Here is a 57671-nt window from a genome sequence, read left to right on the forward strand (position 1 = left end):
GCCTCCGCCCTCACTCCTCATGGAGCCGGCGGAGCCGGGCGTATCCACGGCGCGGCCTTCCATCCTCACGATCCTGAAGTCATGCTCATTGCCCCGGATACCTACGGGATCTGTCGGAGCGATGATGCGGGCGAGAGCTGGTACATCTGGAACAGGGGTCTTGCCAACATCGACAATGCCTGAACGAATTATGTCGATGACATCGTCGGCGTTTCCAGCGCTGAGTGGACCGGCTTCTACGCCGCCACAAGAGGCGGAATCTATCGCGCCCCCGATGATGGCGAATGGGAACTCATCACTCCGAATTCGGAGTACGCATTCCGGGATCTCTCCTACTACCGGCCCCAGCGTCTTTCCTTCCTGACCATGGATCTGAATCTCGAAGAGGATCTTCTGGTCATGGGAAGCGGTCGCTGTCGATGGGGAAGAACGGAGGAGTGGGAATACTACCCCGGCATCGAGGACTCCCTCTTTCAGCAGTTTGAAAACGGGCCGACGGATCAATGGAGTGTCTGGACTCTGGATCCCCGTGACCTCGATGCAAAGCCCCAGCCTCTCGGGGACTGTCGATTCGGCACGGCCAGAGCGGTGGCCTGTCGAAAGCTCGATGGAATCAATTACTGTGCAGTGGGAACCCCCGAAGGAATCTTCCTCCACGATGGATCCACCTGGCAGAGCATTGCCGACGAGGCCTATTCCGTATACGGGCTCCAGTGCTGGGGACTGCAGATGTCAAAACGCGGAGCCCTTTATGCGGTCTTGGCCCGCGATCCCGGCTCGACAACTGCCAGCGGATGTTATCGCCTGAGCGATGTGCGCGGAGCTCTCGACTGGCAGTTCCTCGGCGATGACACTCCCCTCGACCCCCAAGGGCTGACGATGTCCCAGACGGGAAGTTCCGGAAACCTGGGCTTTGCCTATCTCAGCGCCATCGAGGGAGAAGGAAGCGAACCCGACATTCTCTTTCTCAGCGGAAGAGCCGGCAGTAACGATCTCAGCGGTCTCTATCGTGCGGAAATCTCGCCATCAGAAAACGGCAACACTTGCACCTGGATGCACAAGGCCTGGAAAGAGTCTGACGATGCCTTCTGGCAAAAAGACGAGTTCGGAAACTGGTCTGCACTGGACCCCGGCTGGGTGACTCTCTGGGCAGGACAGATCGACTTTCAGCCCATGATCTCTCGCATGAATCCAGACTGCCTCCTGATCTCCTTTCAGGGAAGACTTCATCGAAGCGAAGACGGGGGACACCACTGGACACAGTGCTACACGGATGTCACGGCTGGCTTCGCCCACAGCCGCGGCTTCGACGAACTGGTCAGTCAGGGCATCGACTACCTGAGCGACGGACGGGTGGTTCTCGGCTGCGCCGACCTTGGCACCCTGATCAGTGAGGATGCATCGCTCGATGGCTTTCGATGGTTCTACCCGGAACTGGATCGGGAAACCACCTATGACACGGACGCAGCCTACAATCGGGAAACCGCAGACATCGAAGTAAGGCAGGACTGGCAGGGCAGTGGCGAAGATGCCCTCTTCATCCTCTGCTCAGACCTCACGCATCATGGTGCGCCCAGCAAGATCATGCTGGCCCCTCCCGGAGAAAGCTTCAACTGGACGAACATCACCCGCAGCCTGAATACGGAAAACAAGTTCATTCCCGCTTTCTGCTTCGCCGGAGACAGTGTCGTTTTCGCCCCCTTCCTCGAGTCGGACATCGCCTGGGGTGCCGGAGCCAGTCTGGCGCATATCGGGGTTCTTCGAGGGGAATGGCAGGCGCCGGATCAGTGGCAGTGGACAGAACACAGCACGGGGCTGGACCTTCCCATTGGCTGGAATGCTTCGGGAAGAGACATTCTCCATCATGAGGCCAGCGGCAGGATCTTTCTGGCCACCGAGTTTATCAAGACTCCCGGCGGCGATCTGGCCGGGGGAATCTTCATGCTGGAATCCCGGGACGATCCGGACTGGGAACTGGTTTTCGGGCTGGAAGGCGACTGGCGAAACTTTCAGTGCCTGGCCCAGTCAGAAGATGGATCGAGACTCTATGCGGGAAGCCAGGGACCGGGAAGCATGGGCGACGGCGGAGTATTCCGATGCCCGGATCCATTCAACGCACCGCAGGAATGGGAAGTCATCGCGAATGATACTCGCGGGGACTTCGGATTCGGGATTCCCTTTTACGGGGAAGACTGGAGTGACCTGGATGCCAGCCGGAATCTAACGGATGTGCGAAGCCTCTGTGTAGACCCCGACAACCCGGACATCGTTTATGCAGGACTCAGTTCCTATCGCTTCCTCCAATCCATGGGACTCTGGGTGTTCAACCGGGAGGGAGACGAGCGTTGGTCTTATCTCTTCTATGATTCCCCGATCGAGCACCAGGGCGTTCACAGACTGAAGTTCCATCCCCTGAGAACCCGCGAGTTAGGCATCTGCACGGCCGGCATCCAGTTCTGGAGCCTCGACACCGACTCTCTGGACTTCACCGGAGTCGGAGATCCTCCTGCGCCAAACAGTCTTCGACTCCTCGGACTGGAATGGAATGGAAACAGTGCCAGCATTCGTTTCGCGATGAGGGAGCCTGCTGCCCTGGAACTGGAGGTCTTCGACCCGAGAGGGCGAAGGGTCTTCCATCGGGAAATCTCCCACTGGCAGGCCAGTGAAGGACAGCTTCGCTGGTTCGGAGGAAACGCGAGGGGGAAAAAAGTCGCCTCCGGTGTCTACTTCCTTCGACTTCGCAGCGGTCATGAAACCGTCAGTGGCAAGCTCATCCTGCTTCGCTAGTGCAGTCGGGTCAACTTGATCGAAGCTTCCCGGCCTGCTCCGTCCCGGAGTTTTGCAAGAAAGACCCCGGAAACATTGCGTCCTCCTGCATCTTTTCCGTCCCAGAGAAGATCAAAACCACCCTCGCGGCTTCGCAGGATTTCCATGCTCTTTTGAAGCCGTCCCTGAACATCGTAGATTTCCATCCGGCAGAGTCCAGCGGAAGCTCCAAAGATCCGAAGACGGAGTTTACCCTTACCGGGATTCATGAGTGAAGAGATGCGGAGTTGTCCTGCTTCCATGGGCAGGTCCACGGCCGTGGGCGGACTGATGGCTCTTCGAAGCAGGAGCCCATTGATGCCGCTAGCATAGATGGCATCACTCTCCGGATTCATGCTCATGGAGTAGATCCGCTCGGTCGCATGGCTTCGTTCGGGTGTCCAGCTTTGTCCGTTGTCCTGGCTGTAGAGGATTCGCCCGCCGCCTCCCGCAACCCAGATCTCCGAGCCGCGAAGGACCAGGGCATCGCCCGCCCATCCGGTGACACTCAGGGCATGCTCCCAGGTGTTTCCTCCGTCACGGCTCAGCACCAGCAGAGCGCGTTCTGGCGGAACCATCCAAGAGTAGCCGATGGCCGCAACCAGACCGCCTGCTTCCCCATCAACGACATCGAAGCGGATGAAGTCGTAGTCCACTTCATTGTGAACAGTCGCCCAGTTGGCGCCTCCGTTGGTCGTGCGCCAGACACGACCCTTTGCTCCATACTCGGGAGGACGCTCGCCTGCCACGAAACCCAGATCCTCTGTAAGGAAACGAAGATCCTTGCCGCGTGCGGTCGTCAGGTCGCCCAGGTTCGTCCAGGTAGTTCCTCCGTCTACTGTGCGGCGAGGTCGGGTCGTATAGGGATCCACCGAAGTGAGAGCCCAGCCATGAAGCGTGTCATGAATGTCCAGCGCGCGGACGGCTCGAGGGCCGGGATCCTGCGCTGTCCAGCTGTTTCCCCCGTCTTCGGTCTTCCAGAGGAAGGCGGCATCACTCATGCCTCCCCCAATCCATCCAATCGAAGGGGAGGGGAAATCAATGGCCTTCAGCGTGTTCTCCAGGCCGGTGATCTCCGTCCAGCTTTCTCCCTCGTCAGCACTGTGGACGGCCTTGCCATACAATCCCGCAGCATAGACATTGCCCGAAGGGGCAGCTTCCACTGCGTAGAGAGAAGTGGCCGCCGGAGCGATCTCGACGATATCCCAGTTCAGTCCTCCGTCGAGACTCAAGAGAATGGCTCCGAATTCTCCGGCTGCCCAGACCTCGGATTCTGAAGCTGCGGAAACATCCCGGAGCTTACTAGGCACTGGGCATGTCACCTGTGTCCAGCTTGCTCCCGTGTCCTCGCTTCTGAGAATGACCCCGTTTTCTCCCACCGCCCAGGCCATGTTGCCCCGCGCATCGACATCCATGAGTTTCGTCGTCGTGGGACTCGGGGATTCCGACCAGTTCACCCCATCGACGGTACGAAGAATGTGTCCCTGATCGCCCACGGCAATCGCATAGCTCGCACTGACGGCCACCATGCCACGAAGTCCCGTGTCCAGGCCCGTTGTGACCGGGGTCCAGGAAGCACCCCCATCGAGAGTCCGGTACAGTCTTTCATCCGTGCCGAAGCTGGCATAGGTGCGACTTGCCCAGCCACAGGCGGCTGTGGCGAATTCAACATCCGTGAACCAGGCGTCTGAACCCACGAAGCGCAAGGCGCTGTTCCAGTTCTGCCCACCATCGCTGGTGTGATAAATCGCTGACACACGGTTGACCGTCCAGACATCACAGCGCGGCGCGCCACTCTGGCTTCCATGTTGCCAGCCTGCTACGACCCCGTTCTCCGGGCTGACAAATCCCACGGCCTCCCACTGCATTCTTTCATCGGGAAGGTTCGGGTTGGCGAGCTTTGTCCAGTTGGCCCCCGCGTCCGCTGTGTGCAGGGTAGTGCCATCGACCAGAGAATCAGGGGCCGTGTTCCCGCAGCCGCCGCCCATGCCGCCGGTCACCCAGGCATGATCGGCTCCGAGCAGGCAGAGGGCGTGGAGATTGCGTTCGTCCCCCGTATCGAGAAAAGTCTGAACTGCTCCGTAGTCTTCAATAAAGCGGACGCGCCCTCCGTCTTCAGCCGTCACCAGCACGCCGGGAGCAGGACTTTCAATGGAACGGATCACTCCTCCGCCAAGCCAGTCCCACTCAGAAGCCGACAGAGCAAGCGATATCGCAAGAAAGAACAGGAAAGCGCGCATCATGACCTCCGGATGAAAGAGGCTTCAGTATAGCACAGAAAAAAAGGGGAAGAAGTGGCAGCAATCAGGACGCGGGGGCCCAAAGACCTTCGGCGCCCTCCTGGTCAAAGCGGAAACCCTTGCCCAGAAGCTTGAGACAAACATCCACGGCTTCTGCGTAGAACCAGACTCCCCGATACTCCCGAAGATGTTCGACCGCCTCCTCCAGTCCCCGGGCCGGGCGGTAGGGGCGATGGGAGGAGATGGCTTCGCAGACATCGGCAACGGAAACGATTCTTGCCTCCAAACAAATCTCTTCGCCGATCAGGCCCTGCGGATAGCCGGACCCATCCATCCTCTCCTGGTGCTGATGCGCGATCTCAGCGATGGGCCAGGGGAAATCGACCCCCTTGAGGATTTCATAGCCGGCCTCGGGATGGATCTTGATGATCTCGAACTCCTGGGGAGTCAGTCGGCCGGGCTTGTTGAGGATTTCTGCGGGGACACGAATCTTGCCCAGATCATGAACCGTAGCTCCGAGGCGAATGCCTTCGATTGTATGAAGGTCGAGTCCCATCTCCCGGGCAATGGCCTCGGCCAGCAGGGCGACCCGTTTCTGATGACCCGCCGTGTAGGGATCGCGATGCTCGACGGCCACGGCCATGGCTTCCACCGTTCCCATCATCGCTCTCTTGAGACCCTCGTAGCTTTCCTTGAGCGCCTGATCCCTGCCTCGCATGTCTTCCATCATGTTGAGCAAAGCCATACGACTACTTTCCAGCTCACTGGTCTTGGAAAGCAGTTCCCGGTGAGCACGCAGCATCTCCTGGTGGCTTCGACCCGTCGCCTCCGCCTGGACACAGGCATGGCAAGCAGCCGCAAGTTTGCGGTTCATGGGCTGAAGGCTCTTGAGGATCTGCTCCCGAAGTCTTTCCCCGCTCTTGAACAGAACCAGATAGCCGAAGTCAGACAGAGGCAGCACATAAGAAGAACTGTCTGCGGATTCATTGCCCTCCGGAAGGAAGAGGTCGGGAACCTGTTCCGTCCTGCTTTTCTTCAGCAGCATCGCCCGAATGTCATCAGACCGGGATGTGTGGCAGAGGTTTCTGGGAATGGAGATCACAGGTTCCAGATCCTCCTCTTCCCGATCGGAAAACTGGAAAACCACGCCCCCGGAGCAGTTCAGGTGCCTCATCAGAATAGACAGACTGGAACGCAGCATGGGTTTCAGTTCCAGATCGGCACCAATCGCCATGGAATACTCGTAGAGGAGTACCCGAATTTGCTGGTCCAGCCTCTCCATTAGCCCTCCAGCACAGCAACAACTGCCGTCTTGTTGTAAAACTCCAGATAGTCGCGCCCGCTGTTTGCGATTTCACCGATGGTAAGAGCCCCCACCAGCGGCTTTCCTTCTTCATAGACCGCGTCGAGTTCCTTCGAAAAGCCCTCTTCCAGACAAAGTGTCCGGGAAATGCAATCCATGAAGATCCGCTGTCGGGGTCCGGGGCCGCCTTCGTAGTCGTCCCGAGCAAGCTCAAGAGCCGTGGCGGCTGCTCGAACCAGATTCTGCGATTCTCCATTCATGATGTCTACCAGGGAGTCTCGGGGAACTTCTCCCACACAAATCAGGCTCCCCCCCTCCCCGACGCTAAAGGGATCCCGAATGATGCGCTCCGTGTCGATCTTGTTGATCCCGAAAGGGTAGTGCTTGGCCAGGTCGAAGAAGTTCTCCTCGCTGAGCGAAGCGGCAGCGTGGTCTTCCACCACTTCCCGGTAGACCTCAAAAGCCGGGCGCCAGTTCAGGGTGTGAATCACATTCCTGTCCACCTCTGTCACGGTAAATGGCCCTGCTACGGACTCCCATCCGTGAGACACACCCACTCCGCTTTGAAGATCGAGAAGAGCCAGAAGAGCGGCATCTTCCACGAATCCCTGGGGAGTGAAGAGACAGGGCTTTTGCACCATGGACAGGGAGCCGGCACCGCCGCCTACATAGTTGATTTCCAGACCGAAGACATTGAAGAGACTGTCCACCAGAGCCGCAATGCGCTTGGCGAAACCATCGACAAGAACCACCGCCGTTCGGGCAGTGCCCAGATCCGGAATGGCTTCATCGAGAAGCTCGTCATAGTCGGCCTCCATGTCGCTCAGTCCCCGTAGCAGATGAATCCGGGGAGCCGTCGGAAGCCCGAGAGCAATGCTGCCCTTCTCCAGTTTCTCTCTTCCGTGAATGATCTCCGGAAAGATACCGCCAAAGATCGGCAGGTCCCTCATCAGGAGGGGATCCAGTTCCGGAGGATTGAATCCGTTTGCATCACAGGACAGGAGAAGAACTCCCTTCACCTCCGGGTCTTTCTGCATCCTGGAAAGGACTTCAGACAGGGCTTCCAGCGTACCGCTTCGATCCACTTCAATGCGCATTAGAGTTCCTCCTCCTGAATCCTGTAGGGTGCTTCCTTGCCCAACTTCCGGCTCAACTCATTGACCTCAGCCTTCAGTTGAACCATTTTCAGTTCCCGCTCCACGGCGAGACGATAGAAACGCTCGAGCTCCTCGACTTTCTCTTCCACCTGCTCCTCTGCTCGAACCCGGTCACTGTCATCCCGAAAAATGATGAAGGATCCGGAGAAATTGCCCTGTTCATCCATCCAGGGAGTGGCCGTGATCTGAAGATGCCGTTTCTCCCCGTCCTGACGCAGGATGGTCAGGGGATAGGTGCTTCGCTGTCCCTGAATCCGCCGGGCGGTCTCCTCTCGAATCCCTTCCCTGGATTCCGCTTCTACGAAATCAAAAACGCTTCGTCCCTTGAGACTTCCTTCGGGAACTCCGAAGACTTTTTCCGCCACATGATTTGCAAAGAAAAATCGTTCACTCGCATCGACAATCGCGATCCCTTCTCCCTGCTTCTCAATCATACCCCGGTATCTTTCCTCGCTCTCCATAAGGGCTTTCTCCGCACGGCGGCGAGCCGTCACATCCCGAACCAGGGCCAGAACCTGATCCTCCCCGGTCTTGACCAGGCGAGTTTCCAGTTCCGCGCGACCTCCCTTGACAATGAAGCTGAACTTGTAGACCTGCATTTCTCCCGTCTCGAAGAGCTTCTCCATGTACCCGCGAGACCTCTTGGCCACCTTCCGCGGAAGCACATCGTCCATGTTGCGTCCCATGAACTGTTCAGAGGGCATGAGGAGTTCCAGGCGTTTGGATGGTTTGAAGTCGAGGATCATGCCATTGCGATCCGCGACAAACATCAGGTCCGGCATGACGCTGAGGAGGGCGCGGGTCTTTTCTTCACTCTTCTGAAGCTTCAATTCCCGCTGCTTGCTTTCAATCGCCGTAGCGGTCATGTCGGCCACCGTCACAAAGAAGTGGCGATCGTTTTCACTCAAACTGATGGGTTTTCGGTGAACCAGTTGAAGGACACCCAGCAAGTCACCCGAGGAACCGATGAGCGGGTAGGAAAGCAGGGCCCGGATACGCAGTTCATCCATGCGCTCGCGGTACTTCTCGTAGACCCAGTGATTTCGAACCCGGGGAGCGAAAATCGGCTTCATGTTGCGGGCGACCCAAGCCGCGGTAAACCGGCGATCATCCAGTTCCCGGCAAGGAGCCATCCGGTTGGCCAGACGGGTGGAAAGACCCGAAATCGCTGTCGGTTTCAGTTCTTTTCTGTCGGGGTCATAGAGGCGCAGGGTACCGAACTGCAGGGAAAGTGTCGAAAGAAGACCATTGAGAACCTGCTGGCACAAGCCCACCAAGTCAAAGTCTCCCAAGGAGCTTTCCGCAATGATCTTGAACGCGGCTCGCTCGGCGCGAAGCTGGTCTTCCAGATCTTCCCGAACTCTTCTCTCGGGATCGCTACTAAGTATCCACATGTTGCCCCCTGGGGTGAGGGGCCGATGCCCGTGTAACTATCAGGAACTATAGCACGCTTTATGCCCAAAGCAAATCCGGGCCCTAATTGTAGAAAAAAAGACCCCAAAAGGGGCCTTTTCCTCAGCAAATCTGTCGGGAGTGCTAGTCCTTCACCTTCTCCACGAGAATCGTGCATTCGTCGCGGGCCACCAGGCAGTATCCGCTTTCGACTTCCAGACGGAAACACTCTCCGCCCTTTTCGTCCTGAAGAACGAGAGGGCCTTCCTGAAGGCGCACCAGATAGGGTGCGTGCCGGGGCAGAACCCCGAAGCCACCGGTGAAGCCGGGAGCGCGAAGAGAGGCCGCCTTCTCGTCAAAGAGAGTCCCGGTCGGGGTAACCACCTTGCAGTGGAGGCTAGGCACTCTTCACCCCCATCTCCTCGGCCTTTTTCGCAGCTTCCTCGATGCTTCCCACATAGTAGAAGGCCTGCTCGGGCAGGTGATCCCACTTGCCCTCCACCAGTTCCTTGAAGCTGCGAATCGTGTCTTCCAGTTTCACATAGATACCGGGGGTTCCCGTAAAGGCTTCCGCAACAAAGAAGGGCTGGCTCAGGAAGCGCTGAATCTTCCGGGCGCGCTGCACCGTGAGCTTGTCCTCTTCGCTGAGTTCGTCCATACCGAGAATCGCGATAATGTCCTGCAGGTCCTTGTAGCGCTGAAGCGCAAGCTGAACATCCCGCGCAACCTGGTAGTGTTCTTGTCCAAGAATGTTCGGATCGAGAATCCTGCTGGTGGAGTCCAGGGGATCCACTGCGGGGTAGATGCCGAGTTCTGCAATCGGACGCGAAAGCACCGATGTGGCATCGAGGTGACTGAAGGTAGTCGCGGGAGCCGGGTCGGTCAGGTCGTCTGCGGGAACATAGATGGCCTGCACGGAAGTAATCGCTCCGGAGCTGGTCGTCGTAATGCGCTCCTGCAGGGCGCCCATTTCCGTAGACAGGGTAGGCTGGTATCCCACCGCACTGGGCATACGGCCCAGGAGCGCGGATACTTCAGAACCCGCCTGCGTGAAGCGGAAAATATTGTCAATGAAGACCAGAACATCGCGGCCGCCACCGCTGTCGCGGAAGGCCTCGGCCACTGTCAGTCCACTCAGACCCACACGAAGCCTGGCTCCGGGGGGTTCGTTCATCTGTCCGTAGATGAGTGCGGTCTTGTCGAGAACACCGGACTCTTTCATCTCCAGCCAGAGGTCATTGCCCTCACGGGTTCGCTCGCCCACACCGCAGAAGACGGAGTAGCCGCCGTGCTCCTTGGCGATGTTGTTGATCAGTTCCATGATCACCACCGTCTTCCCCACGCCGGCTCCGCCGAAGAGACCGATCTTGCCGCCCCGCACATAGGGAGCGAGCAGGTCGATGACCTTGATGCCCGTTTCGAAGATTTCACTCTTCGGCTCCTGTTGGTCGAAGCTGGGAGGAGGGGTGTGAATGGAGCGACGGGTATCGGCTTCCACGGGTCCCATCTCATCCACGGGCTCGCCGAGAACATTGAGAATGCGTCCAAGGACACCCTCGCCCACGGGAACGCTGATCGGGGCGCCCGTATTCGTCACCTCAACGCCGCGAACCAGGCCGTCCGTACTGCTCATGGCCACCGCTCTCACCTGGTCCCGACCCAGATGCTGCTGAACCTCGGCAGTCAGACGAATCTTCTGGCCCTCGACTTCGGTGTCGATTTCCAGGGCTGTCATGATCTCGGGAATCTCGTTGGAGGGAAACTCCACGTCGATAACCGGCCCGATGATCTGAACTACTTTCCCCTTGGCACTCATTCTCTTCTCCTGTCCTTTGGCTACTTCAGCGCTTCCGCGCCGCCCACAATTTCCAGAAGCTCCGTTGTAATGGCCGCCTGCCGGGCCTTGTTGTAGGAGCGAGTCAGATTTGAAAGCATTTCTTCGGCACTATCGGTGGCGGCCTTCATGGCCGTTCTGCGCGCGCCCTGTTCGCTGGCTGCGGCCTCCAGCAGAATCCTGAAAAAACTGTTCCTCAGATACAGAGGCAAAAGCTCGGCAAGCAGGGCGTCGCGACCCGGCTCCATAATGAAGTCCAGTTTGCTGCCCGCCTCTTCTTCTTCCTCTTCGGGTGCGGCAAGAGGAAGGATTCTCTCGATCACGGCCGGCTGTTCGGCCGCATTCTTGAAGTGAGGGTAGGCAATGTGCACTTCATCGACCTTGCCGGAGAGAAAGTCATCGACCAGCAGTTCAGCAAAGGCATCGGCATCCTCAGACGAAGGCTGGTCGCTGAGATCGTCCTTCCGGCTGGCCATCTCCATTCCGAGGAAACGGAAGTAGGCGATCCCCTTTTTTCCGACCATGTGGATGTCCGCCTCGACCCCTTCTTCCTTCCTTTCACGAAGGAAAATCACCGTCTTCCTGAGAAGATTGGAGTTGAGAGGGCCGCAGAGTCCCCGGTTACTGGTCAAAACAAGAATGGCCACCCGGCGACAGTGGGCGCGGCTCTCCAGAAGAGGCTGCTCCCCGACATCGCCTTCCGCAAGTCGGGACAGCATGGCCGGCAGCACGGTGGCAAAGCTGGACGCCGCCTTCACACGATCCGAGCACTTCTTGAACTTGCTCGTTGCGACCATCTCCATGGTACGCGTGATCTTGTGCGTACTGGTGACGCTGGCAATGCGATTCTGAATATCCTTGGCGTTGGCCATTTCGCTCCTAGGCCGTAAACTGCTTCAGGAAACTGTCGATGGCTGCCTTGAGTGCAGACTCCGTTTCCTCGCTGATTGCGCCGCTTTCGGCGATCGCCTTGCCGACTTCCGGATGCTGCGCGTCCATGAAGGCAAGGAACTGTTCCTCGAAATCCCCGACCTGATCGACGGGCACTTCGGATAGGTGTCCGTTCACGCCCGCATAGATCACCATGACCTGTTTTTCAGTACGAAGCGGAACGTACTGGCCCTGCTTGAGCAGTTCCACCATGCGAGCCCCCTTGGAAAGGGCATCCTGCGTGGACTGGTCCAACTCGGAACCGAACTGGGCAAAGGCTTCCAACTCGCGGTACTGGGCGAGATCCAGACGCAGGGAGCCGGCCACCTTCTTCATGGCCTTGACCTGGGCGTTTCCTCCCACACGGGAGACCGAGATGCCGACATTGATCGCAGGGCGCACGCCCTGATAGAAGAGATCCGGGGACAGGAATATCTGACCGTCGGTGATCGAGATCACATTCGTCGGGATGTAGGCCGTCACGTCACCGGACTGGGTTTCGATGATCGGAAGTGCGGTCATCGAGCCGCCGCCCAGTTTGTCACTGAGTTTCGCGGAACGCTCGAGAAGGCGGCTGTGGAGATAGAAGACATCGCCCGGGAAGGCTTCCCGTCCCGGAGGGCGTCGCAGCAGAAGGGAAAGCTGTCGATAGCTGACCGACTGCTTGGAAAGATCGTCATAGACACAGAGCGTGTGGCCGCCCTTTTCGTACATGAAGTACTCGGCCATGCTGGCACCCGCATAGGGAGCGATGTACTGAAGGGGGGCCGGATCGGAGGCATTGGCTGCCACGACAATCGTATAGTCCATGGCCCCGTGTTCCTCGAGCTTCGCAACCACGCTTGCCACGGTGGAGGCCTTCTGCCCGATGGCCACATAGACACAGATGACGTCGGTGTTTTTCTGGTTGATAATCGCATCGAGCGCAACAGCGGTTTTCCCCGTACTGCGGTCGCCGATGATCAACTCACGCTGACCGCGGCCGATGGGAGTCATGGAGTCGATGGCCTTGATCCCGGTCTGAAGCGGCTCTTTCACCGGCTGGCGATCCACGATTCCGGGGGCGGGGCTTTCCAGGGGGCGGTACTTTTCGTGGTCGATCGGACCCTTGCCGTCGATGGGCTGACCGAGTGCGTCCACCACGCGACCCAGCATGGCCTCTCCCACGGGAACCGAGATGACCCGTCCCGTACGTTTGACGGGGCTTCCCTCGGTAATCTCGAAGTATTCCCCGAGAATCACCGCACCGATGTTGTCCTCTTCCAGATTCAGGGCCATGCCCATCGAACCATTGGAGAACTCCAGGAGTTCGCCGCTCATACAGCCTTTCAGGCCATAGATTCGAGCGATCCCGTCTCCGACTTCCAGAACCTGTCCGGTCTCTTCCACCTCGGCGGAAGCGTCGAAGCCCTTAATCTCTCTCTTGATGATCGAAGTGATCTCTTCCGGGCGGATCTTCATCTCATTCCTTTCCCAGGTCGGCCGCCATCAGGCGGTTCTTCATCCGGCGAAGCCGGGTCTTGAGACTTCCGTCGATGGTGTGACTCTCCATACGAAGGATCATTCCGGAGAGCAGACTCCCGTCCACTTCATGCTCCAGTTTCACCTGTTTTCCGTGTTCCTCGCCAAGTTGGCTTTCGACACCCTGAAGCTCTCCCTCGGCCAGCTCTGTGGCCGAAAAAAGAGTTCCCAGAAGAATGCCCTCTTCCTCGTCACGCAGACGCCCAATCATGGACAGAATGTCGCCGAAGGCAGACTCCCGGTTCTTGCGAACCAGGGTCTTCAGGAAGAGCAGACTCAGGACGCTTTCAGCATCCGGAAAAATCTGGTCCAGAATGCGAGCCTTGGCGGCAGAGGAGGCCTCCGGTGAATAGAAAGCACTTTGCAGTTCGCTGCTCTCTTCGAGCAGGGCTGCAAAAGCTTCCAGATCCCGGAGCAGTTCCGCAAGTTCGCCCTTTTCCCGGGCAAGCTCCAGAACCGCCGTGGCATAGACCTTCGCAATGGCAAAGTTCCTCATGAGCCCTGACCCGCTTCCTTCAGGAACTCATCGGACATCTTGCGATGGTCGGAGTCATCGAGGCTGCGCTCCAGTAGCTTGCCGGCCACCTGCACAGTGAGGTCCACGACCTCTTCGCGCAGGCTGTCGCGGGCCTGGCTCATTTCGAGGTCGATTTGCCGGCGAGCAGATTCGATGGTCTGCTCCGCTTCCTCACGGGCACGGAGCATAATCTCCTCTTTCATGGCACTCGCCTGGGTCTTTCCCTGCTCGAGTATCTCACGGGTTTCCTCGCGAGCCTTGCTGAGCTCCTGCTTCTGTTCCTCGACATACTGGAGCGCATCCTCACGAGCCTTCTCCGTGTCCTCCAGGGACTTGCGGATCGACTCTTCCCGGCGATCCAGACCATCGATAATCGGTCCCCAGGCCACTTTCTTCAAAAGGAAGACCAGGCCCAGAAAGGACAGGATCGTCCAGAAGATGAGACCGGGATCCGGCGAAAACAGCCCTCCCGAGAGGAAAAGCGCCGGGCCATACGGGTTCATGGCAGGCATGATTTCCCTTCTTCTTTGTTTAGACCTTACCGGCCATCATGATGCAGATCACCAGCGCGAAGAGGGCAACACCCTCGATCAGAGCTGCGGCCAGAATCATTCCGCCTCGAATGTCACCGACAGCCTCGGGCTGACGAGCAATTCCTTCCATGGCCGAAGCGGCCAGACGACCTATGCCGTAGCCGGCACCAATCACAGCGATTCCAGCGCCAAGTCCGGCACCGAGTCCGGACAGAGAAGCGATGATGGGAAGCATGGATACATCCTCCTGATTGCTTTGGGCTTTCGCCCGGTTTGGTTCACCTAATGATCCGGGTGAACCGCCTGGTAAATGAAAATCGTCGACAGAAAAGTGAAAATGAAGGCCTGCAGGAAGGCCACGAAAATCTCGAATGCGCTGATGGCCACCGCCCCCGCCAGAGGCAGGACAGCCAGATAGGGCATCTTCCCGAGCGCGAAGATGAGGTTGAAAAAGCTCAGGATGATGATGTGCCCGGCGATCATGTTCGCAAAGAGTCGCACTGTAAGGGCGAATGGCTTCGTGAACATGCCCATCACTTCAATGGGAATCATGATGGGAATCAGGGGCAGGGGCACTCCCGGAGGAATGAGCCCGCGAAAGTGCCCGATGAATCCGTTGGCGCGAATGCCACCGGCCAGCGTTGCGAGGAAGGTAAAGATCGCAAGAGTTGCCGTTACATTGATGTTGCCGGTCGCTGTTGACATGGTCGGGAAAAGCCCGAGCAGGTTGATCGAAAGAATGAAGAAGAAGACCGTCAGAAGATAGGGCAGGTAGCGACGGCCTACATCGGCTCCCATGATGCTGAAGACCACTTCATCGCGCAGGAAGACCACGATGGACTCGAAGAAGTTGCGAAGGCGACCCTTCGGCACACCCTTCTCCTGACGATTGGCCACCGACCGGAGCAGGAGGACAAGAATGACGCCGGCCAGCCAGAGCATGACTACATGCAGGCTCGGCGCGAGATCGATATCCAGGCCGCCGATCTTCAGGGAACCGAAGTGCAGGGTGTTGGCGAAGAAGTCGTGAACATTCCACTGGATATCGTGAGTGGCGTGCCAGGAGTTGTGATTGAGGATATGGTCGATGGCATCGACCCCGGCTTCATGGCCGCCCGCGTGGTCGGCAGCATGCTCCACGGCATGAGCCGTTTCTGCGACCGCCTCATTACTGCCTGCGCTGCCATGCCCCGCAGCGTGATGGGTTTCTTCAGCAGCCAGAGTCGAACTTGCGAAGATCATTGGTCCTCTCGTTCCCGGGTTTCAGCCCAGGTGGGAAGAAGTCCACTCACTCTCCAGGTCTCATAGATGAGAAGGAGAGGATAGCTGAGTGCCAGGCTGAAGAGGAAAACCCGCAGGCTCCACTCCGAAAAAACCTGAAGCACCACTGCCGACAGGGCCAGAATGGCAAAACGCCAAAACAGGCCGGCGAAGAAGGTTCTCAGGAACTTCAGGTTAGCGGCCCGAACTACCCTCTTCATCTGGAGGAAACCCAGGGCGGCCGCAAGCGCACTCGCCAGAATGCCGGACAGGGCCGCCGGGAACTCCTCCACTTTCATCTTGCCGAGAACCAGAAATGCCAGCAGCGAAAAAACGAGAAGCAACAGAAGCAAGCCGAGCCAGAAACTTCGTGTGGTCTGACTCACTCTCCCGATCCCCTCTTCTTCTTCCGGGACTCTTCCTCGCGAAGCACTTCCCGGTAGATCCAGACAAAGCCGCCGACAGCACCGAGTGCCACTCCCAGAATCGTCAACCAAGGCGTCCAGCCAAGTTTCCGGTCCAGCCACCAGCCTAGAAGACCATAAAAGGCCAGAGAACTGGCGTAGGTGAGGGCGAGATGGGAAAGAGAAAGTGATGCAGACTCATCACTGCGTCTTTTCACCCACCTTTTCGCCCAGTCAGAGAGTTTTTTCTCACGATTCATGGCTCTCCGTCATCGGGCTTTTCCTCAGCAAACCCGGGACAGAATAGTGAGAGGAAATGCTTGTTTCAAGGGGGAATTGAAGGGATAATTACCTTTGCCTAAGAAAAACGGATTTTTTCGTTAACAGCACTCACATGCAGTAAGGCAGTGGTAGAATGTCTCAGAAAATCAAGGTCAAGGTGAACCGGAATGAATCGATCTGGGCTCTCGGTTGGCTCTTTACCATCGGGTTTTGCCAATTGAGCTTCGGGAAGGCGGTTCTTGCGATCCTGATCTGGCCCTACTACCTCGGAAAGCTCCTGGCCGGCTGCTGCCTCGGGGCCTGAAAGACCGGACGACGAGACGCTCCCAGAGGGAGATCAAAAAACGGGTGGACCCTGCGATCCACCCGTTACTGCGGCCGGGATTTGGTCCCTGGCCATCCCGACCTACTACCACCAGGTCTTCGTCAGAAAGATGGTGAAAGCGGTAAAGAAAGGAAGAAGTCCGTAGATCATGAGATGCCTCCTTGCATCAGGGTGATTGAATCGCCAGGGTCACCCTCCTCATTGCATCGGATATGCCAGCATTGCTCCTTATTGTTCCTTATTGTGTAAACGCCCATGAAACACCAAGTTATGGAATACAAAGAGAGCTCCCCGAGAGGAGGAGCCTGCTCAAACCGTAAGGTGATTCTTACATGGAGTTTCAGAATCCGGATGAACTCCAGATTTTTCAGATGCTTAGAGCATGTCCCTGGAATCAGACAAAGTAAGGAAAACGCGACACATTACAAAGACTCATCCCGCTTCTTCTGCTTCCGAAGTTTTTCGTGGAGGGTTTGCCGGGAAATTCCAAGAGTCCGGGCGGCCGAAGAGACCTGGCCCCCGCACTGATCCAGCGCTTCCTGGATAATCCGGAACTCCAACTCCTGCAAGCGACTTCGCAGGTCGCCGGTGCCTGAGTTTGCCGGACGGGACAGGGGGCCTTCGTCGAGAAGCAGGTCGCCGGGAGCAAGGACATCCCCCCCGGCATAGAGGGCCAGGCTGCGCTCGATGCACTTCTCCAGTTGCCTCACATTGCCCGGCCAGGGCTGGGATTGCAGGAGTTTCAGGGAGGACGCTTCCAGGCGGGGCGCAGGACGCCCCTGCTCCGCACTCTGTCTTTCCAGAAAGTGAAGGGAAAGGGCCAGAATGTCATCGGGGCGCTCGCGGAGGGGCGGGATCCTGACAGAAAGTACATTCAGCCGGTAGTAGAGATCCTCCCGGAACTCCCCTTCGATTACCCTCTTTTCGAGGTTCCGGTGGCTGGCAGCGATCAGACGAAAGACCGGTTTGCGAAGCCGGGATTCCCCGAGCCGCCGGAATTCCCCCTCCTCGAGCACCCGCAGGAGCTTGACCTGCAGGCTGAGGGGCATGTCCCCGATTTCATCCAGAAGCAGGGTTCCTCCGTCCGCCTGCTCGAAGAGACCTACACGATCCCGGTCTGCGCCGGTGAAGGCTCCCCGGGCGTGGCCGAAGAGCTCGCTTTCGAGCAGGTTTTCGGGAATGGCTCCACAGTTGATCGCAACGAAAGGCTTGTCCTGCCAGGGGCCTTCGACATGCAGGGCACGGGCAATGACTTCCTTGCCGGTCCCCGTCTCCCCTTCCAGAATCACCGTGCTGCGAAGAGCGGCCATGCGTCGAAGTTGGAAAACCACGCGCTTCATCGCGGGGCTCGACGCGATCATCCGGCCAAAACGGGTATCTTCTCCCAGAGTCTCGCGCAACTCGCGATTTTCCGACTCGAGGCGACGACCCTCCTTGCGGGCCTGCTGCAGTTCATCCAGACGGAGCATGGCCGATGCGGCCAGGCGGGCAAAGGACTCCAGCAGGGGAAGTTCGCGGCTTCCGAAATGTCCGACTCCCTTTCCATCCAGATAGAGAACGCCCAGGAGACGGTCCTCCGCCAATAGTGGTGTGACCACCACGGTGCCCAGTTCCAGATAGAGAATGCTCTCGCGCTCCAGGCCCGACCAGGAGTCTTCTCCCAGATAGTAGCGGCTCTTTCTCTCCATCAAGGCGTCTCGCACCAGAGAGCGGCTGATGCTCTCGAGCTTCTGCCCCGAAGGAAGACTCTGGGCCTGTCTCAGGGAGCCCTTCGGATCGAGGCGGAAAAAGGCGGCACGATCTGCCCCGACCAGTCGAAGACTGAGTTCCAGAACGCGCCGGATTTGCCCGGCGGCATCGTCCTCGAGCAGGAGATCCCCAAACTCGGAGAGGAGATCCACCAATCTTCCATAGGAATCCCGAAGACCTGAAAGAGTGGCCAGTTCCTCTTCCGCACGAGTCAGGCGGCTTTTCAGGCTGGCGGTTTCAAAGGACTCGGTGGCCGGGCTTGCGGCCGCCGCAGACTTCGGAGAGGAGAGATTCTTCAGGGAATCAGGACGGCGGGGCAATGCTCCGGGTTTCTCGGAATCAGACATCGGTGACCTCCTGAGCTACTGTAAGAAAATCCTTACAGCAATGTCAAGAGATCAGCCCTGCCTCCCGCAGGGATTCTTCCAGGCGAGCGAGCAGGGTATCGCGGATGTCTTCTGCCTCTCCCCGCATTTCGCAGCCGGAAGCCGAGAAATGCCCGCCACCGCCGAAGTGTGCAGCCAGGGCCTGCACATTGACCTCTCCCTTGCCCCGGAAGCCCACCTTCCATTCCCCGTCCGGCGACTCCTTGATCTGCACCACGACACGAACGGACTCGAGGCTTCTGGGCAGGTTGATGAACTCATCCTGTCCGAAGAAGGGACGGGCTTCCTCCGGGAGATCCCCGGAGCGGAGGATCATCAGGGCCACCCGGTCCTCGAAGTAGAGTTTCACTGAGGCCAGTGCCTTTTCCATGAGAACCAGATAGTGGGAGTTGCGTCGGTCGTTGACCAGATTGGCGCAGTCGGAAGGGTTCGCGCCCCGGCTGACCAGGAAGGCCGCCGTTTCGAAGCAGTGGGCATCCGTGCTCGAGTAGCGAAAGCCGCCGGTGTCGGTCATCAGGCCGGTGAAAAGACAGTTCGCGATTTCTGTGTCGATGGCATCCTCATCGAGGGCACGAAGGAGATCCGTGATGATCAGGGCTGTGGCCGCAGCAGAGCGGTCAAGGAGGTCTCTTTCATCGTAATCGCTGCCATCAATGTGGTGATCGATTCGAAGAAGCCTCCTGAAATCGCCGTCCTCAAAACCGGTTCGATCCAGGCCCGTGCTGTCCACGACCACATAGAGGGTCTCTTCGAAGTCCGGGTTGCGGGCCTCTTCGCCCCCGTGCTGGATCTCCCCGAAGCCGGACAAGTAGTCGAACTTCGCAGGATATGCTTCGTCAAAGGGACCCAAGACCGCCGCGTCGACGCCCCGGGACTGAAGGAAGCGGCAGAGGGCCAGAGAGCTGCCCATGGAATCGCCATCGGGGTGCTTGTGCAAAAGAAGGCGAACTCTCTTTTGCTCGAGCAGATAGCGACCGGTTTCCTGATATCTCTCTTTTGGCAGCATACTTCCTCCCGGATGAATCAGAGCAGGATACTGTATTCTGGGGGAAATGCCAGAAGAAATCAGGAAAGCTCCAGGCAGGCGAGACGATCCGGGCGGGACAGGTAGGACTGACGGGATGCATCATCGGGGAAGCTCCGGGACAGGTCACGCAGAATCTCAATGGCCAGACCCCGCTGCTGCAAGGATGTCACGCGGTCGCCATCGGCAAGGCTCAGCTCTGCATCACAAAGATGTAGGGGCCAGGTCCATTCCGGGTTTCCGAGAATCTCGGCATCCTCCCTGGCCTGCTGAAGCACCTTGCGGGACTCATCCCTCCGGCCTTCCCCGTGGAGCTTTCTCGCCATAAGAGCCCCCGCCCGGGGCAGATGCAGGCGACGACCCCCGCTCCCGAGTTCCGCCATCCCCTCACGAAGTTCCTCGATGCCGGGAGACTCGGAAAGATCCAGTTCCCCGAGATGAACCCGAAGAAGAAAGCCCTTGTCCGGGGAGCGGCTTTCCATAATCCGAAGCGCCTCTCTCAGGCTTTCCTGCGCGCGATCTTTCTCCCCGAGAAGCTGCCAGAGCCGACCCCGCCGGAAAAGGAAATAGCCCTCCATGGACAAGCTCCCCGTCTCCCGGGCCACGGCCAGCCCCTCTTCGATATAATGATTCGCGCGGTCGAGTTCGCCGGTTTCCAGAAAGGAGAGCACCAGCAGCTTCCGCTCGGCCAGCACATCCGAAAGCCTCTCACTCATCTGGCAATGCCGCTCCAGTTCCTGAAGCGCCGGGAGAAGGCGCCCATAGTCCCCCTGGTAGAGCAGCGACAGGACACGGTTATTTCGAGCCGCCGTGGGCTCCCTCCAGAGGCCAGCCTCCCGGGCCCGTCTCAGGGAAAGCCGGAACTGTTCTTCGGCCAGCACAAAATCTTCTCGACCCAGGTGAAAGAGGCCCAGGCTGTTGCTCACATAGCGAAGGAACTCGGGGCGGTGAACCTCAACGGCAATCCGACGTGCGATTTCCAGTTCCTCCAGTCCCTCTTCGAAGCGGTTCTGCACGATGAGCAATTCCGCCCGGTGGATTCGCAGGGAAAAGAGATCGCCGGGGTCCGCCTCTCCTTCGGCACTCTTCAGCGCACGGCTCATGGTATCGCAGGCCGCCGCATAATCGAGTTGCTCGGAATCCAGAAGACTCTCTGCCCAGTCCAGAAACCAGAGACCTTCCCGACCCGAGAATTGCTCCCGCAGTTCGGACAGTCGCTCGCGACCAAGAGCGGGGCTACCGAATTTCCCCCAACTGACCACCTCTCTTGCGGCCACCCTGATTTCCAGACGGCTGCCCTCGATTTCCTTCTCGCGCCGCTGCTTCCACTGCTCCAGAATCGCAAAACCCTCTTCCAGACTTTTCTCATTGAAGAAGCGATCGAGCAGGCGACGAAGAATCTCGGCACTGCTTTCCAGATCGAGAGCGGCTTCGCAATGCCAGAAGGCCTGCCGAGCCTCCTCCGGATTCCCCCGGACGAGACGCCCGAGAAAGGAAAGAAGGGCATGGGGCAGATCCTCCGTCTCCCGGGGGATTTCCGCCAGGGATTCTGAGGGAAGAGAATCACCCAGGTGAAGGATGGCTCCGGACGGCAGGCTCTTCAACCAGTCCCGGGAGCCCTGCCGCAATGCGAGATTCAGCACTTGCAAGCGGGAAGCGGAATCACTGCGACCCCAGAGCGTGTCCAGAAATTCCGGCGAAAGGAAAGGCGCCTCTTCGTTCCCCGGAGAAGTGCCATGCAGAAAACCGTCGCGGGTTTCAAGAAGTCCCGTGTTTTTCAGTTCCCCGAGAGCCCCCGTTGCTGTGTCGGGAAACAACTCCCGAATTTCCTCTTCCCGAAGAGGAAAGGGCAGGCTGCGCAGGCCTGCGTGAAGATCCCGGGCTTGTCGGGAGAGAAGGTCCTCGCCCGGCTCCCCATCCTCCAGCTCGGGAACCCTGCCTTCGGCAAAGAGAGCCATTCCCAGTTCCTCCCGCAGGAAGTGCCGGGACAGGAGGAACTCCAGAATGTGGAGCAGTTTGCCGGGACGGCCATGGGAATGTTCGAGCAGAAAACGCAGTTCCTCATGGCCCGGAGTCAGGGACTTGCGGCTCACCGAAGTGAGACTGGCTTCCAGCCAGCCCCGGACTTCCTCCTCGCTCCAGGGCCGTGAGTGCAGAAGAAGACAGTCCGCCCGGTGACGAAGATAGTCAGCGGTCTCCCGGCTCAAAGACTCCGTGGCAAAGACGGCAGAGACCGCCCCTTCCGGTCCCACCGGAGCTTCCATCCAGGCAATCGCCTTGCGACCTTCAGGCAAATCGCCCTCCCGCCACCTCACTCCGCTCACTCTCGCCTGAAGAAGGGACGCTTCTGCTTCCTCCCCCTCGAGCAGGATGGACGGACCCAGGCGGGTCTCCGGAGAAGAGTCGCGACGCAACCAGTCTTCGCACCTACTGAGCAGGGACGAGTCCGGATGAGCGGCCGGACAAAAGAAGAGGGTTCGTGGCGCAGGGTCGAGGGAAAGGCAGCGACGAAACCCGTCCATCCACTCCATCATGCTCGACCAGGAATCGTTCTTCCTCAAACTTCTTTCCAGAAAGGCCGAAAGGTCCGGGGGAAGATCCGGTCGCAGAGCCTCCAGGGACTGAATCCGTCCCTGGGCAATGGACTCCATCAGTTCCTCCCCCCGGGCAGATTGCCAGGGAAGGCAGCCTGCAAGACACTCGAAGACAAGAACGGTGAAAGCGTGAAGGTCATCGCGGAAGTTCAGTGCTTCGCCCTTCAGTCGGGAGGGCGAAAGGTAGGCCGGACTGCCCGACGCGCCTTCTGTGCCCTGCTTGCGAGCAAGGCCCAGATCCGAGAGCAGGACCGCAGGCCCTTCGCCACTGCGGTTGCGGAGAAGGTTCTGCGGCTTCAGATCCCCGTGGATCCAGCCTTCATGGTGCAGCAGGTCCAGGGCGTCCGCGACCGGAGTCAATTCCTCGGCCAGGTCTGAGGCCATGCTTGTGTCGAGAGTCTCCCCGGAGAGGCGGGGAAGGAGCAGCCAGGCGCGGCCCGCTTCGTCGAGGCCGAAGTCCAGCACCGGAAGCAGCGCCGGATGATGAAGCTTCCGGCTCAGTTGGGCCTCTTGCAGAAGTGTCGCATTGAAGTCCGCCCGGCGACTGAGCTTGAGGACCTGCTCCGGATTGTCGGTCTGAAAGAGCTCCGCCATGGAGCCTTCTGCGATCCGGCTCCCGGGATGCGGCATTCTTTCCATGCGAGGTGAGGACATGGCGCTAGCATCCTGCAAAAGAGAGGCCCCGTCAAGACGGGGCCTCATTTCCCAAGATCAAACGACAAGTAAATCAGAGAACCTAAAGTCCGGGACCTCCACCAACGGTCCCTTCGCTTTCGATGGAAGTGATGTAGTTCGCGTCCGCGTCCTGGTACTCGCCGGCCTCCACCATGACCAGGCTGCCGAGAACGAAGATTGCGATCCAAATCCATTGTGTCATGTCAATTCCTCCCATGTGAAAGCACTCTCCTCTTGCAGGATTGCCTCCGTCAGGAGAAATTTGCGAATTCAGGGCTGGGATTGCCGACAAATCACAGAGCGTATTTTCAATGAAAACAAAGACTTGTCCTGACAAAACTTTCACTTCGTTTTCTCGTCTGGGAAAACCGGGACAAAAGTGGACCGACAAAAAGGAGGAATTTGACCCAGGGGAAGTTCGGGGCTCAGGGAATTGAGGGGAAGTCTCCGGCCGCCCTCAGCACTTCAGGGAAGCACAGGAAAGCGGAAGGAAGGGGGGATTTTCCCCATGTCTCATGGAATCGCAGACTTCCCGATAGAAACCGATCAGGTCCCACGCCGGATTCCCAAAGAGGCCAGTTGGGCGGGGGCGGGAGTGCAGAGACCGGCGAGCGGAAGCTGCGAGAGAAGCTCCAGTTCGCGGCCTGAACTGAGGGGTCCGACATAGACTCGCATGGCCACCTGATTCGCCCGGTCAATCAGGTCCAGACAACCCTGGCGGAGGGAGCGGAGGTCGCGCTTGCGATAGGGTGCAAAGAAGAGATCCCGGGAGAGATAGAGGATCCTCTCGCCGCTTCGGGCTTCCTCCAGCCATTTCTCCGCCTCCGGAAACCTTTCAGCCAGAAAGCCGACCGGCCAGGGAGAGGCTTCCAGAATGTCCCGGAGGATCGCGGCGTCCCGGGAGAGGATCTGCAGATCCAGTCCCCCGGCCTCCCGCGAAAGAAAGTCCCGAAGGCCTCGGGCTTCCAGCGGCGCAGCCTTCTTCCAACGAGGACCGCTGCCACGGGGTAACTCCAGTTGAAGAGCCAGGCCCCGTTCACGAGCCAGAGGCAACAGTTCCCCGAGAGAGAGGATCCTCTCGGCACCGGAGGATCGAGGAGAAAAGGGAACCGGGCGGCGAGCGATTTCCTGTGCATCCATCCGGTGAAACCAGCCATGGGTTCCGGTCACACGATGAAGAGAGGGATCGGAGAAGAGAAAGAACTGCCCGTCCCGGCTCGAGCGCACTTCGCAGCGAATGCGGTGGCTTCCCAGATCTGCCGCACGCAAAATGGCCGTTTTCGTGTTTTCGGGAATCAGGGAAGAGAAACCGCGAAAGGCCACATTTTCCATGGCTATTCCAGGAGGTGGTCGTAGCGGTCGATGCGGTCGATCACCCTGAGCAGGTTCGTGGCCCGACGAAGAACTTCCGAGGTATCGGGAAGTCCGAAGGCCTGAAGCTGCTCATGGGTCGCACGGGCCGCAGCGAAGTCGCCCATCCTCACGCCGAGAGTGTTCATCAGGTCCACGAGAATGCGGGGGTCCGAGGGATCCGCCTCCCGTGCCTTTTCCAACTTCACCTTGAGAAGCCGGCTCTGCTTCGCAAAGCCCTTCTCTTCGACGATCAGGAACTTCTCCAGTTCTCCGATGCGTTCTTTCAGAAGAGGATCCAGGCGAAGAGCCTTCTCGTAGCACTGTCGAGCCAGAAGGGGACGCCCCGTGTCCAGGTAGATCTTCGCCAGATTGCCGTAAGCCACACCCAGATTCGGGTTCAACTCGGCGGCCTTCCACAGGCACTCCTCAGCCCGGTCGTAATCCCCGATTCGAAGATAGGCATAACCCAGGTTCTGCCAGGCCGGAGCGGAGTCGAGCTTCTCGCGGAGAGCTTCCGTGCTGTAGAAAGCCGCCCGCTGGAAGTCCTCCTGCTGGAACCAGTAATTGCCCAGCAGCAGAAACTCGTCGTGGAAGTCCTGGTTCGGAACCAGGGGAAGATGGCTCAGAGCGGAAGCAAGCAAGAGAATAAGTAGCGCAGGAATCAGGGGCTTCCAGCGCTTTTCGAGCAGGATCCGTACAAGACCCGCCACGCCAAGCCCCGCAAAGGGAAGAAGCCAGATCAGAAGCGGCAGTCGATAGCGACTGGTGACGAAAAAGAGCACCACGCTCAGCACTACCGCCAGCAGACTCCAGCCCGCACGACGAGCCTCAGTGCTTCGTCGCAAACCGAAGAGCAGGCCCAGCAGGGACAGGGGCAGGATCAGGGAGTAGCCGGCCAGGGGAGCGCGCAGGAGCGAGGAGTAGTTCTCCCGGAAAAAGTAGAAGTTGTAGTGATTGGGAATCTCGTAGTAGTTCAGGAGGAGAAGCGCCTTGCGTCCGAACAGGCGAGCAGCTTCTGCCGGACGGGTTCGGAAGAAGACTCTCGCCCGCTCCGCCCAGAACCGACTGACCTCCGAAGGCTTGAGTTCGCGCTTGCGGGCCTGCTCAGCCACCAGGCGACTGGAGCCTTCCAGATCGGACTGCATGTTGGCAGGAACGACAAAGCCCCCGCTGGCCTGGGGATTGTTCCCGATAAAGAGGTTGATGCCCCCGTTGCTGCTGATCAGAACCCAGTCGTCGCCGGCCAGTCGGTTCCGCAGTGTGAAGGGCAGGATGGCGACCAGAAATCCTGCGGTCAGAAGCACTCCCTTTCTCCAGGCCCAGGTCGAGGGTTTCAGGGGCTTTCGAAACAGACCGAGGTGAATCCAGAGGACGGGGCCGAGAACCAGAAGGTTCGGCTTTCCAAGTGCCGCCAAGCCCAGAAAAAGACCGGAGAGAAACAGGGAGCGGCCCTTCACTTCCTCGCGAGCCAGAATCCAGAAGGCCAGACTGAGGAAAAAGAGGGAGAGGGTGATCTCCAGAATTTCGCCGGCATAAAAAAGAAAGGGCGCGTAAAAAGTGGCAAGAACAGCGCAGGCAATGGCACTCCATTTTCCGAAAAGCCGAAGAGCGGTCAGGGAAAGCAGCCCAACGGTCAGCGCGGAGAGAAGAGCCTGCCCCAGACGAAGCCACCAGAGTCCTTCCGGAGCCCCGAGTCCCATGAAAAGGGCCATGAAGTAGGGATACAATGGGGCACTGTGGAAACTGACCGATTCGCCGATCCAGTTTCCTGACAGGATTTCCCGGGCTCGGTTCACATAGAATACGGAGTCTCGCAGCGGAGCTTCAAAGAGAGTCGTTCCGCGAACCTGAAGCAGATAGGCCAGACGCAGCAAGAGTGCGCCGACGCTGGAAATCAGGAACAGTCTGCGGGCAAAGAGTGAGGTCTTCAGGTCTGTTTTCAAATCGTCCTCCCGGAGGAGGACTGTAGCCCCGTTGAGAGGATCCCGCAAGTTCTGGCCGGGAAATTGTTCCTGGCTCCCTCTTTGCCTTCCTCCGGGCATGGAGACCTCTGCAGATACCTTCTTTCCACCTCACTGCCCGAACCCCCGATGCCGCTACCACAAGCCAGGCAAGAACTTGGCACCCATCATCCGCAAAGGACACTACTTCCGACAACAGATGCCTCAGCGTATACCCCGTTTCCACTGCAAGCACTGCAGTGTCAACTTCAGTGCCCAGACCTTCTCCACAAGCTACTGGCAAAAGCGGGGAGATCTCGCAGGGAAGATCTTCCTCCTCTGTGTCGGTGCCATGGGCAACCGGCAGATGGCAAGAGCCCTCGGAGTCTCCAAAAGTACGATCGCTCACCAGATCTCACGACTTGCCCGCCACTGCCTGCTCTTCCATACCCGCATGACCGAAGGCAGTAAAACCCGAGGTCCCATCGCCTTCGACGGCTTCGAGACCTTTGAACTCAGTCAGTACTTCCCCTTCCACCACAATCTGGCCGTAGAGACCGAGACCGGCTTCTTCCTCTTCCACACCGACAGTCCTCTCAGAAGAAAGGGCCGTATGACCCCGGAGCAGAAGAGACGAAGAGAGGAACTGGAAGAGAAACTCGGACGTCCGGATCCGAAGGCAGTGGAGAAGGGAGTTATCCACCTACTGGGGACAGTTTTGGGGAAAAGTAGCTCCGAGACCCTTCTCAGTGACCAGCATCCGGCCTATCGGCGGGCACTGCGGCGCCTGGGCCGGACGGTCGACCATCAGGTGACCCACTCCCGCAAGCATCGGGGACGGAACAATCCGCTCTTTGAGGTGAACCTGCTGGACCTGATGCTTCGCCACAGCACGGCGGCTCACCGGAGAGAGACGATCGCCTTTTGCAAACGGCGGCAGGCTTCTGCCGAGAAGCTGACGATCTTCCAGGTCTGGCGCAACTGCATCAAAAGGCGCTGGGAGAACGGTCCTCCGGTCAGTTCGGCGATGCTCAAGGGTCTCCTCGGTCGATTACTGGAGGTAGGCGACATCCTGGAGCAGAGGCTCTTCCGCCATCACTTCTCTTTGCCGGAGGTCTGGGATCGCTACTACGAGCGGAGGGTCGAGACCCCGGCCTTGGGCAGAAACCGGCCTCATGAGCTGAGCTATGCGTATTGAGGGGACGGGAAGAGGGAAGCAAGGCAGGCAGAAGGGAAAAGCCAGGTACCTGAGCGACATGGAAGAATACCATAAAATGCGTAGGAACATTTTCCCGGCCAGAACTCTATTGATACACGACTTGCATCCTCCAGGGAAAAGAACTGTCGACGAGCGGGACACAGATCCCCGCAGAGTCACTCTCCCGAAGCGAGCCGAAGAGGAAAACGATGGTCTCTCCACAGGAGGCAAGGTCCAGAACCGCCTCTGTCAGGTCGAAATTCAGCAACTCTTCATGAAGACCAAAACCCAGACGGGAACAGGCAAGCCCCTGATTCAGGGGATCCCAGTCCTCGGGGATTTCGGAACTCAAGGTGACCTGAGCATCGGCCTCCCAAGAGTACATTCCTTCTGCAGGTACTGCATCGAAAACCCCCTGAATGAAAACCCCAACAAGCACCTTTTCAGACTCACAATCCGGGAGAGCGAAGTCATATCTGGCAAGTACACGGCCTTCCAGGACATTAATCTGGACCGAGATATCATGCTCCTGAACTTCAGCAAAGGCGGTCAAGGCAAAGCACAGAAGAGTGCTTCCAAGAATCAGCGAATAACACCAATGCAAGTCAGTACTTCGCCTTGACCGTGGAAAACGACTCCACTTGTGCATTTACCCCCCCCCGACCATTCCACGCTGATCATGTGGTCCCCTATGCCAGCATAATGGAGACCAGCCCACAAGACACAGCCCTCCTCAATCCCATATCCGTTCGCCCATGGGTGCGGGTGAGGAACACCATCGACAACTCCCTCAGCACAAACACCCAGGGAAAGGTCCGAGCGGCCGGAAGCCTCTTCCAGAATTGGGCAGAAATACAGAAATGTCCTCCAGGGGTGTCCGTGACCTCCTCCAATATACGTTCCAGACTCGTCAGGGAAGTATGCCATCAGTTCAAATGTCTCCCAGCAATCCGAGCATGTAGTTTCGAATTCGTACTCCCCCACTACCCCCACACCATCCTCGTCGGTGTCAACTTCCACCAACATCCAGTTATCTGCATATCTGGCTGTTGCAGTTCCGACCACAATCTTGAATCTCCCACTTCCATAATGAAACAACTCCATCCTCTCCAAAGTAAGATCGTATAATGTGTGGTTGGGAATTACGCCATCGAAATACGGGTCGTATCAAACCAGAAAACTAGCCAGCCGCATGGAGTACTACTACCACCAATGTCATTGTAAGAGTGCACTGGAACTCCGTCATGATAATAGATCAATCCTGCCATAGAAGCCCCCCCTACAAGCAAGGCTCCTATTGTCAGTAATGAAATCCACTTCATTCTCATCGTATTTCCTCCTATTTCAGAGTCACTACCTTCTGTGCCTGCAGGTCAGGGAGGGAGGGTGACTTGAGAAAATACACCCCGGTCGAGATCTCCCGCCCACGGTCTCCGGTGCTTGGCAAGGGCCATCGCTTCTGTGTTTCAGGCCGACTGCGATGATTGGTTCATCCTGATCATATTTCCCCATGGCCTCATCACGGGAAAGAAGAACTGTGAAATGACGGTCTTCTCCAATTTGAATCCCGCTGTGGCTGGAATCTGTGTCGAAGGCAAAGTAGGCACAGATCCGATTCGCAAGATCCGGAAAGGTGTCAGGATCTGTGCTGATTACACATTCGGCAAAGGTGACGAGTTCTTCGAGGCCCCAGCCCTGACTCTCATCCCAATCGGTCACCGTTTCCCAGTCCCAGTCTGCCTTCAAGGTAAAGATACCCGGGAATACGGGGTTTTCGTGATTTACAAATAGAAGAGAGTCAACAGGATAGGGGTAATCACTCGGATTGAGGGAAATCCTGGACAGACTGTCCGGAATACTGTTCCCGCAGAGAAATGCATGGGAATAGACGGGAAACAACAAGACAAGATACATCAGGGTACCCTTGAACATACCCACCTCACAGCAACAGTATATCACGTTTATAAATAATGTCGCAAGCTGGGCGTGCAATCCCCTCATTACATCGCTTCATTTGCCTGGTTCGGTAGAAACACACTCGAATGGCAATTGCCTGGCGCGTAAGCCCGCTTACCAAACACAAGGAATGCAACGATCAAGCCGCCCCATTTCCTGCGAAATATGCTATCCTTGTCACTGTAATAAGAACCCGAGGTGGATTATGAAACGGGCCCGTCTAGTTACCCTTCTTGCCATTGCAGTGGCGACCTTCGCCCTGCTACCTCTCTTTGCACCGCAGGCTCTTGCAGCTACGAGAATGTGCTCCCTGGTCGACGATGACTGGGAGCCCTCCATGGGCAAGCGCAGTGGCCGCGCCGTTGAGGAAGACAGTGTCCAGTACACGGAAGATCCCGGCTATGAAGTCTTCATTCAGGAAGCACTGGATTCTGCCGGAATCGACTACCAGACCTTTGAGATCTGGCAAAATGACTCCATTCCGACCCGGCCCACGCTGAACGACCTGATCCAGTTTCCGCTCTGCATCTGGAGTTGTGCGGCCAATGAACTCGATGTTCTGCAGGTAGAGGAAATGACCCTGCTGACCGACTACATGAATCTGGGCGGAAAAGTAATTCTCTCCGGGCAGGGAATCCTCAATGACCTGATCCGCCATCAGGGCGAAACCGAATACGATCTATTCCTCAGCCAGATTCTCGGCGTAGAAGGCGCCTACCTCGACTTCGATGCCATTGAGGTCATGCCGAACTCCGATAACGCCTTTTTCGCCAATCTCCCGATCGGGGTTTTCGACTATGAAAGTCTGCCGGACTCCGAGACGGATCGTGTCGACTTCTTCAACCTGATGCCCGGAGCCGAAGGTTTTCTGGATGCCAACTTTCCTCAGGGCGGGGGCTGCTTTCCCGTATCCTCGGATCGCTATGCCGACCGACCCATTCACTTCCAGAGCTGGATGTTTGCCGCTCTTCCCGAACGCACGGTGCGAGCGCAGTACATCAGCTCAATCGCCGCATGGCTGGGCTTTCTGGGCGATGATCTCTACAGCTTCATGGACGGGATCGAGGACTTCACCGTTGCTGACAGTTCGCCCGATCAGATTCTTGAATGGGACCTGGGAAAGCGAGCTCTCCTCTTCGAGTCCCATGGAGATCTTCCGGGGCGGGAGAAGATCAGGAAACCCCTGAGCCCCGAAGGGGGCAACTGGGTCATCGGATTTGATGTTCTGGTTACTGATCCCGGCGAATACAGTTCGATGAATCTTCTGTCTCTGGGCGAAGCGGTCAGCCTGGAGCTCTTCTCGGGAGCCAACGGAGACTGTGATCTTCGATTCCGCACCGGATCTTATTCCTCGGGCTGCGAAAAGTGGGCTTTCGGACTCCCCGTCCAGAAACACCTTCGAATCCTCTTGCTCTTCAATGCCGACAGTCAGGAGCTGCTCTGCATGGTCAACAACTATACCGGCAACTGGATCTGGGGTGACACCTGTGAGTTGTTCGACGACTTTCAGGACTTGAGCATTTGCTCTCATGGCCTTGGCAGTTCCTATGCGATTCCGATCAGCGGCTTCATCGATGACCTCTTTTTTGCGGGCGACCTGAACCACCTGCCCACTTCCGTAGACGAAGAAGGCCTGCCGGGGGCGGTTTGCATCCGGGGTGCTGCACCCAATCCCTTCAACCCCACTACGCGGATTCACTTTGAGTCGATGCTGAAAGAGGATGCCATCGTTTCCATCTACGACTCTCGCGGACGCTGTGTCCGCAAGATGGAAGTGCCTCAGGGTGCTTCCTCGATTGAATGGAAAGGACGCGATCAGGCCGGCTCGGAGCTTCCCAGCGGAGTCTATCTGGCAAAAATCGCCGACACGGTCACTGCCTGTAAACTGGTTCTCCTGAAGTGAGGGCTTTCCTCTTCCTTCTGTTTCTGTCCAGCCTTGTGCTGGCCTCGCTTCCCGATGGGGATACTGCGTTCATCCCCGAGAACTACCGGGACTATCCGCTCTGGCAGGGAGAGATCCTGCGCGACCTTCCCACCAGCATGGACTGGCGCAATGTTGCTGGCCTGAACTATGTCAGTGGCGTGCGCAATCAGGGAGCCTGCGGTTCCTGCTGGGATTTTGCGGCAATGGCGATGTTCGAATCCAGACTGATGATCCAGTCCGACATGCCGGGCAGTGACCCGGACTATTCCGAGCAGTATGTACTCTCCTGTTACAATGTCGCAGAGGCGCCCAGCGACTGCGGCGGAGGTTACCTCTCCGGAGCCCTGCAGTTTCTGCGGGACGAAGGGGCTCCCTCCGAAAACTGTTTCCCCTATGAGGCCGAAGACAGTGTCCCCTGTGCGGAATCCTGCGATGAAAGCGGCTTCCAGATTCGAATGCTTTCGGACTTCGGTTTTGTCACCTGGAACAACATCGACATCGACTTGATCAAGAGCGTCCTGCAGGAAGCACCCGTGGCCACCTGGTTCCGGATCTATGACAATTTCAGTGGCTACGATGGCGGCGTGTACTCTGCCCATGGAAGCGAGTACACGGGAAGCAACCACTTCGTCCTGATCGTTGGCTATGACGACAACCAGCAGTGCTGGATTGCCAAGAACAGTTGGGGAAGCTGGTGGGGAATGAACGGGTACTTCCGCATTGCCTATGACAGTGGTTGCGAGTTCGGCAAGTGGACGATGTACTGCAACTTTGAAACAAGCACATCCGCACCGGGCATTGAAGCCGGTTCTCTGGAAGCCTGGCCGAACCCCTTCAATCCCTCCGTCAGGATCTCCTTCGAGCTGGACTCATCCTGCAACACCCGAGTTTCCATCCATGATGTCAGCGGACGGAAACTGAAAACCCTTCAGCAGGGTTCCCTCCCCGCAGGACGACACACCTTCGACTGGGAGGGACGGAACGAAGCAGGGGTCGACCTTCCCAGCGGTCTGTATTTCGCCCGACTGCAGACGGGAAATCGCTCTCAGGCCTGTAAACTCAGCCTGATGAAGTGATCAGACATAGGAATCTCTCCGCAATTCCGTTATAATGGAGCCTTCCCGGCGAAAGGAAAGCCATGCGCGTCAAGATCCTCCTTGCTGCATTCACACTGCTTGCCATCACTTCTGCGATGATCCTCCTGCCCGACACTCTTCAATGGGACGGACAGGACTATTATCGCGTGGAAACCCGGCTCAACCAGTTCACAAAGAGCACCCAGAACCATGCTTCGGTTCTTCCGAAGCAGAATGGCGACTGGTTGGCGACATGGCAGAGTCGAAGGCAGGGAGGCGGCGGCTTCTCCGTATATTCGCGAACTCTGGACGGCCTTGGAAACCCACGGGGCGATGAGACCCGCATGAATGAAGCGGCTTCCGGAATGCAGGCCGCCCCCGCAGTGGCTCTTCTGGAAGACGGAGCCGTCTTCGCCTGGGAATCCATTAGGGAACGCGGACCCGGCACCTCGATCACACTTCTTGATACCCGACAGCAAGAGCTCACCCTCTCCGGACAGGACTCGAAACTGCCGTCTAGTCGGCCCCTGCTGGCCGAACTTCCCGACGGCCGACTGCTGAGCGTCTGGCAGGAAGGCCGCGGCATCATGGCCCGTGCAGGCGACAGGAGCTTCCCGATCACAGAGGAGGGTTGGAACCCCGCGCTGAGTGTTCTCGAGGACGCCTCCCTTGCCATCGCCTGGAGTTCCTCCGGGGAAACTCTCCTGCTGGCACGCTATTCATCGCAGGGAGAACTTCTCGATGGCCCCGTGAAGGTGGCGGACCTGGGAATCGAGGCTCAACTCATCTCTCTCGACGACACGCTGGTTCTTGCCTGGATGCAGACACGCGAGCAGGGACATGAAGTTCTCGCGCAGCGTTTTGACCTGCATTGTAATCCTCTGGACGAAGTCTTCTCGGCCTCGGGAGGAAAGCAGCAGAGTGGCGTCGCTCTTGCGCGTGCAGCGGATGGCTCTTTTGTCCTCGCCTGGAATGAACTGTCTGCCGACGGTCGTACTTCGGACATCCACGCCCGTCGCTTCTCTCCGGAGGGCGGCGAAGTCCTTCGCCTGAACGCTTATGCTGATGGCAAACAGGCTCTCGACTCTGGTACGGCGGCAGCAAGACTGGCCTGTGATGAAAAGGGTCGGCTGGCTCTCACCTGGAGCGGAAATACACCGGAGGACAAGTCCTCGGCAAACCTGACCCTCCTGCTTCCCCTTTCGGACAACCCTCTCGCTCGCCTGGTCAAGGGAATGCGCCTCGGCTGGCAGGCTCTGGAGCGGAGAATCGCCCCCGAGAAGAGCGTCGATGAATACGCTCTTGCCATGCCCCATCAGCCTCCCAGCTACCAGCCGGTCAGTGAGACCGTCATGGAGCCCGAGCCCTTCTTCCCCGGAAGTGAGGATCGCGATGCCGGTTTTGTGGGGATCACAAACTCGGGCTGGAATCCTCCCGATCCCCACATGGCCGCCGGTCCGGACTGCCTGATCGGAGTGGTGAACGGTATGATCGCCAGCTTCGACCGCGACGGAAACCTGAACTGGCAGGAAGAACTGGAAGACAGCTACGGCTTCTGGAGCGAACTGGGTGCCGACTGGTTTGTCTTTGACCCCGAAGTCATCTTTGACCCGCACAGCCAGCGTTTCATGATCATGGCCTGCGAGAGAGCCAGCAATCAGTCCTATTTTGACTTCGCAGTTTCGACCGACGCCTATCCCGACGATGCAAGCGACTGGCACAAGTACCGGCTGAATGTCACCAGCATCTCCGGAAACGACATCGACTCTCCCAACATGGCCGTCGATGAGGAAGCGATTTATCTGACTGCAGACTTCTTCTCTCCCGACAAATACCTGGTCTACATCCTCGACAAGTCCAGTGTTCTGGAAGGAGGAAGCCCGGTCAGTTCCCATGTCATGAACACGGGAAGCCAGTCCTTCGGGATTCCGGTGCAGTACGATGAGGCTCCCAGCATGTACATGATCCGATCCTATGAGGGAAACAGCAGCAGCACCCTGACCCTCTATGCCATTCAGGATCCCCTGGGAAGTCCGAGCCTGACTACCCTGAACCTGACTGTGCCCACCTACTGGCGACCGATCAATGCCAGAAGCCTGGGATCCTCCAGCACCATTGAAACCTTTGAGGCACGCTTCTGGAGTTGCGTCTTTCGCAATGGTTCTCTCTGGGCCTGCCACCATGTTTGCCCGACGGCAGCAAGACAGAAGCTGGTAGCCCGATGGTACGAAATCCCCATGAACGGGTGGCCGGTCACGGACTACGATCCCTTTGTCGCTCAACAGGGCGATGTCCTGCCCAATAACACGGGATACGCCTTCTTCAATTCCATTGCCGCCAATGAATTCGGAATGGCGGCCATGACCTTCACCTGGTCTTCCACGAGCGACTACTTCCAGATCTGGCGATGCTACCGCATGCCCGGCGACCCGCCGGGAAGCATGCGTGATCCGGTACTCGTCAAGGCTTCCAACAGCTCCCTCTCCGGCGGACGCTTCGGAGACTACAGCGGCGCGGCAGCAGATCCTTCCGATGGCATCAGCTTCTGGACCTTCGGGGAATATGCCGCAGGAGGAAACCAGTGGGCGACCTGGTTCGGCACCTTCACTCCCGATGCCACTTCCGCCGGCGATTTCTCCCCTGCAGGATTGCGCGTGGAAGGAATCTGGCCCAATCCCACACCTGCGGGCAGCCGGGTGGAGTTCCATCTTCCGGCAAGAAGCCGGGTGAGTCTGGAAATCCACGATGTCAGGGGGCGTCGCGTGGCAAGCATCGAAGGCGGGGAATTGCGTCAGGGTCGCCATGGCATTGAGTGGAACGGCTTCGGGGAGAAGGGCCAGCGAATGGCCGCGGGCACTTACTTCGCGCAGCTTCGTGTGAATGGAAAGAAAGTCCCCGCAGGCAAAATCCTGCTCGTCGACTAGTCGCCGCTCAGCCAGTGATAGCCATGTCGTCCGGCCAGTTCCCGGGCTTCGGAACCTTCTGCGGTATCGCTGTCTCCTTTGCTCCAGTAATGGAGGAGGAGACAGCGTTGATAGGGATTCTCCGTGGAAGGAAACCCGGAAAGCAGTTCCCGGAACAGGGTTTCGGCTTTCTCCTTTCCCTCAGCTCGCAGGAGCCGTAGATCGAGAAATCGGAACTCGAAGCTCAGTCCTTCGGGGGGCCAGGATGAAAGGGACTTCCGCAACTCTTCCAACTGCTTGCGGGCTTCTGACACTTCCTTCAAATCGCAGAGAAATCCGAGAACCTCCAGTTCCACCTTGAGGCGTTCCATCGTGCCCGGCTCATCCGCTGCAATCCTGCGCGCCTTGCTGAAAGCCGCTCTTGCCTCTTCTTCATCCCCGAGTGCTGCGAGAAGGCGAGCCCGTGCCCTCCAACTGGAGGCTCTTCCCGTGCGTAGTTGCAGGTCCTCCCGCAAGTCCAGGGCGCGGTCGAGCAGAGGGCGAGCTTCCTCGACGCAGCCCATGTCCAGGAGCGTCTCGCCCTGATTGTGAAGTGCCACGGCCGCTCCCGCCCGGTTTTCCGACTGGAAGTGTAGCTCTGCGGCTGTCCGGTAATGTTCGATGGCCTTCTCCAGGCGACCGTCCGTGTTCTCCAGATTCCCGAGAGCGTTCTCTCCATGGGCCAGACTGTCGGCGTCGCCGATCCGGCGTTTCATGGACTGGCTCTCTTCCAGCAAACTGCGAGCTTCTCCCAGAGAGCCCTGCTTCGTGCGGATGATCGCCAGATTCACAAGACTTCTGGCAATCTCGGTCAGCGTGCCCATGCGCCTTCGAATGACAAGACTCTCCTCCAGACTCTCCACGGCTTCCCGGGCCCGTCCTTTGCGCCAATGCACGATGCCCTGATTGGCAAGCGAGGCAGCGTGCAGGGATTCCTCCTCTGCGAGGGACGCTTCCCGGATGACCTCTGAAAACACTCGCTGGGCCTCATCCAGATCTCCCCGGCTCATCTGGATCAAGCCCATGGTGTGCTTAAGAGCCAGGGATTCTGAAGCGGACAGGCCCTCCAGTTCCCGGGCCTCTTCACAGGTCTGGAGTGCTTTCTCCCAACGATTCTGTGTGCTCTCCAGACGGGCGAGACTTCGCAGGATCAGCGCGCGCTCACGGTTCTGCCCCTCTTCACAGGCAGAAAGAGCGGCTGACAGTTCTGCGGATGCTTCTTCCTTGCGTCCGGCAAAGAAAAGAGACTCTCCGCGAAGGCGGCGGAGTTCCGGCTGAAGGGAATCCTCGATGCCGGGAACCAGAAGACTGCGGGACTGGCTCAGGAGCTTCTCGCTGGAATCGTAGTTTCCTTCGGTGGCCTCCAACTCACCCAGTTCCTGAAGCACTTCTCGTCGCAGCGTGGAAGCCTCGCTGAGAGGCTCTTCCAGCCACCATAGCTCCGCGATCTCCAGTGCCGGCTCCAACTGCCTGCGAGCTTCGTAATTCGCGTAAAGACCGCGAGCCACCCGTCCGGCCGCCAGAAGGAAGGGAAGCGCACGGCGAGCTTCTCCCGCAGCCATGTAGTGCCTTGCAACTGCGGCCGAGGAATCGGCTCTTGCACTCCGGTGCTCCTCGATGTGCTCTCCCACCATCCGGTGATACTCCCGACACAGGTCGGGCGAGAGAGATTCATAAAGAACCCGATGCACAAGTGCGTGGTCAAAGAGGAAGCGTCCTTCCGCAGCCCGCAGGACTCCGCTTCCTCGCTGGATTTTCTGAAGCTGTCGCAGGACATGAATCTTCCGCTTGCCGAGAACCGCTGCCAGAGTGTCTGCCTGAAAGGCCTCGCCCTCGACCGCCGCAAGATCCAGCAGATCCCGATCCTCTTCGGAGAGAGAAGAAAGGCGCAGACCCACCAGATCCTGAAGTCGATCGGGTAGCGGCAGATCCCAGTCCTCGGGATCGCCGCCAGTCTCATAGTTTCCCCGCTCCAGAATGCCCAGCAGTTCACCCAGGATGAAAGGGTTTCCGCGGCTCTCCCGAAAGAGGCGGCTGGCAATGCGCGGATCTTCGGAGCTTCCCGGAAGAACATCCTCCACCAGTCGCCCCAGTTCCTCCTCCCCGAGTCGCTCCAGCGAGATACTCCGGCAACGGCCCTCCCGGTCCAGCTCCCGGATCAGGTTCCTCAGCAGGGAGCCTTCCTCCAGTTCCTCGGTCCGGTAGGAAACCATGCAGAACGGCGGTTCCGGCGAGCGGGACAGGAAGGTCAGGAGATCCAGACTGGCATGGTCTGCGCGGTGGAAGTCTTCAAACCAGAAACGGAAATCTGTTTCCCGGGACAGTGACTTGAAGAATACCCGGAGAGCCTCGAAGAGTTGCTCGCGATCATCCGCCTCTCCCTTTTCTCCCTGGAAGAAGGCGCGAAGAATCTGCGACAGACGCTCTCGGCCGGGATGTTCCCTGAGCAGTTCCTCAAAGCGGCCAGCCTCCAGGAGCTTGCGGTCGAGCAGTTCCGGGCGAAGGGCCTCCCGCCAGGGCTGATAAGGAAAGGACTCCCGTCCGGGCTGGGTGCGGCCCACCAGAATCTTCGGAGCCCGTTCTCCCAGTCGGGAAATCGCCTCCCGAACCAGTCGCGTTTTTCCGATCCCTGCTTCGCCGGAAAGATAAAGAAGACTCGCCCCGGGCGGTGTCTCGATCCACTCGCAAAGACTCTGCAGTTCCCGATCTCGACCGGCCAGGCGAAGTCGATCCACGCTCCTTGCTTCCGGGGGACGGGCCTTCAAGTGAAGAGCTTCGGCACTGATTCGCCCTTCAAGATGTTCCTTCAAAGCTAATAGATCCGCAGAAAACTCGGCGGCACTCTCGTAGCGATCCGCCGGTCTCTTGGCCATGGCTCGCGACAGAATCCAGGAAAGAGCTTCGGGCAGTTCCGGTCGAATTCGCCGAATGGACTCCGGTTCCTCATTGATGATGGCATAGACCACGCCCACCGGATGATCTCCGCGGAAGGGCAAACGACCTGTGATGAGTTCATAGAGAACAACGCCAAAGGAAAAGAGATCACTCGCTTCACTGAGAGTCTCCCCCATTCCCTGTTCGGGAGACATGTAGTGCGGGGAACCAAAAATCAGGCCGGTCTGCGTCAGGCTGGTTTCATCGGAAAAACGGGTCAGTCCAAAATCCATAAGGCGGGGGCGCCCTTCACGATCGAGCATAATGTTGCCGCTCTTCAGGTCCCGATGCACCACGCCTTCATTCTGGAGATAGTCGAGTGCTTCAAGAACCGGAAAGGCCAGAGCCAGAACACTCTGCAGGCTGAGTGCGCCGCTTTCGCGAAGCTCCCTTAGCGTAGGCCCGGGAAGGTACTCCATGACAAGATAAGGGTGGCCATTGTCCTCACTGACTTCGAGAACTTCCACCAGGCCGGGATGATGGAGTCGAAGCCCCACCCGTGCTTCCCGGGAAAACATTTCCTTCTCGCGGGCGCCGGCACTGGCTCCCCCGCGAAGAACCTTGAGGGCGACCGTCTCCCCGTCGGGGCCACGGGCCTCGTAGACCTGTCCCATTCCGCCCTCGCCCAGAAGACGGAGCAATTTCCAGGGTCCCAAAGATTCCGGCATCGCACCTCCGCCGGCAGTCTAGAAGGCTCTTGCGCAAGGCTCAAGATGAATTGTTGCAGTTTCTTGCAGCGAAAGCCTACTATTCGCCAATGCAGGTCTATCTTCACTGGATTGATGAGGCGGGAAACGCCTCGCAGAGTTTCGGTCCCTTCGAACCGAAAGAGGGTCTCCAGCTCTCTCTTGGCCGTAGCGGGGACTGCGACATCGTCCTCACGGACAAGAGTGTGAGCCGCGAACACGCTTCGCTCTGTTTCCATGAGGAAAACTGGCACTTAGAAGACCTGCGGAGCCGCTACGGTAGCGAACTGGACGGGAACCCCGTCTCCGAATCCACGCCCCTGAAGAGTGCGAGCCGAATCCGTCTGGGAAGGGTGCTTCTGGAGTTTTCCTCCAATAGCAAACACAATACCCAGAGACCCAAGGAAGATCGCCGTTTCCCGGTTCTCCTCTCGATTCTCGACATTCTGGGACGCGAGCGCTCGCCCGCAGAACTGATGCGCTCGGTAATCTCCATTGCGGCTAAAGCCGTGGAAGCCGACCGGGGCTTTCTCCTTCTCGTGGATCCGGACAGCGGTCGCTGGCGCCCCGACAGCCTGGCCTCCTGGAACCGGGAAGGCATCGGCGATCTGGACGAAGATGCAATCGGCCGGGTCAGCCAGACAGTTCTTCGGGAGGCGCTCGACAGCGGCGACACGGTATTCCTGCGTTTCGCCGCTGATGACCCCCGCTACGAATCCTCCGAGTCGATCCGGATCGAGTCCATCCAGTCGGTGATCTGCTGCCCGCTTCGCGTGGAGGATCGTCGCCTGGGAGCCTTCTACATCGACCGCACTCACGAAGGAAGCCATCCCTTTCGCGAGGATGACCGCGAACTTCTCGACACAGTCTCCCGGCAGGCAGCCCTTCTTCTGGAGCGCGAAGAGCTGGTTCGCGCCCGCAACCGCAGTGACAAACTGGCTCTTCTCGGCACCATGCTCGGTCGCGTTACCCACGAACTGAAAAACCCGCTCTACAACATCCGGGGAACCGCCGAAAATCTGGGCGAGAAACTCCGGGGCGGGGATCTCCCGCGAGAAGAAGTCCTCGCACGGGTGGACCGCATCCTCTCGGGCGTAGACCGCGCCGAGGAGAACATGCGCACCCTTCTCGGCTTCGTGCATCCGAGTGAAGGCCCGCGAGAGCCGATGGACCTTGCGCGCATTCTCACAACGGCCGCCGTAGAAACCGGCACTCTTTTTCAGAAGAGCGGAATCCGGCTCGAAAGAAACTACGAAAAAGGGGCCCGCGTTCTTGGGCAGTCGGAGGCTCTGCGGCAGGTCTTCAGCAACCTCTTGACCAATGCCGCGCAGGCACTCGAGGAAGGCGGAAGCGTAGGGATCTCCATGAGCAGTGAGCGAAGGCTGGGAGCCAGCGAGGACAACTGGGTGGAAGTCATTGTCTCGGACAACGGGCCGGGAATTGCCGAAGAGGATCTGGGACGGATCTTCGATGATTTCTTTACAACGAAAAAGGGACGCGGGGGAAGCGGGCTGGGCCTGGCCATCTGTCGACAGATTGTCGAGGAACACCGTGGAGAGATCCGGGCGGAAAACGGAGCTGAAGGCGGCGCTGTTTTTCGCGTGGGACTTCCTCTTCATTCCTGAGGAGCAGGCATGAGCGATGAACGAAGGGCCAGGATTCTGCTGGTCGATGATGAAGAACTGAATCGCGAGTATCTTTCCGAACTTCTGGAAGAAGAGGGTTTCCCCGTGGAAACCGCGAGCGACGGCATGGACGCTCTCGAGAAGCTCCGGGGCTCTGCCTTCGACATTCTCATCACGGACAAGAACATGCCGAGACTGGACGGCCTGAAACTTCTGGCCCGCGTGGCAGAAGAGGACATTCCGGTGACCTCGCTCATGATCACCGCCTTTGGCGATGTGGACTCTGCCGTAGAGGCAATGCGCCTGGGAGCCTCGAATTACATTGAGAAGCCCACGGGCGGCGGCATGGGTCCCCGCCTGCTTCTCGCCGTGGAGCAGGCACTCGATCGTCATCAACTGGCCCGCCGCACCCGAAGCCTGGAAGTGGCTCTTCAGCCGAATGCCGCAGAGCAGATCATCGGCGAGAGCAAGGCCATGAAGCTGCTTCGCAAGCAGTGCGAAAAACTGGGCAGCTCGGGAAAGACCGTCCTGATCCAGGGCGAGACTGGCACGGGCAAGGAAGTCGTCGCCCGAAGTATCCACCTTGCGGGATCCCGACGGGACAAGCCCTTCGTCGCCATCAACTGCGCTGCGCTCAACCGGGAACTTCTCACCAGTGAACTCTTCGGCCATGTAAAAGGCGCCTTCAGTGGCGCGGTCAGTGACCGTCCCGGCAAGTTTGAGGCCGCCAGCGAAGGGACGCTCTTTCTTGATGAAATCGGGGAAATGGATCTGGAGCTTCAGTCCAAGTTCCTGCGCGTTATCGAACTGCAGGAGTTCGAGCGGGTGGGAAGCAATGAATCCATTCGGGTCGATGTAAGAATCCTGGCCGCCACCAACCGTGACCTCATCGAAGAGATCGAAAAGGAATCCTTCCGCGAGGACCTCTACCATCGTCTCAATGTCATCGGCGTGGAGACGACACCCCTGCGAAACATCCCCTCGGACATCCCCGTTCTCTCAAAGCACTTTCTTGCCTGCGATCCCGAGGGTCGAGGACTCGACTTCAGCGAAGAGGCCATTGAGAAACTCAAGAGCCATGCCTGGCCGGGAAACATCCGTGAACTGAAGCACATCGTCGAGCAGGCCGTCTTTTATGCGGAGGGCGATCTCATCGAGGCGGAAGATGTGATTCTCCCCCAGAGAAGCCCCAAAAAAGGTGGAACCGCCGTGAGCGGCACTGCTTCCCTGGAGGAAATCGAGCGAGACCTCATCGAGCAGAGGCTCCAGCATTTCAGAAACAACAAGCGCGAGACGGCCCGCAGTCTCGGTATCGGGGAGTCCACGCTCTACAAGAAGATCAAGGACTACGACCTGGGATAGAAATCCTGCTTTTCCGCTGTAACAATCCCTTCCCAGTCCGTATCTTCTCAGGGGTATTGCCTTCAAGGAGAACTGTTCCATGAAAAAGAAAGTGTTCTGGATTGTGCTGGCCCTGCTTGTGGTCGTCACACTCGTCAGTGTGAATGTCAAAAAGCAGAAAACTCGCGCGACCGTTGTTGAGACCGAAGCCGTCGAGAAGCGCGAACTGACGGAAATCGTCAGCGCCACGGGGAGAATTCAACCCAAGATCTCCGTGGATATCAGTTCCGATGTGACCGGCAAGATCGTAGAGGTCGCGGTCAATGAGGGAGATCGTGTCGAAGAGGGAGATCTTCTGATCCGGGTCGATCCGACCCAGTTCCGGGAATCCGTTCGCAGCGCCGAAGCGCAATACGAATCCGCAAGGGCCGCCTACCAGGAAACCGAGGCTCGCCTTGAGCAGATGAAGCTGGAGTGGAAACGCATCCAGAGTCTTTACAAGAGCGGGGATCTCAGCGAGCGCGACTTCGAACAGAACCGCATGGCTTTCCGGGTCAGCGAGACCCAGAGGGAATCCGCATGGCGGCGCGTCGACCAGGCCAAGGCATTCCTGGAACAGCAGCGCGACAAGCTTGCGAAATCCGAAATCCGCGCGCCCATGAGCGGCATCGTGATCCGCAGAAATGCGGAGGTCGGAGAAGTTGCCCAGGAGAGCCTCTTCTCGATCCAGGTTCTCATGGTCGTGGCAGACCTTTCGGTCATGGAAGTGGAAATCGAGGTCGATGAGACCGAGGTTCCGCGCCTCCGCCTCGGGCAAACCGCACTTATCGAGATCGACGCCTTCCCCGACCAGGACTTCCGCGGCAAGGTCACTGAAATTGCGAACAGCCCCATTCTCGGACAACAGGGCTCCGGCGGTGTGGACTTCCGGGTCGATGTCACTCTTGACTCCGGCTACAAGGGACTCCGCTCCGGCCTTTCCGCAACGGCAGAAGTCACGACCGCAAAAAGGGACTCCTGTCTTTCCATTCCCATTCAGAGCCTGGTTCTTCGAACCAAGAAGTCCCTGGAGGAGAATTCCGGGAAAAACGATCGCCGCCTCCAGGCCGCTGGGCTGGAGCCTCCTGTCTTTGAGTTTGAAGAGGACAAGAAAGAGCTGGAGGGCGTCTTCCTCATCCGGAACGACCGCGCCATTTTCCGTCCCGTCCTCACCGGCATCGCCGGTGACCGCCACTTTGAACTGATCGAGGGTCTGGAAGCCGAAGATCGCATCGTCACCGGCTCCATGAAAACCCTGAGAAACCTGCATCACGGAGAAAAGGTGAAGGAGACACGAGTCGAGGACGAGGAAAGCGGCAAGGGCAAGAAAAAACGCGGTTTCTCTATCCAGATCGGCTAGGTCATGAGTCCGCTCGAAGGTATTCGCATCGCGCTCGCCACTCTCTGGGCAAACAAGTTGCGTTCGGCTCTGGTGATGACCGGTAACCTGATCGCCGTGGCCAGCATCATCGCCGTTGTCAGCATTATCGACGGCATGAATGTCTACATGCACGAGAAAGTATTCGAACAGGGAAGCGGTATCGTGAACCTCATGAGTATCGATCCCTTCCTGTTTCTGACCGACCGAAAAGCGGCTCTCAAGTCCATTCACAATCCTCCGGTACTGCTCGAAGACCTCGATTATCTTAGCGACCGACTTCCCTCCGCGCTCTATCTTGGCGCAGGGCGGGAGCGCCATCGCTCAGTGAATCGGGGAAAGAACCGGCTCCGGAACATTCCCATACGCGGGCGAACCGCCGAGTACCCTTTTCTCGAAACCATCGAACTGGAGTCGGGCCGCCACCTTTCCCCTTTTGAAATCAATCGAAGTCATCCGGTGGCCGTCATTGGGCCGGGGGTGGCAGAAGAGCTCTTCCCCGGCGAGGACCCGATCGGAAAGAAGTTCAGGATCGTGGGCCGCCCCTTCCGGATCGTGGGAGTCAGCAAGGAAAAGGGAAGTCTGCTGGGGGAGGACCAGGACAAGTTTGCCATCATTCCCCTGACCAGTTTCTTCAAGATCTTCGGTCGCCACGGGCGGGATCCCTCGGTTACGATTTCCGTCAAGGCCATCGACACCGAGCATGTGGAACTGCTGAAGGATGAGTTGCGCACTGCCATGCGCATCCGCCACAAGCTCCGCCCTGCTGACCGCGATGACTTTGCACTGCAGACGAGCGACGCTATGCTGGGGCTATGGGACAAGGTGAAGAACCTCCTGCTGGCCGTACTTTCGATGATCGTGGGCATCAGCGCCGTCGTGGCGGGCATCGTCATCATGAACATCATGCTGGTCAGCGTTCAGGAACGCACGCGGGAGATCGGCGTTCGAAAGGCCATCGGCGCTAAGTCGAGTGACATTCTCTTCCAGTTCATGATCGAAGCCCTCGTACTCTCTTTCTTTGGCGGCCTGATGGGGATCCTGGTGGGCTTCAGCATGGCGGCCACCATAGCGAACTTCAGCCCCCTCCCCTATTCAGTGCAGTTCTGGAGCGTTGCGCTGGGTCTCGTGCTGACCGTGGCCGTCGGCGTTTTCTTCGGACTCTATCCCGCACGCCGTGCCGCCCACTTCGACCCCGTGGAGGCTCTGCGCTATGAGTAAGATTCACGGAGGGCGGGTACTCTGGGCCGGACTGAAGGAAAACATCCGCATGGCCCTCGACACCCTTCGCGGAAACAAGGGGCGAAGCGGCCTGGTCATTCTTGGTGTGGGTATCGGCGTAATGACCCTGATGGCCATGGTCTCGGTCATTGAAGGATTCAAGGGGAGTCTGGAAAGCGAGATTCGGGATACCGAGTCATCCTACATCTACATCAGCAACGGCGATCCTTTCGGCAATCCCCATCTCCAGAAGAACCGAAATCCACTCGGTCTGGACGACTGGTACGCGATCGAGGACCACTGCCCTTCCCTCCAGCAGAGTACTATCTGGGGGAGTTTCGGTACGCTGGTTCAGGGGCCAGGAGACAAGTCCGCCCTTATGGAAATCGACGGCACCGCTCCCAACTGCCTCGATGTGATCGGCTTCAACCTGGAGGAAGGCCGCTTTCTCAATTCCTCCGACTGGGCGGGACGGCGGGATGTCTGCGTAATTCCCCGTGGCCCGGCCACGAGTTTCTTCGGTCTGGAGGATCCCATCGGGAAGAAGCTCCGCGTCAACCTGGATACGGAGTTGACCATTGTCGGAATCATGGAGGACCGGAAGAGCATCTTCGGTGCGATGGCGAACAACTACCTTTTCCTGCCCTACACCACCATGCAGAAACACTTCCCCTGGGCGGCCCGGGACATGACGAGCCTCATGGCCACTCCCGACGGGGACGATCTCCTCGACAAGCTCAACGATGAAATCGAACTCGCGCTTCGTATTCATCACAAGCTTGCTCCCGGGGAGAAGAACGATTTCCAGCTGTCTACGCAGGACATGATGCTGGACTTTACGAAGAAGTTCACCGGGCCACTGACTCTTGTCGGGGTGATTCTGGCATCCATCGGACTGATGGTCGGTGGCATCGGCGTGATCACGATCATGCTTGTCAGCGTAAAAGAGCGCACCCGGGAAATCGGAATCCGAAAGGCCGTGGGCGGACGTCAGCGTGACATCCTGATTCAGTTTCTCATGGAGTCCGCCACGCTTACGGGCCTCGGAGGAACAGTGGGGCTGATTGCAGGGCTTCTGCTTGGGCAGATTCTCCGCCTCATTTTCCATGTTCCCGCTACGGTTCCCCTGCTCTATGTTTTCGTAGCCCTGCTGGTCTCCTGTGGGACCGGCATCTTCTTCGGCCTCTACCCCGCGATGCAGGCTGCCAGACTGGATCCGGTGGAGGCTCTGGGGTATGAGTAAGCTTGGATTCCGGCAGATTTTTGACTTCTACTGGCCACTTGTGCTGACCAGCCAGATGATGACTCTGGCCGGCCCCCTGATCAACATGGCTCTGGGAAGAAGCGGGGACGCAAAGCTGCATCTGGCCGCCTATGCCGTGGGTTTCGGCATGCTGATCTTCCTGAACGCATCCCTCTTTCCCTTCCAGAGTACGGTGGCCAAACTGGCGGTGGGAGCAGAGAGCCGCTCCTCTCTCCTGAAAAAGGGACTGCAGATGGCGGGCATTCTCTTTCTGGTGGAACTTGCCCTGGGATTCGTCCCCGCAAGCGAAAGGCTCATCTCCACCCTGATGGGATCAACTCCCGAAGTCAGTGCTCTGGCCCGGCAGGTAATCCTCGTTCAGGTTCCGATCATCCTCCTGCTTCCCGTCCGTTCCTTTTTCTATGGAACGATCATGCGGCACCGCAACACGAAAATCATCAGCCTCTCGACCGGCCTTCGTCTTAGCACCCTGTCCATCGTGGTCTTTGCGCTCGTCGGCTATTCCTTCCTTCCGGCTGCTGTTGCAGGCGCCTCTTCGCTCACCATCGGAATTGCCGTGGAAACTCTTTACGCAGGATTCCGCGCGAGAAAGCTGATCCGGGAAGATGCCCGGGGAATCAATGAAGGCGAAGACCGGGCAATCTCCTGGCGAAGCTTCTTCGCATTTCAGGGCCCGCTGATGGTCAATGCCGTCACCTGGTCGTCCATGCGCCCCGTAATGAACGCCATCGTCGGACGCTGCGAAGACCCGACTCTCGCACAGGCCGGTTACGGCTTTGTCCTGCCTCTCTTGATTCTCATGTCCTCCCCGCTCTGGGCCTTCCAGAGTACGACCCTTGTCCTCGTCAAGAGCCGGAATGACTTCGGCAAGATGATGCGCTTCGGGGCACTCGCCATGCTGGCCTTTTCGCTTTCTATTGTGCTTGTCGCCTGGACTCCTCTCTTGCGACCGGTGCTGGAGAAGGTCTTCTTCCTGAGTCCGTCGATGCTTGCCTATGTCCTGCCGGCCATTCTCCTGATTCCCCTGCAGCCCTGGATTCTCGGAACCCGTTCCATCTGCCAGGGTCTGCTGATGAATCAGGGAAGCACGGGCATGATCGCCCTGGCCAGTCTCTTGAAGCTTGCGCTGGTTATGGGAATCGGTTTTCCGCTAGTGCTGGCAAATCCCCAGATCAACGGGGCCGTCCTCGGCACCATCCTCCTGATGGGAGCAGAGCTCGTGGAAACCGTTCTGGTATCCGGGAAGGCTCAACTGCTGATGCGGGCCTGACTACTCCAGATCAAAACGCGGGAAAAGAGGGGTGCCGGAGTGAATGGAAACGCCGGCTTCCAGTTTTCCCCAGACAGCTTCTTCCGCAAAGCTATTCGGCTCGCCCGCACCCAGCCTGTTCAGAAGCTCCGAGCAACGCTCGGGCATGACCGGGTGAAGGAGCAGTCCCACCAGGCGCAGGGCTTCTGCAGCCCAGGCCAGGCTTGAGCCCGCAGCCTCTTGATCTTCCTTGATCACTTTCCAGGGCGCACGCTGCTCCAGGTAGCGGTTCACGGCACGGGAAAGCTCCATGGCCTCCCGGATGGCTCCATTGGGGTGGTAGTCGCGGATTTCCTTCTGCACCGCCTCGATGGCAGTTTCCGCCACCTTGCGAAGTGCCCGTTCGGGTTCCCCCTCTTCTCCTCGAGCAGGAAGACGAGCCTCAAAGTGCTTCTCGATCAGCTTCGTCACGCGGTTCAGACCATTGCCGAGATCATTGCTCAGTTCGCTGTTGTTTCGCTCGACGATCAGCGACTGGCTGAAACTGGAGTCCTGCCCCGGCGTCATCTCGCGCATCAGGAAGTAGCGAAGAACATCGCGACCGTAGAGATCCATCGTATCGAGAGGCTTGACCACATTGCCCTTGCTCTTGCTCATCTTCTCGTCCCCAAAGAGCCACCAGCCGTGGGCCAAAATGGTCTTCGGCAGTGGAAGCCCCGCAGCCATGAGCATGGTCGGCCAGTAGACCGCATGCGTGGTCAGGATGTCCTTGCCGATCAGATGCAGGTCGGCAGGCCAGCACTCTTCGCGCCGGTCATCCTCGAAGCCGAACTCCAGGGCGCTGTAGTAATTGAAAAGCGCGTCGAACCAGACATAACAGACATAGTCCTCGTCGAAAGGAAGAGGAACTCCCCAGCTCAGGCGGGACTTCGGGCGGCTGATGCAGAGATCTGCCAGATCCTGCTTCAGAAAGCCCAGAATCTCGTTCGCGCGTTTCTTCGGCACGATGAAATTCGGATGGCTCTCGATGTGTTCTATGAGCCTCTTTTGGAACTTGCCCATCCGGAAGAAGTAGCTCTTCTCCTGAATGAAGGTCACCTCATTGCCGGCCGGGCTCTTTCCATCTACGAGATCCTTTTCCGTGTAGAAGCGCTCTTCGCTGACATCGTACCAGCCCTCGTAGTGATCGGCGTAGATTTCGTCCCGCTCGTAGAGGTCGCTCAAAACGCGCCGCACGACTTCCTTGTGCTTCTCCATGGTGGTGCGGATATAGAAATCGTGGCGGATTCCCAGTTTCTCCCAGACCGCTTCAAAGCGGGGACTCAGTTCATCACAATGAGCCTGTGGCTCCACGCCCCGGGCTGCCGCGGCCTGCTGCACCTTTTGCCCATGCTCATCGGTTCCGGTAAGAAACACCGTCGAATCCCCCATCAGGCGGTGGTATCGCGCAATCACATCGGCCAGGACCGTCGTGTAGGCATGGCCGAGATGGGGCTCATCGTTGACGTAGTAGATGGGCGTGGTAATGTAAAAAGACATTCTTGATCCTCTGGACAGGTTTCCCGCAAGCTAGCCCCCGTCGGGAAATCCGTCAATCTGCAAGAGAAAAAAGCCTGTAGCCTCTTTTATGACTATGCTATAAAGCGGCGAATCCAAGGAGAGGGTGGGCATGAGAATCAGTGTCTTCGGACTCGGTTATGTGGGAGCGGTTTCGGCGGCCTGTCTTGCAAAAGAGGGCCATGAGCTCATCGGCGTCGATCCGGTGGAAACGAAGGTCTCGCTGATCAATGAGGGCAAGACGCCCATCATCGAGGATCAGGTAGGCGAGATTATTGCGGAAACCGTGGCTTCCGGGAGCCTCCGAGCCACGATGGATGCTTCCGAGGGAATTGCAAACAGCGAACTCAGTCTGATCTGTGTGGGAACTCCCAGCCGCGAAGGCGGAAGCCTGGACCTGCACTTTGTCGAGCGGGTCTGCGAGACGATCGGCCGGGAACTGGCTTCCAAAGAAGATCGTCATGTCGTTGTGATCCGCAGCACCATCCTGCCTGGTACCATGCGCGGACTTGTCATTCCGACTCTTGAGAAACACTCCGGCAAGAAGGCCGGGAAGGACTTCGGTGTCTGCAACAACCCGGAGTTCCTGCGCGAAGGCAGCGCCGTCTACGACTTTTACAATCCCCCGAAAACGGTCATTGGAGAAAGCGACAACCAGAGTGGCGACCTTCTCTCGAGCCTCTACGAGAAGATGGATGCACCGCTAATCCGCACGCGCATCGAATCGGCCGAGATGGTCAAGTATGTCGACAATATCTGGCACGCCCTGAAGGTCGCCTTCGGCAATGAAATCGGGAACATCTGCAAGAAGCTCGACATTGACGGCCACGAGGTCATGGACATCTTCGTCCAGGACACCAAGCTGAACATCTCGCCCAACTACCTGAAGCCGGGCTTTGCTTTCGGCGGATCCTGTTTGCCCAAGGATCTCCGCGCCATGAACTCCATGGCCCGTGACCTCGTTCTGGAGCTTCCGATTCTAACGGCCATTCTGCCAAGCAACCAACTGCAGGTCGAGCGGGGACTCTTGATGATTCTCGAAAAGGATCGCAAGAAGATCGGCTTCCTCGGTTTCAGCTTCAAGGCGGGCACGGATGACTTGCGCGAGAGCCCGATCATTGAGCTGATCGAAAGGCTCATCGGCAAGGGCTATGACCTGGCGCTTTATGACCGCAATGTAAATGTCGCGCGTCTGGTGGGTGCCAACCGGGACTTCATCGAGGAGCGGATCCCCCACATCTCCCGGCTCATGGTCGGCAGCATGGAGGAAGTTCTCGAGCATGCGGAAGTTCTGGTCCTCGGCAATGCGGACCCCGAGTTCCGCGATGTTCACTCGCGCCTCGGCCAGGAGCAGATTCTTGTGGACCTGGTTCGTCTCGGCGATCCTCCCGATGCTGAAAACTACGACGGCATCTGCTGGTAAGCGATGAAACGCAAGGTTCTCATCATCGTTGAAAATCTGCCGGTTCCCTTCGACACCCGAGTCTGGAAGGAAGCCACGACACTCGCAGAATCCGGCTACCAGGTTTTCGTCATCTGCCCAAAGGGCAAGGGCTACGAAAAGCGCCGGGAGACGATCGAGGGCGTGAAGATTTGGCGACACCCCATGCCCCCGGAAGGGAAGGACGCAGCGGGATACCTTCTCGAATACGGGCTGGCCTTCCTTCGGGAGTTCTTCCTGGCCTGGTGGATCTTCCTCCGTCACCGCTATCATGTGATTCAGGGTTGCAACCCACCGGACAACATCTACCTGATCGCTCGCAGCCTGCGACTGTTCGGCGTGAAGTATGTCTTCGACCATCACGATGTGATGCCCGAACTCTACGAAGCGAAATACGGTCGCCGGGATTTCCTCTACCGGGTGCAAAGCTGGATGGAGCGACGCACTTTTGCTGCCGCCGATGTTTCCATGGCAACCAATGAGACCTATCGACAGGTGGCCATCGAACGCGGCGGCATGGACCCTGATTCGGTCTTTGTCGTTCGAAACGGCCCGAACCTGGACACCTTCCAGCCCGTCGAGCCTGTGGAGAGCCGTCGCCACGGACGAAAGTTCCTCGTGGGCTATGTGGGAACGATCGCCGAGCAGGAGGGTCTGGACATTCTTCTCGGCGCAGCCCTGCACTGCAAGGAACTCGGTCGCGACGATGTCCACTTCACTTGCATCGGTGGCGGTCCCGGGCTGGATGAGTTACGGCGTATGAAGACGGACATGGGACTCGACGAGAGGGTGGACTTCACCGGTCGCGTGAGCGATGAGGAACTGATCGAGATTCTCTCCACCGCCGATGTCTGCGGTAACCCGGACAAGCCGAGTGCCATGAACGACATGTCTACCATGATCAAGATCATGGAATACATGGCCCTTGCAAAACCCATCGTGCAGTTCGACCTGAAAGAAGGACGCTTCTCAGCAGGCGAGGCTTCACTTTATGCCGACAGCGAAGGCGACCTGGCCCGCAACTTTGCCGAGAAGATCCTCTGGCTACTCGATCATCCAGAAGAAGCCCGCCGCATGGGCGAGGCCGGACGCCAGCGAGTCGAGACAGAACTGGCCTGGCAGTATTCAAAGCCACGGCTGCTTGCCGCTTACGACAAGGTGTTCGACTAGCACTCCCCCATCTTGACCCTGCCCCCTTCGACTGCTATCTTCCGCCCTTCAAATTCAACCTGGAGGAACAAGAATGTTCTCTCGCCTGATTCTGATCCTGAGCCTCTTTGTCGCAGTTCTTCCGCTCGCGGCCGAAGAGGCCACTGAAACCGTGGTCATTCTGGAAACCGAGCAGGGCGACATTGCCCTTCGCTTTTTCCCCGACCTGGCACCTGAGCATGTAAAGAACTTCATCCACCATGCAAAGGAAGGCAATTACACGAGCACCTATTTTCACCGTGTGATTCCGAACTTCATGATCCAGGGCGGCGACTTCAACACGAAGAACGACAACCCCAAGGACGATGGTATGGGCGGCTGGAGCTACAAGGGTGAGGGCACGAACCTCCCGGCCGAGTTCAGCGACCGTGCCCACAAGCGCGGTATCCTGTCGATGGCCCGATCGCAGAACCCGAACAGTGCCGGCAGCCAGTTCTTCCTCATGCATGCGGACGCGCCCTTCCTGGACGGCAAGTACACGGTCTTTGGAGAAACGGTTGATGGCATCGAAGTGGTCGACAAGATCGTCAACGCGAACCGCGACCAGCGCGATCGCCCCCTCAAGAACCAGTTCGTCCATGAAGTACAGGTCGAGGAGTGGAAAACCTCTGTGGTGGAGGAAGCCAAAAAGACGATGTGGGCGGAAGATCGATCCGCCGGGAAGGGTAAGTAGTTATGGCAGACACACGAGTAACCCTGAAGACGAACCGCGGCGACATTGTCCTGAAGTTCTTTCCCGATGCTGCGCCCGAGCATGTAAAGAACTTCCTGGAACACACCCGCAGCGGTTACTACACGGGCTGCACCTTCCATCGGGTGATCCCCGGATTCATGATCCAGGGCGGCGATCCGAACACCAAGCCCGGGGCAAGTGGTGCGCCCGGAACGGGAGGCTACAGCTATCGTGGCGAGGGAACGCAGCTGGAGGCCGAGTTCAACGAGCGTCTCCACAAGCGCGGTATCCTCTCGATGGCCCGCGCACAGGACCCGAACAGTGCCGGAAGCCAGTTCTTCATCATGCACGATGACGCGCCCTTTCTGGACGGGCAGTACACGGTCTTCGGTGAAGTCGTCAGTGGCCTCGAAGCCGTCGATGCGATTGTCTCCAGCGACCGCGACCCCGGCGACAAGCCGCTTGAGGACCAGCGCATCGAGGATGTGACGGTGGAGGAGTAGGGGGGAAGGACATTCATAAGAAAAACCGCGGCTACGGAGCCGCGGTTTTTTTATGGTGATCAATCTGTCTGGATCACTCTGAAGCAACAGTTGCCCTTAAGTCTTGTCTTCGAGATATTCCAGAATCTGTCCTTCACTGTACGCAAAGTAAGGAAGTAGAGAGAGTGCTGTGCAGACAAACGACCCTCTCCCCCCCCGCTTAACATGCTTCGCCCTTTTCATTCCCTCTCCTGTGATACAGAACTGACGAGAAGGACTCTCGATTGCCTCTCTTGCAAATCCACGGAAGTCATCTGCAGGGATCGGTCGATCTACGCTATTTGGCCCACTGGAGCAGCGAACCAGATGCTTCTTTTCGACTTTCACCTTGTTCACGCTCTTTCTGGAACTCAAACCAACTTCAAGGATGCCCCTTCCATTCTCATCCTTCGGCAAGGCTCGAAGTGCCTCCTGAAGTTCAGGCCACACTCGGTCTATGATATCAGACATGGGTTTCCTTTCTGTGCTACCAACACTCGCTACTTCATCCAGAGCCTACTCCTCCATCGCATAAACCCCCTGCCAGCAGGCCGGCCCCTCAATCCCGGGACAACCATCGGGATCCCAGTGTCCCTCCGGGTCGGTCTTGACGAGCCAGAGATCCGTCTCGCCAGAGCCCCAGGAGCGGGTCGTGCCGCTCAGGAGAAATCCTCCATCCACGGTCTCGTTCAAAGAGGACAGAACCTCTTCTTTCGGCCCTCCAAAGCGGCGATCCCAGAGAACCGTGCCATCGCTGGCAAGACTCAGGAGCCAGTAGTCCGTCTCCGAAGCCCGTGACTCGGCAATAACACCGGCCACGAATAGCCCGCCCTCGGAGCTATAACAGGCATCCACGAACTGGGCGAACTCACCGAGCGGATAATCGCGCTTCCAGATTTCTTCACCATCTGTCGACAGCTTACTGATCCAGGCATACTCGCTGAAAGTTTCCACCGGCTCAGTGTTGCCGACCAGAAGCAGTTGCCCATCGGGAGCTTCCAGAAGCCTGCGCGGGTAGTCCTTGCCCTCGCTTCCAATGGTACGATCCCAAAGGACTTCGCCGGACTCGTCCAGGCGAAGGAGCCAGCAGTCCATGAGCCCTGCGCCCTTGGAAGTCGTGGAGGAAAGCAGGTAATAGCCCCCGTCCCGGGACTCCAGAAGATCGATGCCTACCTCGTTTCCTTCTCCCCCGAAGGTCTTCTGCCAGATGCAATCGCCCTGCTCATTGACCCGCACCAGCATGGCGGCATAGGGCCCCGGACCATAAGAGCAGGTGTAGCCTGTCAGGAGGAAGCCCCCATCCCGGGTCTCGATGATCTTGCGACCATTGTCCCAGCCCCGTTCGGTGCCAAAGCGGTTTTCCGCAACAATGCTCCCCTCCTCGTCCAGCTTCAGGAACCAGAGTTTCGCGAAGGCAGAGCCCGCCCATCCGGTCAAGGCAAAGCCCCCGTCCTGACAAACGGCCACATCAGCAATGCCATCCCAGCCTTTGCTGCCGAAAGTAAGGCTCCAGAGGGTCTCTCCTTCAGAATTCGTGCGAATGGCCAGGCCTTCCTGCTCGCCCTCCCCGAAAGACTCGGTCACACCAACCAGAACCGCGCCCCCGTCGGCCAAGGCCTTGCTGAACCCTCCCGTTTCCTTGCCCTTCCCTCCATAGGAAAGCTGGAAGCGGGAGGAAAAGAGGGTTTCCTTGCTGGCCTCATCAAGAATTCGAATCTCATAGGAGCCCGATGTCAGGGTTGATGGCGGAATATCGAAACGGCTTTTGCTTTCGCCCGCGCTCCAAAGCTCCGAGGCAAGGGCGGGCTTACTCCAGATTTGTTTCAGGTCGGGAAGACTGACCACGGATACGAGAAGCGAGCGATCGCCGCCCCCGGAACGGGGATCATAATCCACGGCAACGGGCAGTTCCTCATCGCTCGAACTCAGGGCAAGGAGCGGAATCTCTCCACTGCGAGCTTCCACCTCCGGAGGTAGATCGAGGACGGCCACGGTCTTGATATCGCTCCCGAAATACAGAGCCATCCAGGCGAAAAGCAGAATGGCTCCAAGAACCGCTACATGTGTCCAACTGCGAAGCCTGCCGGGTCGGCTCATCCGGTTCTGTTTTGCAATGGCCCGACGAACACGCTCGGAATCTTCTCGGCAGTGCTCGCAGGCCTTCAGATGCAGATTGAGTTCAGCACTTCGCTGGGGAGTGCAGGCAAGGTCGCCAAGAGCAAAGTCCACCAGCTCTTCGCTCGGAGGGTGTCCCGAAATCAGGGTTTCTCCATAGCGGTCGATCTGCTCCTTGAGGTCCACCACAAAGGCCAGCATCTCCCGGCATTCGGCGCATCCGGCAAGATGCTCCTCGAGGGACAGGCGATGCCCGGGCTCCAGAAGCTCCAGAGCATAGTCCACCAGGAGCGATTCAAACTGTTTATGATTCATGGTTTCCATCGTGGCTTATGTCGCAGGAATAGCAAGGATGTTAGGAATTATCTTTGAATCGAGTCGGCTTCACTGTAGAATGACCCCATGGCAGTAGCAGAAAAGCAACCGGACAGGGAAAATCAGCTTCTTCGTGACTTTACGCGAGGCGAGGAGGAAGCGGTTCGCAAGGTTCGACGCTGGATTCTGGATGTCCTGCACTCCGCCCGCCTGAACATTCCTTATGATGAAAAGGAAGATCTGGTTCAGGACACCCTGCTCAGCCTCATTCGCACGACCAGCAAAGAGGGGTTCAGGATTCGCAACGATCTGCGATCCCTTACGCACCGCATCGCCGCGGCCCGGGCCATCGACTGGATCCGCCGACGCCGTTTCAACATTCCCATTCCCGAGTCACTGGCCTCCTGGGATCCCGACCCGGAAGATCAACTCTATCGCAAGGAAATGCTCGCCCGCCTGCGCATTGCTCTCAACGACCTCAGCGCGTCCTGCAAGGACCTGATTCGCCAGAGGTTTCTGGAAGAAAAGAGCTATCGGCAGATTTCCGAGGAATACGGCGAGGCCAGCATCGGCGCGCTTCGCACCCGCATGTATGAATGTGTCCGCATTGCAAGAAGGCTCGTGGGTCGCAAACCGCTCAAGGCCTGATCTTCTCGAAACTCTCCTCAAGCCACCATCGATGGATTCGTGAATCCCCGGTCAGTTCCGGGTGGAAGCTGAGTGCCGTCAACATGCCCTGACGAACAGCAATGGCCTCTCCCTGCAATTCCGCAAGCACTTCGACCTCTTCGGATACACGAAGCACTCTCGGCGCACGAATGAAGATCGCGCGGAAGGTTTCGCCCCTCCAGTCGATGTCCTCCTGAAAAGAGAAAATCTGCCGACCCCAGGCATTGCGGTGAACGGCAATGTCCATCAGTCCGAAACTCTCATAGGGAAGCCGGTCCACCTCGCGGGCAAGCAGGATCATGCCGGCGCAGGTAGCCAGAACGGGATGGGTAGCCATAAAGAAGGCCAGAGGATCAAAGAGACCGGAGGTGCGGAGCAGGCGGCTCATGGTCGTGGACTCGCCACCGGGAAGCACCAGCCCGTCGAGGCCCTCCAGATCATCGGGTAGCAAAACAGGCCTCGGGCTTGCGCCCAAAGCCTGCAAATGCATGGCGTGCTTCTCTACGGCACCCTGCAGGGCCAGGATGCCGATGCTTTTCATTACCAGCCCCGGGTCTGGAGAACCTGGTCTTCGGGAATCTCCGACATGTCCAGTCCACGCATGGCATCGCCAAGGCCTTCGGAGATTTTCGCGAGCCTGTCGGCATCTTCCCAGTGCGTGACGGCCTCGACAATGGACTTCGCCATACGCTCGGGGTCACTGCTCTTGAAGATACCGCTTCCGACAAAGACCGCTTCTGCACCAAGCATACGCATGAGCGCAGCGTCTGCTGGCGTGGCCACGCCTCCTGCACTGAAATTCGGGACCGGCAAACGACCACTCTCGGCAACCTGCTTGACCAGTTCATAGGGCGCACCCAGAGTCTTGGCTTCGGCCATCCACTCGCCGGGATCGAGTTGCGTCAGTCGGCGAATTCCACCCACCACCGAACGCAGATGCCGCACCGCTTCCACGATGTTGCCCGTTCCCGCTTCCCCCTTGGTGCGAATCATGGCCGCGCCCTCGCCAATGCGTCGAAGGGCTTCCCCCAGATCACGACAACCGCAGACGAAGGGAACCTTGTAATCCTGTTTCCAGATGTGGTTGGCCTCGTCGGCGGGCGTGAGCACTTCGCTCTCGTCGATGAAGTCGATCTCCAGACTTTCGAGAATCCGGGCCTCGGCGATGTGCCCGATGCGGCACTTGGCCATCACGGGAATGCTGACCCGCTCCTGGATTTCCCGGATCATGCGGGGATCGCTCATGCGTGCAATCCCACCATCGGAGCGAATGTCCGAAGGAATGCGCTCCAGTGCCATCACGGCTACGGCTCCGGCGTCTTCCGCAATACGAGCCTGCTCGGCGTTCGTGACATCCATGATGACGCCACCCTTGAGCATTTCTGCCAGTCCGACCTTTTCCTCGAAACTGCTCACCTTCATGGGATCTCCGTAAGTCTTTGAGAGAAAGGATATTCTGCAGAGTCAGGGGACCCTGCGATGTCTTCATTATAGAAAGCGGGCCGAGGCCTGTCAATCGGCCCCGACCCGCAGAGAAAAGGTACTCCGTCTGCGTCTACTTCAGCAGAACGGCCTTGCGGCTATAGCTTTCTCCACCGGCATCCAGTCGGATGAAGTAGATTCCACTGGCCACCGTCGCGCCCGAGGAATCCTTTCCATCCCACTCGACATGATGGCTTCCGGCTTCGAGCATACCGCCCTGCAGTTGCCGAACCCGCGCACCCCGGATGTCGTAAACCGCAAGCTCTGCTTCCGCTGATTCCTTCAGTGTGAAGCGAACCGTGGTCTTCGGGTTGAAGGGATTAGGATAGACCCCTGCGATGCCCGTGCCCAAAGGTGCAGCATCGCCCGCATCCACCTGGTAACCCGGCACGAAGTGCAGGTCGTAGGTGCCGGTTTTATGAAGATCGGGAGCACCGGCCTTCCAGACGGCAACACAGTAGTATCCGGCTTCTGCGGCCGTAAAGGTAATGACCTCGTCGGCACCGGGACCGTTCAGCCAGGCAAGCGCGCCTTCCATGGCCTGACTCTTCCCCCGGAAGTCTGAGTCGGCGCTATAGACGCTGACGCCCAGCTTCGCATCGGAGTGATTGACCAGGCGAAGTCCATAGTAG

Annotated in this window: 48 protein-coding genes (2 of these 48 only partly in view); 18 read left to right on the forward strand and 30 right to left on the reverse strand. The window is 58.3% G+C overall.

What is annotated here, in order from left to right; genetic code table 11:
* Together QGH30_03705 and QGH30_03710 are read left to right on the forward strand one after the other, a co-directional pair.
* Positions 1-183: the 3' portion of a hypothetical protein gene (locus QGH30_03705; protein MDP7021439.1), read on the forward strand. It extends 48 nt beyond the left edge of the window; 183 of the gene's 231 nt are visible here — the last part of the coding sequence; its start codon lies beyond the left edge, outside the window; its stop codon occupies positions 181-183.
* Positions 184-366: 183 nt separating this feature from the next.
* Positions 367-2787 carry a hypothetical protein gene (locus QGH30_03710; protein MDP7021440.1) on the forward strand — a complete coding sequence of 807 codons (2421 nt, stop codon included), beginning with the start codon at positions 367-369 and terminating at the stop codon, positions 2785-2787.
* On the opposite strand, the gene QGH30_03715 is transcribed toward QGH30_03710, so the two are convergent.
* From QGH30_03715 to QGH30_03780, 14 genes are all read right to left on the reverse strand, one after another.
* On the reverse strand, positions 2784-5045 hold the full coding sequence (locus QGH30_03715; GenBank protein ID MDP7021441.1) for a YCF48-related protein: 2262 nt from the start codon (positions 5043-5045) through the stop codon (positions 2784-2786). The genes QGH30_03710 and QGH30_03715 overlap by 4 nt on opposite strands.
* A gap of 64 nt (positions 5046-5109) precedes the next feature.
* Positions 5110-6327, reverse strand: coding sequence for an HD-GYP domain-containing protein (locus QGH30_03720; GenBank protein MDP7021442.1), 1218 nt, complete (start codon positions 6325-6327; stop codon positions 5110-5112).
* Entirely contained in the window at positions 6327-7445 is a 1119-nt protein-coding gene (locus tag QGH30_03725) for an FIST N-terminal domain-containing protein (GenBank protein ID MDP7021443.1), read from the reverse strand. Before QGH30_03725 ends, QGH30_03720 begins: the two co-directional genes overlap by 1 nt.
* The gene (locus QGH30_03730) at positions 7445-8899 is read right to left on the reverse strand and encodes a PAS domain S-box protein (GenBank protein MDP7021444.1); all 1455 of its coding nucleotides are present in this window, start codon (positions 8897-8899) and stop codon (positions 7445-7447) included. Before QGH30_03730 ends, QGH30_03725 begins: the two co-directional genes overlap by 1 nt.
* A gap of 142 nt (positions 8900-9041) precedes the next feature.
* On the reverse strand, positions 9042-9302 hold the full coding sequence (locus QGH30_03735) for a F0F1 ATP synthase subunit epsilon (protein MDP7021445.1): 261 nt from the start codon (positions 9300-9302) through the stop codon (positions 9042-9044).
* Positions 9295-10713 (reverse strand): F0F1 ATP synthase subunit beta, encoded by a 1419-nt coding sequence (gene atpD / locus QGH30_03740; protein MDP7021446.1) that lies wholly within the window; start codon positions 10711-10713, stop codon positions 9295-9297. The genes QGH30_03735 and atpD overlap by 8 nt, the downstream gene beginning before the upstream one ends.
* Positions 10714-10733: 20 nt before the next feature.
* The gene (gene atpG / locus QGH30_03745) at positions 10734-11603 is read right to left on the reverse strand and encodes an ATP synthase F1 subunit gamma (protein MDP7021447.1); all 870 of its coding nucleotides are present in this window, start codon (positions 11601-11603) and stop codon (positions 10734-10736) included.
* A 7-nt stretch (positions 11604-11610) separates the two neighbouring features.
* Complete coding sequence (gene atpA, locus QGH30_03750; protein MDP7021448.1) at positions 11611-13122, reverse strand: F0F1 ATP synthase subunit alpha; 1512 nt, start codon at positions 13120-13122, stop codon at positions 11611-11613.
* A gap of 1 nt (position 13123) precedes the next feature.
* The gene (gene atpH, locus QGH30_03755) at positions 13124-13678 is read right to left on the reverse strand and encodes an ATP synthase F1 subunit delta (protein MDP7021449.1); all 555 of its coding nucleotides are present in this window, start codon (positions 13676-13678) and stop codon (positions 13124-13126) included.
* A complete protein-coding gene (gene atpF / locus QGH30_03760) occupies positions 13675-14211 on the reverse strand; it encodes a F0F1 ATP synthase subunit B (protein MDP7021450.1) in 537 nt (178 codons plus the stop codon). Before atpF ends, atpH begins: the two co-directional genes overlap by 4 nt.
* A gap of 19 nt (positions 14212-14230) precedes the next feature.
* On the reverse strand, positions 14231-14467 hold the full coding sequence (atpE, locus tag QGH30_03765; GenBank protein ID MDP7021451.1) for an ATP synthase F0 subunit C: 237 nt from the start codon (positions 14465-14467) through the stop codon (positions 14231-14233).
* A gap of 47 nt (positions 14468-14514) precedes the next feature.
* Positions 14515-15474: a F0F1 ATP synthase subunit A gene (gene atpB / locus QGH30_03770; GenBank protein MDP7021452.1), complete on the reverse strand. Its 960-nt coding sequence runs from the start codon at positions 15472-15474 to the stop codon at positions 14515-14517.
* Entirely contained in the window at positions 15471-15878 is a 408-nt protein-coding gene (locus QGH30_03775; protein ID MDP7021453.1) for a hypothetical protein, read from the reverse strand. The genes atpB and QGH30_03775 overlap by 4 nt, the downstream gene beginning before the upstream one ends.
* Positions 15875-16156, reverse strand: coding sequence for an AtpZ/AtpI family protein (locus tag QGH30_03780; protein ID MDP7021454.1), 282 nt, complete (start codon positions 16154-16156; stop codon positions 15875-15877). Before QGH30_03780 ends, QGH30_03775 begins: the two co-directional genes overlap by 4 nt.
* A 155-nt stretch (positions 16157-16311) precedes the next feature.
* Between QGH30_03780 and QGH30_03785 the strand changes: the two genes are divergently transcribed.
* Positions 16312-16482, forward strand: a complete 171-nt coding sequence (locus QGH30_03785; protein MDP7021455.1) for a hypothetical protein — start codon at positions 16312-16314, stop codon at positions 16480-16482.
* 443 nt (positions 16483-16925) lie between these two features.
* Here QGH30_03785 and QGH30_03790 read toward each other — a convergent pair whose 3' ends face one another.
* The 6 genes from QGH30_03790 to QGH30_03815 form a co-directional block, all read right to left on the reverse strand.
* Positions 16926-18599, reverse strand: a complete 1674-nt coding sequence (locus QGH30_03790) for a sigma-54-dependent Fis family transcriptional regulator (GenBank protein MDP7021456.1) — start codon at positions 18597-18599, stop codon at positions 16926-16928.
* A 43-nt stretch (positions 18600-18642) separates the two neighbouring features.
* Positions 18643-19644: a bifunctional oligoribonuclease/PAP phosphatase NrnA gene (locus QGH30_03795; protein ID MDP7021457.1), complete on the reverse strand. Its 1002-nt coding sequence runs from the start codon at positions 19642-19644 to the stop codon at positions 18643-18645.
* Positions 19645-19703: 59 nt separating this feature from the next.
* Positions 19704-22910, reverse strand: coding sequence for a protein kinase (locus QGH30_03800; protein MDP7021458.1), 3207 nt, complete (start codon positions 22908-22910; stop codon positions 19704-19706).
* 82 nt (positions 22911-22992) lie between these two features.
* Complete coding sequence (locus QGH30_03805) at positions 22993-23133, reverse strand: hypothetical protein (GenBank protein ID MDP7021459.1); 141 nt, start codon at positions 23131-23133, stop codon at positions 22993-22995.
* 344 nt (positions 23134-23477) lie between these two features.
* The gene (locus QGH30_03810; GenBank protein MDP7021460.1) at positions 23478-24263 is read right to left on the reverse strand and encodes a glycerophosphodiester phosphodiesterase family protein; all 786 of its coding nucleotides are present in this window, start codon (positions 24261-24263) and stop codon (positions 23478-23480) included.
* 2 nt (positions 24264-24265) lie between these two features.
* Positions 24266-26227, reverse strand: coding sequence for a tetratricopeptide repeat protein (locus QGH30_03815; protein MDP7021461.1), 1962 nt, complete (start codon positions 26225-26227; stop codon positions 24266-24268).
* 217 nt (positions 26228-26444) lie between these two features.
* Between QGH30_03815 and QGH30_03820 the strand changes: the two genes are divergently transcribed.
* Complete coding sequence (locus tag QGH30_03820) at positions 26445-27422, forward strand: hypothetical protein (GenBank protein MDP7021462.1); 978 nt, start codon at positions 26445-26447, stop codon at positions 27420-27422.
* 106 nt (positions 27423-27528) lie between these two features.
* Here QGH30_03820 and QGH30_03825 read toward each other — a convergent pair whose 3' ends face one another.
* The 3 genes from QGH30_03825 to QGH30_03835 form a co-directional block, all read right to left on the reverse strand.
* A complete protein-coding gene (locus QGH30_03825; GenBank protein MDP7021463.1) occupies positions 27529-27807 on the reverse strand; it encodes a hypothetical protein in 279 nt (92 codons plus the stop codon).
* 197 nt (positions 27808-28004) lie between these two features.
* A complete protein-coding gene (locus QGH30_03830; GenBank protein ID MDP7021464.1) occupies positions 28005-28535 on the reverse strand; it encodes a hypothetical protein in 531 nt (176 codons plus the stop codon).
* 240 nt (positions 28536-28775) lie between these two features.
* Positions 28776-29354, reverse strand: coding sequence for a hypothetical protein (locus tag QGH30_03835; GenBank protein ID MDP7021465.1), 579 nt, complete (start codon positions 29352-29354; stop codon positions 28776-28778).
* A gap of 229 nt (positions 29355-29583) precedes the next feature.
* On the opposite strand from QGH30_03835, the gene QGH30_03840 reads away from it, so the two are divergent.
* The 3 genes from QGH30_03840 to QGH30_03850 all read left to right on the forward strand — a co-directional run bounded on the left by QGH30_03840 (position 29584) and on the right by QGH30_03850 (position 35302).
* A complete protein-coding gene (locus QGH30_03840) occupies positions 29584-31281 on the forward strand; it encodes a FlgD immunoglobulin-like domain containing protein (protein MDP7021466.1) in 1698 nt (565 codons plus the stop codon).
* A complete protein-coding gene (locus QGH30_03845) occupies positions 31278-32378 on the forward strand; it encodes a C1 family peptidase (protein ID MDP7021467.1) in 1101 nt (366 codons plus the stop codon). Before QGH30_03840 ends, QGH30_03845 begins: the two co-directional genes overlap by 4 nt.
* A gap of 62 nt (positions 32379-32440) precedes the next feature.
* Positions 32441-35302 (forward strand): FlgD immunoglobulin-like domain containing protein, encoded by a 2862-nt coding sequence (locus QGH30_03850; GenBank protein MDP7021468.1) that lies wholly within the window; start codon positions 32441-32443, stop codon positions 35300-35302.
* Here QGH30_03850 and QGH30_03855 read toward each other — a convergent pair.
* A complete protein-coding gene (locus QGH30_03855; GenBank protein ID MDP7021469.1) occupies positions 35299-38922 on the reverse strand; it encodes a protein kinase in 3624 nt (1207 codons plus the stop codon). The genes QGH30_03850 and QGH30_03855 overlap by 4 nt on opposite strands.
* Before the next feature lie 29 nt (positions 38923-38951).
* Here QGH30_03855 and QGH30_03860 point away from each other — a divergent pair, with 29 nt between their 5' ends.
* The 6 genes from QGH30_03860 to QGH30_03885 all read left to right on the forward strand — a co-directional run bounded on the left by QGH30_03860 (position 38952) and on the right by QGH30_03885 (position 47078).
* Positions 38952-40565: an ATP-binding protein gene (locus tag QGH30_03860; protein MDP7021470.1), complete on the forward strand. Its 1614-nt coding sequence runs from the start codon at positions 38952-38954 to the stop codon at positions 40563-40565.
* A 9-nt stretch (positions 40566-40574) separates the two neighbouring features.
* Positions 40575-41927, forward strand: a complete 1353-nt coding sequence (locus tag QGH30_03865; protein MDP7021471.1) for a sigma-54 dependent transcriptional regulator — start codon at positions 40575-40577, stop codon at positions 41925-41927.
* A 79-nt stretch (positions 41928-42006) separates the two neighbouring features.
* The gene (locus QGH30_03870; GenBank protein ID MDP7021472.1) at positions 42007-43305 is read left to right on the forward strand and encodes an efflux RND transporter periplasmic adaptor subunit; all 1299 of its coding nucleotides are present in this window, start codon (positions 42007-42009) and stop codon (positions 43303-43305) included.
* A 3-nt stretch (positions 43306-43308) separates the two neighbouring features.
* The gene (locus QGH30_03875; protein ID MDP7021473.1) at positions 43309-44544 is read left to right on the forward strand and encodes an ABC transporter permease; all 1236 of its coding nucleotides are present in this window, start codon (positions 43309-43311) and stop codon (positions 44542-44544) included.
* Entirely contained in the window at positions 44537-45787 is a 1251-nt protein-coding gene (locus QGH30_03880) for an ABC transporter permease (GenBank protein MDP7021474.1), read from the forward strand. Before QGH30_03875 ends, QGH30_03880 begins: the two co-directional genes overlap by 8 nt.
* A complete protein-coding gene (locus QGH30_03885) occupies positions 45780-47078 on the forward strand; it encodes a hypothetical protein (protein MDP7021475.1) in 1299 nt (432 codons plus the stop codon). Before QGH30_03880 ends, QGH30_03885 begins: the two co-directional genes overlap by 8 nt.
* On the opposite strand, the gene metG is transcribed toward QGH30_03885, so the two are convergent.
* Entirely contained in the window at positions 47079-48596 is a 1518-nt protein-coding gene (gene metG, locus QGH30_03890) for a methionine--tRNA ligase (protein MDP7021476.1), read from the reverse strand.
* A 130-nt stretch (positions 48597-48726) separates the two neighbouring features.
* Between metG and QGH30_03895 the strand changes: the two genes are divergently transcribed.
* The 4 genes from QGH30_03895 to QGH30_03910 all read left to right on the forward strand — a co-directional run bounded on the left by QGH30_03895 (position 48727) and on the right by QGH30_03910 (position 52440).
* Positions 48727-50037 (forward strand): UDP-glucose/GDP-mannose dehydrogenase family protein, encoded by a 1311-nt coding sequence (locus QGH30_03895; protein MDP7021477.1) that lies wholly within the window; start codon positions 48727-48729, stop codon positions 50035-50037.
* Positions 50038-50040: 3 nt separating this feature from the next.
* Positions 50041-51225 carry a glycosyltransferase family 4 protein gene (locus QGH30_03900; protein ID MDP7021478.1) on the forward strand — a complete coding sequence of 395 codons (1185 nt, stop codon included), beginning with the start codon at positions 50041-50043 and terminating at the stop codon, positions 51223-51225.
* A gap of 73 nt (positions 51226-51298) precedes the next feature.
* On the forward strand, positions 51299-51937 hold the full coding sequence (locus tag QGH30_03905; GenBank protein MDP7021479.1) for a peptidylprolyl isomerase: 639 nt from the start codon (positions 51299-51301) through the stop codon (positions 51935-51937).
* A 2-nt stretch (positions 51938-51939) separates the two neighbouring features.
* Entirely contained in the window at positions 51940-52440 is a 501-nt protein-coding gene (locus tag QGH30_03910) for a peptidylprolyl isomerase (GenBank protein MDP7021480.1), read from the forward strand.
* 96 nt (positions 52441-52536) lie between these two features.
* Here the strand turns inward: QGH30_03910 and QGH30_03915 are convergent, their stop codons facing one another.
* Positions 52537-52929 (reverse strand): hypothetical protein, encoded by a 393-nt coding sequence (locus QGH30_03915; protein MDP7021481.1) that lies wholly within the window; start codon positions 52927-52929, stop codon positions 52537-52539.
* 45 nt (positions 52930-52974) lie between these two features.
* Positions 52975-54888 carry a zf-HC2 domain-containing protein gene (locus QGH30_03920; protein ID MDP7021482.1) on the reverse strand — a complete coding sequence of 638 codons (1914 nt, stop codon included), beginning with the start codon at positions 54886-54888 and terminating at the stop codon, positions 52975-52977.
* Positions 54889-54975: 87 nt separating this feature from the next.
* Here QGH30_03920 and QGH30_03925 point away from each other — a divergent pair, with 87 nt between their 5' ends.
* The gene (locus QGH30_03925) at positions 54976-55536 is read left to right on the forward strand and encodes a sigma-70 family RNA polymerase sigma factor (GenBank protein ID MDP7021483.1); all 561 of its coding nucleotides are present in this window, start codon (positions 54976-54978) and stop codon (positions 55534-55536) included.
* Here QGH30_03925 and pdxT read toward each other — a convergent pair.
* The 3 genes from pdxT to QGH30_03940 all read right to left on the reverse strand — a co-directional run.
* The gene (gene pdxT, locus QGH30_03930; protein MDP7021484.1) at positions 55526-56098 is read right to left on the reverse strand and encodes a pyridoxal 5'-phosphate synthase glutaminase subunit PdxT; all 573 of its coding nucleotides are present in this window, start codon (positions 56096-56098) and stop codon (positions 55526-55528) included. The two genes, QGH30_03925 and pdxT, sit on opposite strands and share 11 nt — an antisense overlap.
* Positions 56098-56979, reverse strand: coding sequence for a pyridoxal 5'-phosphate synthase lyase subunit PdxS (gene pdxS / locus QGH30_03935; GenBank protein MDP7021485.1), 882 nt, complete (start codon positions 56977-56979; stop codon positions 56098-56100). The genes pdxT and pdxS overlap by 1 nt, the downstream gene beginning before the upstream one ends.
* Positions 56980-57112: 133 nt before the next feature.
* The coding region annotated (locus tag QGH30_03940) for a FlgD immunoglobulin-like domain containing protein (GenBank protein ID MDP7021486.1) crosses the window boundary (this coding region is incomplete at its 5' end): on the reverse strand, positions 57113-57671 show 559 of its 3900 nt. The annotated region continues 3341 nt past the right edge of the window.

It is taken from the genome of Candidatus Krumholzibacteriia bacterium, assembly GCA_030748535.1.
Classification (GTDB): Bacteria; Krumholzibacteriota; Krumholzibacteriia; order JACNKJ01; family JACNKJ01; genus JASMLU01.

Bases quoted from the DNA above. Each gene is read 5' to 3' on its own strand.
- QGH30_03925 (MDP7021483.1), top strand. From the start codon at position 54,976: ATGGCAGTAGCAGAAAAGCAACCGGACAGGGAAAATCAGCTTCTTCGT.
- QGH30_03895 (MDP7021477.1), top strand. From the start codon at position 48,727: ATGAGAATCAGTGTCTTCGGACTCGGTTATGTGGGAGCGGTTTCGGCG.
- atpG (MDP7021447.1), bottom strand. From the start codon at position 11,603: ATGGCCAACGCCAAGGATATTCAGAATCGCATTGCCAGCGTCACCAGT.
- QGH30_03785 (MDP7021455.1), top strand. From the start codon at position 16,312: ATGTCTCAGAAAATCAAGGTCAAGGTGAACCGGAATGAATCGATCTGG.
- QGH30_03710 (MDP7021440.1), top strand. From the start codon at position 367: ATGGATCTGAATCTCGAAGAGGATCTTCTGGTCATGGGAAGCGGTCGC.
- QGH30_03920 (MDP7021482.1), bottom strand. From the start codon at position 54,888: ATGAATCATAAACAGTTTGAATCGCTCCTGGTGGACTATGCTCTGGAG.
- atpE (MDP7021451.1), bottom strand. From the start codon at position 14,467: ATGCTTCCCATCATCGCTTCTCTGTCCGGACTCGGTGCCGGACTTGGC.
- QGH30_03795 (MDP7021457.1), bottom strand. From the start codon at position 19,644: ATGCTGCCAAAAGAGAGATATCAGGAAACCGGTCGCTATCTGCTCGAG.
- QGH30_03905 (MDP7021479.1), top strand. From the start codon at position 51,299: ATGTTCTCTCGCCTGATTCTGATCCTGAGCCTCTTTGTCGCAGTTCTT.
- QGH30_03835 (MDP7021465.1), bottom strand. From the start codon at position 29,354: ATGTTCAAGGGTACCCTGATGTATCTTGTCTTGTTGTTTCCCGTCTAT.
- metG (MDP7021476.1), bottom strand. From the start codon at position 48,596: ATGTCTTTTTACATTACCACGCCCATCTACTACGTCAACGATGAGCCC.
- QGH30_03825 (MDP7021463.1), bottom strand. From the start codon at position 27,807: ATGTACTCTTGGGAGGCCGATGCTCAGGTCACCTTGAGTTCCGAAATC.
- pdxS (MDP7021485.1), bottom strand. From the start codon at position 56,979: ATGAAGGTGAGCAGTTTCGAGGAAAAGGTCGGACTGGCAGAAATGCTC.
- QGH30_03850 (MDP7021468.1), top strand. From the start codon at position 32,441: ATGCGCGTCAAGATCCTCCTTGCTGCATTCACACTGCTTGCCATCACT.
- QGH30_03790 (MDP7021456.1), bottom strand. From the start codon at position 18,599: ATGTCTGATTCCGAGAAACCCGGAGCATTGCCCCGCCGTCCTGATTCC.
- QGH30_03875 (MDP7021473.1), top strand. From the start codon at position 43,309: ATGAGTCCGCTCGAAGGTATTCGCATCGCGCTCGCCACTCTCTGGGCA.
- QGH30_03865 (MDP7021471.1), top strand. From the start codon at position 40,575: ATGAGCGATGAACGAAGGGCCAGGATTCTGCTGGTCGATGATGAAGAA.
- QGH30_03720 (MDP7021442.1), bottom strand. From the start codon at position 6,327: ATGGAGAGGCTGGACCAGCAAATTCGGGTACTCCTCTACGAGTATTCC.
- QGH30_03885 (MDP7021475.1), top strand. From the start codon at position 45,780: ATGAGTAAGCTTGGATTCCGGCAGATTTTTGACTTCTACTGGCCACTT.
- QGH30_03800 (MDP7021458.1), bottom strand. From the start codon at position 22,910: ATGTCCTCACCTCGCATGGAAAGAATGCCGCATCCCGGGAGCCGGATC.
- QGH30_03820 (MDP7021462.1), top strand. From the start codon at position 26,445: ATGCCTCAGCGTATACCCCGTTTCCACTGCAAGCACTGCAGTGTCAAC.
- QGH30_03915 (MDP7021481.1), bottom strand. From the start codon at position 52,929: ATGTCTGATATCATAGACCGAGTGTGGCCTGAACTTCAGGAGGCACTT.
- QGH30_03840 (MDP7021466.1), top strand. From the start codon at position 29,584: ATGAAACGGGCCCGTCTAGTTACCCTTCTTGCCATTGCAGTGGCGACC.
- QGH30_03725 (MDP7021443.1), bottom strand. From the start codon at position 7,445: ATGCGCATTGAAGTGGATCGAAGCGGTACGCTGGAAGCCCTGTCTGAA.
- atpB (MDP7021452.1), bottom strand. From the start codon at position 15,474: ATGATCTTCGCAAGTTCGACTCTGGCTGCTGAAGAAACCCATCACGCT.
- QGH30_03855 (MDP7021469.1), bottom strand. From the start codon at position 38,922: ATGCCGGAATCTTTGGGACCCTGGAAATTGCTCCGTCTTCTGGGCGAG.
- QGH30_03880 (MDP7021474.1), top strand. From the start codon at position 44,537: ATGAGTAAGATTCACGGAGGGCGGGTACTCTGGGCCGGACTGAAGGAA.
- QGH30_03780 (MDP7021454.1), bottom strand. From the start codon at position 16,156: ATGAATCGTGAGAAAAAACTCTCTGACTGGGCGAAAAGGTGGGTGAAA.
- QGH30_03715 (MDP7021441.1), bottom strand. From the start codon at position 5,045: ATGCGCGCTTTCCTGTTCTTTCTTGCGATATCGCTTGCTCTGTCGGCT.
- atpD (MDP7021446.1), bottom strand. From the start codon at position 10,713: ATGAGTGCCAAGGGGAAAGTAGTTCAGATCATCGGGCCGGTTATCGAC.
- QGH30_03730 (MDP7021444.1), bottom strand. From the start codon at position 8,899: ATGTGGATACTTAGTAGCGATCCCGAGAGAAGAGTTCGGGAAGATCTG.
- atpA (MDP7021448.1), bottom strand. From the start codon at position 13,122: ATGAAGATCCGCCCGGAAGAGATCACTTCGATCATCAAGAGAGAGATT.
- atpF (MDP7021450.1), bottom strand. From the start codon at position 14,211: ATGCCTGCCATGAACCCGTATGGCCCGGCGCTTTTCCTCTCGGGAGGG.
- atpH (MDP7021449.1), bottom strand. From the start codon at position 13,678: ATGAGGAACTTTGCCATTGCGAAGGTCTATGCCACGGCGGTTCTGGAG.
- QGH30_03900 (MDP7021478.1), top strand. From the start codon at position 50,041: ATGAAACGCAAGGTTCTCATCATCGTTGAAAATCTGCCGGTTCCCTTC.
- QGH30_03870 (MDP7021472.1), top strand. From the start codon at position 42,007: ATGAAAAAGAAAGTGTTCTGGATTGTGCTGGCCCTGCTTGTGGTCGTC.
- QGH30_03810 (MDP7021460.1), bottom strand. From the start codon at position 24,263: ATGGAAAATGTGGCCTTTCGCGGTTTCTCTTCCCTGATTCCCGAAAAC.
- QGH30_03805 (MDP7021459.1), bottom strand. From the start codon at position 23,133: ATGACACAATGGATTTGGATCGCAATCTTCGTTCTCGGCAGCCTGGTC.
- QGH30_03910 (MDP7021480.1), top strand. From the start codon at position 51,940: ATGGCAGACACACGAGTAACCCTGAAGACGAACCGCGGCGACATTGTC.
- pdxT (MDP7021484.1), bottom strand. From the start codon at position 56,098: ATGAAAAGCATCGGCATCCTGGCCCTGCAGGGTGCCGTAGAGAAGCAC.